At 41.5% G+C, this 57,671-nt stretch carries 51 protein-coding genes and 1 pseudogene (2 of these 52 only partly in view); 21 read left to right on the plus strand and 31 right to left on the minus strand.

All coding sequences use genetic code 11. The features are described from left to right. The 3 genes from hemL to WH214_RS15160 form a co-directional block, all read right to left on the minus strand. Positions 1-971 carry the 5' portion of a glutamate-1-semialdehyde 2,1-aminomutase gene (gene hemL, locus WH214_RS15150; protein WP_339422586.1) on the minus strand. 328 nt of this gene lie to the left of the window's left edge, so only the first 971 of its 1,299 coding nucleotides appear in the window; it begins with the start codon at positions 969-971; its stop codon lies off the left edge, out of view. Positions 972-1,013: 42 nt separating this feature from the next. Further along, on the minus strand, positions 1,014-1,634 hold the full coding sequence (thiE, locus tag WH214_RS15155) for a thiamine phosphate synthase (protein WP_339422585.1): 621 nt from the start codon (positions 1,632-1,634) through the stop codon (positions 1,014-1,016). 518 nt (positions 1,635-2,152) lie between these two features. Then, positions 2,153-2,536 (minus strand): DUF962 domain-containing protein, encoded by a 384-nt coding sequence (locus WH214_RS15160; RefSeq protein ID WP_339422584.1) that lies wholly within the window; start codon positions 2,534-2,536, stop codon positions 2,153-2,155. Between the two features lie 286 nt (positions 2,537-2,822). On the opposite strand from WH214_RS15160, the gene WH214_RS15165 reads away from it, so the two are divergent. The 3 genes from WH214_RS15165 to WH214_RS15175 all read left to right on the plus strand — a co-directional run bounded on the left by WH214_RS15165 (position 2,823) and on the right by WH214_RS15175 (position 6,151). After that, positions 2,823-4,283, plus strand: coding sequence for a CYTH domain-containing protein (locus tag WH214_RS15165; RefSeq protein ID WP_130235079.1), 1,461 nt, complete (start codon positions 2,823-2,825; stop codon positions 4,281-4,283). A gap of 404 nt (positions 4,284-4,687) precedes the next feature. Next, entirely contained in the window at positions 4,688-4,924 is a 237-nt protein-coding gene (locus WH214_RS15170; RefSeq protein WP_339993700.1) for a CYTH domain-containing protein, read from the plus strand. 90 nt (positions 4,925-5,014) lie between these two features. After that, the gene (locus WH214_RS15175; protein ID WP_339993702.1) at positions 5,015-6,151 is read left to right on the plus strand and encodes a CHAD domain-containing protein; all 1,137 of its coding nucleotides are present in this window, start codon (positions 5,015-5,017) and stop codon (positions 6,149-6,151) included. Between the two features lie 70 nt (positions 6,152-6,221). Here the strand turns inward: WH214_RS15175 and WH214_RS15180 are convergent, their stop codons facing one another. Continuing rightward, a complete protein-coding gene (locus WH214_RS15180) occupies positions 6,222-6,854 on the minus strand; it encodes a hypothetical protein (RefSeq protein WP_339422582.1) in 633 nt (210 codons plus the stop codon). A 114-nt stretch (positions 6,855-6,968) separates the two neighbouring features. On the opposite strand from WH214_RS15180, the gene WH214_RS15185 reads away from it, so the two are divergent. Further along, a complete protein-coding gene (locus WH214_RS15185) occupies positions 6,969-7,364 on the plus strand; it encodes a DUF3144 domain-containing protein (RefSeq protein WP_078424984.1) in 396 nt (131 codons plus the stop codon). A 121-nt stretch (positions 7,365-7,485) separates the two neighbouring features. Then, entirely contained in the window at positions 7,486-8,550 is a 1,065-nt protein-coding gene (locus tag WH214_RS15190) for an amidohydrolase family protein (protein WP_339993704.1), read from the plus strand. A gap of 90 nt (positions 8,551-8,640) precedes the next feature. Here WH214_RS15190 and WH214_RS15195 read toward each other — a convergent pair whose 3' ends face one another. The 3 genes from WH214_RS15195 to WH214_RS15205 form a co-directional block, all read right to left on the minus strand. Further along, a complete protein-coding gene (locus WH214_RS15195) occupies positions 8,641-11,418 on the minus strand; it encodes a M16 family metallopeptidase (protein ID WP_339422581.1) in 2,778 nt (925 codons plus the stop codon). Positions 11,419-11,564: 146 nt separating this feature from the next. Further along, positions 11,565-12,392 (minus strand): PhzF family phenazine biosynthesis protein, encoded by an 828-nt coding sequence (locus tag WH214_RS15200; RefSeq protein ID WP_339422580.1) that lies wholly within the window; start codon positions 12,390-12,392, stop codon positions 11,565-11,567. 152 nt (positions 12,393-12,544) lie between these two features. Continuing rightward, positions 12,545-13,933: an L-cystine transporter gene (locus tag WH214_RS15205; RefSeq protein WP_339993706.1), complete on the minus strand. Its 1,389-nt coding sequence runs from the start codon at positions 13,931-13,933 to the stop codon at positions 12,545-12,547. Positions 13,934-14,092: 159 nt separating this feature from the next. Between WH214_RS15205 and WH214_RS15210 the strand changes: the two genes are divergently transcribed. Both WH214_RS15210 and WH214_RS15215 read left to right on the plus strand, forming a co-directional pair. Then, the gene (locus tag WH214_RS15210; protein WP_339422578.1) at positions 14,093-14,698 is read left to right on the plus strand and encodes a flavin reductase family protein; all 606 of its coding nucleotides are present in this window, start codon (positions 14,093-14,095) and stop codon (positions 14,696-14,698) included. Between the two features lie 111 nt (positions 14,699-14,809). Next, a complete protein-coding gene (locus WH214_RS15215) occupies positions 14,810-16,009 on the plus strand; it encodes a YbfB/YjiJ family MFS transporter (RefSeq protein WP_339422577.1) in 1,200 nt (399 codons plus the stop codon). Positions 16,010-16,230: 221 nt separating this feature from the next. Here WH214_RS15215 and WH214_RS15220 read toward each other — a convergent pair whose 3' ends face one another. From WH214_RS15220 to icd, 3 genes are all read right to left on the minus strand, one after another. Then, positions 16,231-16,782 (minus strand): M23 family metallopeptidase, encoded by a 552-nt coding sequence (locus tag WH214_RS15220; protein WP_286406967.1) that lies wholly within the window; start codon positions 16,780-16,782, stop codon positions 16,231-16,233. Positions 16,783-17,131: 349 nt separating this feature from the next. After that, positions 17,132-17,305 carry a hypothetical protein gene (locus tag WH214_RS15225; protein ID WP_004696738.1) on the minus strand — a complete coding sequence of 58 codons (174 nt, stop codon included), beginning with the start codon at positions 17,303-17,305 and terminating at the stop codon, positions 17,132-17,134. Between the two features lie 283 nt (positions 17,306-17,588). After that, positions 17,589-18,842 carry an NADP-dependent isocitrate dehydrogenase gene (gene icd / locus WH214_RS15230; protein WP_339422576.1) on the minus strand — a complete coding sequence of 418 codons (1,254 nt, stop codon included), beginning with the start codon at positions 18,840-18,842 and terminating at the stop codon, positions 17,589-17,591. Positions 18,843-19,039: 197 nt separating this feature from the next. Between icd and WH214_RS15235 the strand changes: the two genes are divergently transcribed. Next, a complete protein-coding gene (locus WH214_RS15235) occupies positions 19,040-19,828 on the plus strand; it encodes a pseudouridine synthase (RefSeq protein ID WP_339422575.1) in 789 nt (262 codons plus the stop codon). A gap of 253 nt (positions 19,829-20,081) precedes the next feature. Here the strand turns inward: WH214_RS15235 and WH214_RS17010 are convergent, their stop codons facing one another. Beyond that, positions 20,082-20,534, minus strand: a complete 453-nt coding sequence (locus WH214_RS17010) for a hypothetical protein (protein WP_445206374.1) — start codon at positions 20,532-20,534, stop codon at positions 20,082-20,084. A 173-nt stretch (positions 20,535-20,707) separates the two neighbouring features. After that, the gene (locus tag WH214_RS15245) at positions 20,708-22,939 is read right to left on the minus strand and encodes an NADP-dependent isocitrate dehydrogenase (RefSeq protein WP_004696733.1); all 2,232 of its coding nucleotides are present in this window, start codon (positions 22,937-22,939) and stop codon (positions 20,708-20,710) included. 513 nt (positions 22,940-23,452) lie between these two features. Here WH214_RS15245 and uraH point away from each other — a divergent pair. Further along, on the plus strand, positions 23,453-23,851 hold the full coding sequence (gene uraH / locus WH214_RS15250; protein WP_259233757.1) for a hydroxyisourate hydrolase: 399 nt from the start codon (positions 23,453-23,455) through the stop codon (positions 23,849-23,851). 83 nt (positions 23,852-23,934) lie between these two features. On the opposite strand, the gene WH214_RS15255 is transcribed toward uraH, so the two are convergent. After that, on the minus strand, positions 23,935-25,638 hold the full coding sequence (locus WH214_RS15255) for a M61 family metallopeptidase (protein ID WP_339422574.1): 1,704 nt from the start codon (positions 25,636-25,638) through the stop codon (positions 23,935-23,937). A 179-nt stretch (positions 25,639-25,817) separates the two neighbouring features. Here WH214_RS15255 and WH214_RS15260 point away from each other — a divergent pair, with 179 nt between their 5' ends. The 3 genes from WH214_RS15260 to slyD all read left to right on the plus strand — a co-directional run bounded on the left by WH214_RS15260 (position 25,818) and on the right by slyD (position 29,176). Then, positions 25,818-27,128 (plus strand): D-alanyl-D-alanine carboxypeptidase PBP6B, encoded by a 1,311-nt coding sequence (locus tag WH214_RS15260; protein ID WP_339422573.1) that lies wholly within the window; start codon positions 25,818-25,820, stop codon positions 27,126-27,128. 124 nt (positions 27,129-27,252) lie between these two features. Beyond that, entirely contained in the window at positions 27,253-28,554 is a 1,302-nt protein-coding gene (locus WH214_RS15265; RefSeq protein WP_339422572.1) for an NAD(P)/FAD-dependent oxidoreductase, read from the plus strand. 139 nt (positions 28,555-28,693) lie between these two features. Continuing rightward, the gene (slyD, locus tag WH214_RS15270; protein WP_004696728.1) at positions 28,694-29,176 is read left to right on the plus strand and encodes a peptidylprolyl isomerase; all 483 of its coding nucleotides are present in this window, start codon (positions 28,694-28,696) and stop codon (positions 29,174-29,176) included. A 49-nt stretch (positions 29,177-29,225) separates the two neighbouring features. Here slyD and WH214_RS15275 read toward each other — a convergent pair whose 3' ends face one another. Together WH214_RS15275 and WH214_RS15280 are read right to left on the minus strand one after the other, a co-directional pair. Beyond that, positions 29,226-29,522: an acylphosphatase gene (locus WH214_RS15275; RefSeq protein WP_339422571.1), complete on the minus strand. Its 297-nt coding sequence runs from the start codon at positions 29,520-29,522 to the stop codon at positions 29,226-29,228. Next, a pseudogene (locus WH214_RS15280) lies at positions 29,519-30,988 on the minus strand (NAD(P)H-hydrate dehydratase). The gene WH214_RS15275 and the pseudogene WH214_RS15280 overlap by 4 nt, the downstream one beginning before the upstream one ends. Positions 30,989-31,010: 22 nt before the next feature. Here WH214_RS15280 and queG point away from each other — a divergent pair. Both queG and bioB read left to right on the plus strand, forming a co-directional pair. Then, on the plus strand, positions 31,011-32,105 hold the full coding sequence (gene queG, locus WH214_RS15285) for a tRNA epoxyqueuosine(34) reductase QueG (RefSeq protein WP_339422569.1): 1,095 nt from the start codon (positions 31,011-31,013) through the stop codon (positions 32,103-32,105). 301 nt (positions 32,106-32,406) lie between these two features. After that, positions 32,407-33,396, plus strand: coding sequence for a biotin synthase BioB (bioB, locus tag WH214_RS15290; RefSeq protein ID WP_004981788.1), 990 nt, complete (start codon positions 32,407-32,409; stop codon positions 33,394-33,396). Positions 33,397-33,479: 83 nt separating this feature from the next. On the opposite strand, the gene WH214_RS15295 is transcribed toward bioB, so the two are convergent. Further along, positions 33,480-33,716 carry a hypothetical protein gene (locus tag WH214_RS15295; RefSeq protein WP_339422988.1) on the minus strand — a complete coding sequence of 79 codons (237 nt, stop codon included), beginning with the start codon at positions 33,714-33,716 and terminating at the stop codon, positions 33,480-33,482. 603 nt (positions 33,717-34,319) lie between these two features. On the opposite strand from WH214_RS15295, the gene WH214_RS15300 reads away from it, so the two are divergent. After that, positions 34,320-35,957, plus strand: a complete 1,638-nt coding sequence (locus WH214_RS15300) for a long-chain-fatty-acid--CoA ligase (RefSeq protein ID WP_339422568.1) — start codon at positions 34,320-34,322, stop codon at positions 35,955-35,957. 68 nt (positions 35,958-36,025) lie between these two features. Here the strand turns inward: WH214_RS15300 and WH214_RS15305 are convergent, their stop codons facing one another. The 4 genes from WH214_RS15305 to prpB all read right to left on the minus strand — a co-directional run bounded on the left by WH214_RS15305 (position 36,026) and on the right by prpB (position 39,894). Next, positions 36,026-36,952 (minus strand): alpha/beta hydrolase, encoded by a 927-nt coding sequence (locus WH214_RS15305; RefSeq protein WP_339422567.1) that lies wholly within the window; start codon positions 36,950-36,952, stop codon positions 36,026-36,028. A gap of 269 nt (positions 36,953-37,221) precedes the next feature. Next, positions 37,222-37,683 carry a DUF2147 domain-containing protein gene (locus WH214_RS15310; RefSeq protein ID WP_339422566.1) on the minus strand — a complete coding sequence of 154 codons (462 nt, stop codon included), beginning with the start codon at positions 37,681-37,683 and terminating at the stop codon, positions 37,222-37,224. A gap of 187 nt (positions 37,684-37,870) precedes the next feature. Further along, on the minus strand, positions 37,871-39,007 hold the full coding sequence (prpC, locus tag WH214_RS15315; RefSeq protein ID WP_004696709.1) for a bifunctional 2-methylcitrate synthase/citrate synthase: 1,137 nt from the start codon (positions 39,005-39,007) through the stop codon (positions 37,871-37,873). A gap of 2 nt (positions 39,008-39,009) precedes the next feature. Next, positions 39,010-39,894: a methylisocitrate lyase gene (gene prpB / locus WH214_RS15320; RefSeq protein ID WP_218288903.1), complete on the minus strand. Its 885-nt coding sequence runs from the start codon at positions 39,892-39,894 to the stop codon at positions 39,010-39,012. Positions 39,895-40,140: 246 nt separating this feature from the next. Between prpB and WH214_RS15325 the strand changes: the two genes are divergently transcribed. From WH214_RS15325 to WH214_RS15335, 3 genes are all read left to right on the plus strand, one after another. Next, positions 40,141-40,791, plus strand: coding sequence for a TetR/AcrR family transcriptional regulator (locus WH214_RS15325; protein ID WP_005401081.1), 651 nt, complete (start codon positions 40,141-40,143; stop codon positions 40,789-40,791). A gap of 121 nt (positions 40,792-40,912) precedes the next feature. Beyond that, positions 40,913-41,833, plus strand: a complete 921-nt coding sequence (argF, locus tag WH214_RS15330) for an ornithine carbamoyltransferase (protein WP_339422565.1) — start codon at positions 40,913-40,915, stop codon at positions 41,831-41,833. Between the two features lie 89 nt (positions 41,834-41,922). Then, the gene (locus WH214_RS15335; protein WP_010326947.1) at positions 41,923-42,396 is read left to right on the plus strand and encodes a hypothetical protein; all 474 of its coding nucleotides are present in this window, start codon (positions 41,923-41,925) and stop codon (positions 42,394-42,396) included. 27 nt (positions 42,397-42,423) lie between these two features. Here the strand turns inward: WH214_RS15335 and WH214_RS15340 are convergent, their stop codons facing one another. From WH214_RS15340 to rpiA, 8 genes are all read right to left on the minus strand, one after another. Beyond that, entirely contained in the window at positions 42,424-42,777 is a 354-nt protein-coding gene (locus tag WH214_RS15340; RefSeq protein ID WP_339422564.1) for a YnfA family protein, read from the minus strand. 89 nt (positions 42,778-42,866) lie between these two features. Continuing rightward, positions 42,867-45,143 (minus strand): ATP-dependent Clp protease ATP-binding subunit ClpA, encoded by a 2,277-nt coding sequence (gene clpA / locus WH214_RS15345; RefSeq protein WP_004981809.1) that lies wholly within the window; start codon positions 45,141-45,143, stop codon positions 42,867-42,869. Positions 45,144-45,152: 9 nt separating this feature from the next. Further along, positions 45,153-45,569, minus strand: coding sequence for an ATP-dependent Clp protease adapter ClpS (gene clpS, locus WH214_RS15350; protein WP_004981811.1), 417 nt, complete (start codon positions 45,567-45,569; stop codon positions 45,153-45,155). Between the two features lie 17 nt (positions 45,570-45,586). Further along, entirely contained in the window at positions 45,587-46,333 is a 747-nt protein-coding gene (locus WH214_RS15355) for a DUF6776 family protein (RefSeq protein ID WP_339422563.1), read from the minus strand. A gap of 79 nt (positions 46,334-46,412) precedes the next feature. Continuing rightward, on the minus strand, positions 46,413-47,468 hold the full coding sequence (gene argC / locus WH214_RS15360; protein ID WP_171304193.1) for an N-acetyl-gamma-glutamyl-phosphate reductase: 1,056 nt from the start codon (positions 47,466-47,468) through the stop codon (positions 46,413-46,415). A 107-nt stretch (positions 47,469-47,575) separates the two neighbouring features. Further along, positions 47,576-48,610: a GGDEF domain-containing protein gene (locus tag WH214_RS15365; RefSeq protein ID WP_339422562.1), complete on the minus strand. Its 1,035-nt coding sequence runs from the start codon at positions 48,608-48,610 to the stop codon at positions 47,576-47,578. A gap of 259 nt (positions 48,611-48,869) precedes the next feature. Continuing rightward, positions 48,870-49,553, minus strand: coding sequence for a YgjP family zinc-dependent metalloprotease (locus WH214_RS15370; protein WP_339993711.1), 684 nt, complete (start codon positions 49,551-49,553; stop codon positions 48,870-48,872). A 128-nt stretch (positions 49,554-49,681) separates the two neighbouring features. Continuing rightward, a complete protein-coding gene (gene rpiA / locus WH214_RS15375) occupies positions 49,682-50,353 on the minus strand; it encodes a ribose-5-phosphate isomerase RpiA (protein WP_004696685.1) in 672 nt (223 codons plus the stop codon). A gap of 107 nt (positions 50,354-50,460) precedes the next feature. Here rpiA and ilvA point away from each other — a divergent pair, with 107 nt between their 5' ends. Beyond that, positions 50,461-51,999, plus strand: coding sequence for a threonine ammonia-lyase, biosynthetic (gene ilvA / locus WH214_RS15380; RefSeq protein ID WP_004981822.1), 1,539 nt, complete (start codon positions 50,461-50,463; stop codon positions 51,997-51,999). A 40-nt stretch (positions 52,000-52,039) separates the two neighbouring features. On the opposite strand, the gene WH214_RS15385 is transcribed toward ilvA, so the two are convergent. Continuing rightward, positions 52,040-52,534 carry a hypothetical protein gene (locus WH214_RS15385; protein ID WP_339422561.1) on the minus strand — a complete coding sequence of 165 codons (495 nt, stop codon included), beginning with the start codon at positions 52,532-52,534 and terminating at the stop codon, positions 52,040-52,042. A gap of 150 nt (positions 52,535-52,684) precedes the next feature. On the opposite strand from WH214_RS15385, the gene WH214_RS15390 reads away from it, so the two are divergent. Both WH214_RS15390 and WH214_RS15395 read left to right on the plus strand, forming a co-directional pair. Further along, a complete protein-coding gene (locus WH214_RS15390; protein ID WP_058869788.1) occupies positions 52,685-53,338 on the plus strand; it encodes a potassium channel family protein in 654 nt (217 codons plus the stop codon). Beyond that, positions 53,335-54,684 (plus strand): TrkH family potassium uptake protein, encoded by a 1,350-nt coding sequence (locus tag WH214_RS15395; protein WP_339422560.1) that lies wholly within the window; start codon positions 53,335-53,337, stop codon positions 54,682-54,684. Before WH214_RS15390 ends, WH214_RS15395 begins: the two co-directional genes overlap by 4 nt. A gap of 61 nt (positions 54,685-54,745) precedes the next feature. Here the strand turns inward: WH214_RS15395 and WH214_RS15400 are convergent, their stop codons facing one another. Both WH214_RS15400 and WH214_RS15405 read right to left on the minus strand, forming a co-directional pair. Continuing rightward, the gene (locus WH214_RS15400) at positions 54,746-55,885 is read right to left on the minus strand and encodes a phospholipase A (RefSeq protein ID WP_339422559.1); all 1,140 of its coding nucleotides are present in this window, start codon (positions 55,883-55,885) and stop codon (positions 54,746-54,748) included. A 17-nt stretch (positions 55,886-55,902) separates the two neighbouring features. Next, positions 55,903-57,671, minus strand: the 3' portion of a protein-coding gene (locus WH214_RS15405; RefSeq protein WP_339422558.1) for an insulinase family protein. Its footprint extends 1,171 nt past the window's final position; only the last 1,769 of its 2,940 coding nucleotides appear in the window; its start codon lies off the right edge, out of view; its stop codon occupies positions 55,903-55,905.

Consider the following 57,671-nt stretch of genomic DNA (forward strand, 5'->3'; position numbering starts at 1 on the left):
CCATCTTGGCGCAGGTGTTTAAACATCTCAATCCCTGCACGCATTGCAAGTGGATTCCCCGACAGTGTTCCAGCTTGGTAAACTTTACCCAGTGGTGCAATACACTCCATCACTTCTCGTTTCCCACCAAAAGCACCAACGGGTAAGCCTGCACCAATAATTTTACCCAAAGTGGTTAAATCAGGAGTCACGCCATAGTAAGCTTGCGCACCACCCAATCCAACACGGAAACCAGTCATCACTTCATCAATGATAAAAACAGAACCATGTTCATCACATACATTACGAATCGCTTTTAAGAAGCCTTCTATTGGTTTGACTAGGTTCATGTTCCCTGCCACAGGCTCCACAATCACGCCTGCAATCTCTGAACCAAACTTAGCAAAGCACTCTTTTAAAGTAGCAATATCGTTATATGGAAGAGTCAGTGTGTGTTTGGCAAAGTCGGCAGGAACACCTGCCGAAGTCGCTTCACCTTCGCCGCTGGTTAGCAAGCCAGAGCCTGCTTTTACTAGCAGTGAGTCTGAGTGACCGTGGTAACAGCCTTCAAATTTTACAATCTTGTCACGACCTGTATAACCACGTGCAAGACGAATAGCTGTCATGGTAGCTTCAGTACCTGAGTTGGTCATACGAACCAGCTCAATTGACGGCATAATTTCGCAAATAATGTCGGCTAAAGTTGTTTCATGTACGGTAGGCGCACCGAAGCTTAAACCATCCACTGCAGCATTTTGAACTGCTTTAATAATTTCAGGATGAGCATGACCTAAAATCATTGGTCCCCATGAGCCCACATAGTCTACATAGCGCTTACCATCCACATCGTACAAGTATGCACCTTGCGCCTTTTCAATAAAGACAGGCGTTCCGCCTACGCTATTAAATGCACGTACAGGTGAGTTCACACCACCCGGAATATGTTTGCTTGCTTGTTTAAACAATTGTTCTTGCTTTGGAGATAAGCTCATGAAGTTACTCAACTCAAAAAATAAAAAAACATCTAAAAACGCTTAAGCTTTAGATGCAAATAAATCAGCCCACTGTTCTATACGATCAGGAATCGCAGACATTGATAGCCCTAATATATCACTAATCACTGCGCAAAGGTCGGCACCAGCTTCGATCACTTCACCTGAATTTTCAACTGTTAAGCCACCAATCGCACAAATCGGCACATTCAATTTGGCTTTGGCTTCTTTTAAAGTCTCCAAGCCAATATTGCCAGCTTCTGGCTTGGTCTCAGTTGCATAAATTGCACCAAAAGCGACGTATGTTGCACCTTCAGCAATAGCTTTCTCTGCCAGCTCAATCGAGTTCAAACACGTACGACCAATCACTGCATCTTTTGGCAGGCGTGCGGCAGCTTCGGCAACTTCGCCATCACCTTGCCCTAAATGCACACCAACACCGTATTTGACTGCCATTTCTAAGTCATCGTTGATCACAAAAGGAATACGATACTCAGCGCACATCGCTTTCATATACTCGACTTCGTAAGCCTGTTCTTCTTTGGGTACTTTTTTACGGCGATACTGCAAAATGGCAACCTCACGTGTTGCCATTGCACCTTCTAATTTAGCCAAAAGTAGCTCTAAAGGATCATCATTTGTAATTAAATATAAACCGCGCATTTAACTCTACCTTTGGGTTATGTCGTTCTATTATAAAGCCAAAGGCGACTGATGCTTTAATGAGTTGGGACTGAAAATGCTTTGCTTTGTACAAAAATCCCGCGACTAAGCTCAGGCTATATAAAAATACCTATTTTCAGTGATAGTCGCTCCACCGCTTTCGCAGTTTAATGGATACAGAAAGCAACAAGAATAAAATAAAAATAACAACTTTATAACAAGAATAAGAGACACGCAGCGATCTGATACGGCTTTTTAGCTTTTTAAACCAGTGATGTTTGAACAACATCATAAAAGCTAAAAAGCCGCATATTTTATTTAAAATCCACATAAAAAAAGCCTAGAGAAGGTCGCTCTAGGCTTGGAAAACTAAAAGCACTTTAAAGTTCAAAGCACTTATATATTATTTGATGAAAATATAATCAACGACCTCATTATTAGAACATTAACTCATACTTTGCAACTGTTAATTTCAAGCTTTTCATAAAACTTTCATGATGAAGTCACAAAGTGCTTCACTAACTTGGAATTTTATCCAAAGCACGATCTTGTAAGCTTAAATTTCCACGTAAAACATCGGAAAACATGCGCCAGTCAGAAATAAAACTATACAAAGGCTGTTTAAAACTAGCTGGCTTATTTTTTTCAAAAACAAAATGACCTACCCACGCACAGGCATAGCCAGAGACTAAGCCGTATATAAAATAACTCGGCTTGCGTTTAAGTATGGCTTTAGAGAAAAAGTACAGCCCAATCGAACTACCCACGACGTGTAGCCGACGACTCATGATGTTGCGGTGCTCTGTTAGATAAAAACGATAAAACTGGTGATAGTCCTTAATCGGCAATTGAAAATTAGGTTCAGGATCGTGTTCTTGTTTCGGTTCAACCTGAGCATTCATCTGTCATCATCCTGATGGTTTTTTACCAACATAGCTGAAAATATGCAGTCTGCAAAGTGCAATCGCCTCTGGGAGCGCTTCCACTAAAAACAGAATTGTTTTTTGATCAATCTCGCACTGCAACTTTGTTTTATTGTGTCGTCAAGTCTTACATACTGTCTCTTTTTCGCTACAATCCAGTGGTCCATTGGTGTGCCTTTAGCGCACATAAAAACAAACTACAGATCATGCATCTAAATACATAAAGGCTTGGCACTGACCTAGCCCCTCAAATTAGGAATTTTTCATGGTTGAAATTGAATTAAAATTTCAGATTAGCGAAACACGACGTACCGCCCTTCTTAAAGCATTAGATCCTAAAAAATCTGAAACGATTCAACTTCAAGCCAAGTATTTTGATACTCCTGATCGCCTCTTGGCCCAACATGGTGCTGCTTTGCGTCAGCGTCTTGAAGGCACTTGCTGGATTCAAACACTCAAAGCCGCAGGTAAAAGTCATTTACACCGTTTTGAACATAATCATAATTTGGGTGAGTTAGAGTCATCTCCTGAACTGGACTTAAGCATTTATGAAGCTATTCCAGAGGCTCAACAGATTTTAACCCAAGCTTTAGGAGTGGACGCGGCTGCGTTAAAGCTCACTTTTGAAACGGACATCCAACGTACCTATCGCGTCATTGAGTTTGAAGATGCTGAAATTGAAGTCTGTTTGGATGTTGGTGTGGTTCGTGCATCTGGTCGAGAACAGACCATCCATGAGGTAGAGTTTGAACTCAAATCAGGCTCTGTTCAGTCGCTTTTGGCTTTTAGTTTTGAATGGGTGAAGAAGTATCAACTGTGGTTAGATGTCCGCAGCAAAGCCGAAATGGGTAATCTACTGGCACTTGAACAAACCGTAAGTCCAGCACGTTTTGAAAAAGAGTTTGTCTTATCGAAAAAAGAAAGTGCGGCACATAACCTGAGTTTGTTGATTGGTCAGCAAATGCAGCATTTACTGCCGAATATTGCCGCAATTTCAGCAGGTGTTGCAGAGCAAATCCATATTGATCAAGCACAAACCGCTTTAGAGCACTTACAACTAACCTTGGCTTTGTTTAAAGACTGGAATAGCAATATTTCTGATAAATGGGCGATGCAACTTGCCGCATTTAAGCATCAGTTTGATCATTTACAACATTTGCAGCATATGCAAAGTACCTTAGGCGCTTTTCTTCAGAATCCAACCACTACAGAAAATCTTGCCAAAGACATTTTATATGCTCAAGAAAAGCTTGGAAATTTAGTTAAATCGACGCAGAACGTACATCATTATCTTGAATTATTGACCTTTAGTTTAAGTTTACATGATCAGGTGCAAAAGCAGGATTTAAAAACCTATGCACACAACACCCTGCAAAACCAATATCGACAGCTACAAGAAAGCTTAAATGCTGCAGATATTAGCCACTTTGAAAGCTTAGATGTATTGGCGCAGAAAATTAAGGAGTTGAAGTTTAGTTTTCCTATTTTAACGTCAATTTATGATGTGAAAAATTTGCAGAAATACAGTAAAGCGTTGAATGATGCCCAACAAGCTGCACATGAATATCAAATCTTGGCGACTTCAGCTGCATATATTCAACAGACCGAACTTGAAGCCAGTGATTGGTTTGTTTTGGGTTGGCTCACGGCAAAGCTTGAAGTTTATGCCGATAAGCTTTTAGAGGCGACAGAACAGTTCTTAGTTAGCCGTAAATTCTTAAAATAACGCTCTGTATACCATAGCAGTCATGTTAAATATATGACTGCTATCCATCCTCGACAAGGCCTTCTAAGCCCCAAAACCATGATAGAAAATCGTGATTGGTATATCCAAACCACTAATTTATCTATGACAAAACGGCCTATTATCAAAATAATGCAGGCTTTATATTCATTTTTATTCTTAAAAAGTAATGCTATACATTTCTGCTCAATGTAAATTTATAGTCACTTCACGGCAACCATCAGTACTTAGTCACCCTTGTATACTTTTAAAACTCCACTTCATTATTTTAAAAATGACATCTAGCCCACTATTTCGGCTCTTTTAGCTTATACACATTTAAAATTTGTCTTTTTTTTATTCAATTTAGCATATAGTAAAACGTAGGTTGTCATGAGTCATGGGCTATGCAAGAGATTGAGTTTAAGTTTCAAGTTCCAGTTAAGAAGCGTAAGGCCTTGCAAAAAGCTTTTACACTGCTCAAGGCTGAGCCGATTCATTTGGCAGCCCAATACTTTGATACAGCGGATCAAACGCTTGCTAATCATTGCATCGCGATTCGACGTCGTCAGGAAAATAATGAATGGAAACAAACCTTCAAAGCAGTGAATACCGCAAAAGCATTGAGTCGCTTTGAACTTTAATTTGGTATAGCGCCACCTGAGACGACTACACTCGACTTAGATAACTATAAAAAAGATTATTCCGCTATCTACAAAAAATTAAAACGCGCTTTGGGGCTTCCACTTCCAACCCTTGAATTGCTCTTTGAAACCAAGATCCAACGTTTACGCGTTTTGCAGGATGTTGGAAGTAGTACAGTTGAAATTGCTCTCGATATTGGCAAAATTTTTAAAGAACAAAACAGTGTTGATATTTTCGAAATCGAATTTGAATTAAAACAAGGATCGATAGAAGATTTAATCGCATTTATACGACCTTGGGTTCAAAAATACCAACTGAGTCTCGACACACACAGTAAATCTGACTATGGCCTTCTAGCTGTTCGTCAGCAAAGTTCCTTTTCTGCGCAGTATCAAACACCTCTTGTACTGAACAGAAGCTCAAGCGAAGTTGAGGCTCTACAAAGCATAGTAGCCAATTGCTTACAGCACTTACTTCCCAATGCCAGTTCAATTGCTCGACAGCAGTACTCCACTGAGCATGTCCACCAAGCCCGCGTGGCAATCCGCCGCTTACGTACCGCACTGAAAAGTTTTGCTGCATGGTCGGACGCCATTCAACCACACTGGAAAGCGGAACTCACCACTATTTTTCAAGCCTTAGGTGGAACACGTGACATCGATGCCTTAAATGAAGATTTACTCCCCCAACTGATTGAGGCTGGTTATCCTTTAGACCATCTTGCTCCAAGTACAGAAGCCATCACTGATGTCTGTGCCCTGTTCCAACGACCAGAAACGACGCAACTTTGGCTTGAATTAATTTTATTTACAGAGCAAGAACTAGCTTCGCCTTCAAAAAGCAAACTGAAAAAACATGCACTCAAAGTGATACAAGCTTTACACCATAAAATACGCGCGCATGCCGAGCACTTTAGCCAACTTGAGGATGAAAAAAAACACCGTATTCGCAAACAAGTCAAACAACTGCGTTATAGCATTGAGTTTGTGGCGTCTTTACTTGATGCAAAAGCTTTAAAAATCTATTTGAAAAAACTTAAAGCGGTTCAAGAAAGCTTGGGGCACTATAATGATTTGGTGGTTGCAGATGCCTTATTTCAACAAGCTACAGAACCCGATGCTGCCTATAGTTTTGCCACAGGATGGATCGCCGCGGAAAAAAATAGAATGTTGAAATTGGTTGAACAAGAGCTCAGGCTGTTCAGTCAAACCCAAAAGCTGAAATAGTCTTTTAAATTAAAATATAGATCAGCAGCGAAAAGTTCTTCTATAGGTGAATTCCCTGTCTATACCTAAGTTAACGATACTTTCCGTACACCTTCCACGTATTGTTATCTGCTAAGGGGTCGTTATAGCTATCACTGCGCTGTTTACGTAGTTTGTCTCGAGCATCTACCAATTCAAAGTGTGCTTCGGTACTTAACACGATACCATTTACATAAAATCGGGTACGGGTATATTCACTCTGCCCATGCTGAAACACATAGGTTCTGAGGTCAATAAACTCCCTATGCGCAACCAAGGCGGCATTATCATCGCTGTCCAACCAAGCGCGCATAGCCTGCACCTGTTCTGGTTCAAATTGTCCGCATTTTTCAATTAAGCTCGCAATGCCGCGAAAACTTTTAGACTCTTTGGCGCGGGTTTTATTAATCCGAATACGATCGACATGAAAATAAAACAGCGGTAAGTTCAAATGACTAGGTAAATGAATTGCATCCAATACCTCTTCTTCCATAAAGGGTTGGAACAAGTCTTGCGCCCGCTCAATCAAACCCGTCCACTGAAGATAGTAGTCCTCGACTTCCGCTTTCGTGCCGTAATAGATTGGTAAGCCTTCAACATTGGCTAAATTTTGTGGTGGCCAAATGTTTTGACGCAATAAGGCAATATCACTTTTTAAACTTTGTACCGCAATCGCGTCTTGCATGGATATTCTCTATTTTATTGCTTAGGCTATTTTTAGATTAAGGCAAAGGTTTAGTTTCTGCAAGGCTTTGCCTATAATGCAGGCTGAGTTATTTATGTATTTTAGGACAAGTTCATGGTTCAGAAGATTGAAGCAACAGATGTAACCGAAGAAGAAGCGTTGAATGCTGCTTTTTTTGAACGTGCAGATGAATTTATTAAGCAAGCAAACGATTTTTGTCGCACTGAAAAAGGTTCACAAGTGAAACCTGCTGAAATACGTGGCCAAGTGAGTGCTGCGATGTTGTTTGGTACAGCCCGTTTTAACACATGGGTGGCAGCCAACAACTTTAAAGATGGCGATGAAATGCGTGAGGCCAAAGAACAAGTAATGTCTTATATTTTGCAGCAGTTCCAAATGATGCTTGAAGACAACTATGACGAATATTGTGAACAGTTTGAGAACTACCTTCGTTTCCGTCATAACGAAGAATTTCATGCCAATAAGCATGACCACAAACACGATCACTGATCAATCCAAGCCTGCTTCGTGCAGGCTTTTTTCATTTCGTCATATTTGAAACGAAATACAATGTTGCAACACCTCAATTTACAGTAAGGTAATCGCTAAGGAATATGACTTAGGGAAGAACATGCAGCATTTGGACTTTGCACTCATCGATCCACACATCCACCAGTGGGACCCCTATAACACGCCACATGCAGCGGCTTTGGCAGTCAAATTATTGGGTAAGCATCCTAAGCTTTTGGACAAAATGGTTCGTTTGGTGAAACCTAAAGACCTGATTGAAACCATCGGTCTAACCCGTCATATTACACGTCCTTATTTGCCCCAAGACTATAAACTCGATACTGGCCCATACACAGTCGAACAAGTGGTACATGTTGAAGCCAGTTGGCATCACAGCAAAGGCAAAGGTGTGGTTGAGGAAACTCAGTTTATCGAGTCTTTAGCTTTTGGGGTAGATACCGTCAAATTGGGTGGCATTGTCGCAACAGCTGACCCACGTGATCGGAACTTTAAAAAGATCCTAAAATTGCACCATAAAGCTTCACCACACTTTCGTGGTATTCGTAAAATGGCGTCTTTTCATGAAGACAAACAAATCCATGCGTGGACAGATGAGCCACAGTTATATCGCAATAAAAAATTTCTCAAAGGCTTCGAAGTACTGTCCCAATACAACTTGAGTTTTGATGCTTGGGTTTATTCGACACAGCTTGAAGATGTAATTTATCTGGCCAAGCAGTTCCCAGAAACTTCCATTGTGCTGGATCATTTGGGTACACCCGCAGGTTTATTTGGCCCAATTGGTGAAAATACAGGGATGACACAAACGGCGCGGGAAAATATTTTCTTTCGTTGGAAAGACGACTTAGCTGAGCTTGCAAGCTGTCCAAACGTCTATACCAAAATGTCAGGACTCTTCATGCCTGTATTAGGACATCGTTTTCATAAAGAAGACCGACTGGCGTCCAAACAAGAAGTCTTTGACCTTGCGCATCCCTTGATTACACATGCCCTCGCCTGTTTTGGAACCTATCGGGTGATGTTTGCCTCTAACTTTCCAATGGATTCGGTCAGTACATCGTTAGTGAATATTATCGATGCATTTAGTGATGTCGTCGCAGCCTATGACCCTGATGCTTTAGAGCGCGTATTCCATCACAATGCCAAACAGTTTTATCGGCTTTAATTGAAAAAATAAGAAAACTAATTCCTAAAAGCTATAACAAAAAGAACCCCTCAATTTTGAGGGGTTCTTTTTGGATGAAAACTGAAATCTTTACTTTTTCAGCGCTGGTTGCGCTTTGCCATATTGGTCAGCCATCACTTCAACCAACTGATCCAGCTTAATATACTTCTGAATCACCGCATCAACATCGGCTTTGCCAATTTTTGCCAATGCTAAATCACGCTGTTCGCGATCCAGTAAAGTACGATTGCGCTTCATTTGAGGAATCAGCATGCGATGGATATTGCGACTATCTTCAAGTGCAGTCACACGCTTTTTCAAAATATCGGCCTTGGCAGCTTCCACTTCCTGTTCAGTAACGCCTTTTGCCAGTAACTCATTCAACACTTTATAGACCGCTTGAGACACTTGAGCCGATTTGCCTGCGCTATAGTTTGCATCAATCGTCAGCGCTCCTGACTCCGTCCAGTCATCCAGCGAAATGCTGCTGCCAAAACCATAGACCAAGGCATTCTTTTCACGTAGCTCTTGCGCCAAACGAGATGATAACTGCGACTCACCTAAGATGTGCTCAAGTACCTGTAAAGCAGGTGCATCTGGGTGGTATGTGCCCACAGGGAACGTCATAATGCTCTGATAGCTACCAAACTCACGCTGCTCTGACAGTGCATGTACACGCTGCGCTTTATATGCAGTAAAGTCAGAAGTAATCCGCTGATAAGGCGCTGCCGAGTTCCAGTTTGCAAAAGTCTGATTTAAAGTCTTTTTCATCTTTTTCGTATCAATCACACCCGTTACCGAAATTTGTGCATGATTCATTGCAAAAAACTGCTGATACAGCTGTTTCACCTGTCCTTGTGTTGCGGCCTGATACTGCTTCTTGACATATTCAGGCTCGAAGTGATGTCGAATATCCCCTATTGGATAAGTTTCAAGTAAACGAGCAATGGTTAAAGCTGCTACAGTTTCAGGTTCTGTATACGGTCGGTCTAGACTTGCTAAGCTTTGTGACTTAATCAAATCAAACTGGCTTTGTTCAAAGGTTGGATTTTTAAGGACATCAATCACGAAGTTAAAAAATTCATCAAATTTTTCTTTCTTCGCCACGATTGAAATATTAATCCCATTGCCATTACTTGAGGCACTTGCTCCACCGCCCGCATCGATCGAATGATCTGCAATATCTTGCAAACTATATTGAGTTGAAGCTCTGAGCAGTAAATAAGAAGTTAGATCTAATAACTCTGCTTTATTAAACAAACTTTCTGCAGTACCAAAATCAATCGAAATGGTGGCATAAGTCTTATCATCACGCGTGGTACTTGGGTACAGCGCATATTGCATGCCATTTTTTAACTTACCACGCTGAATTTGTTTTTCAGCACTTTCTAAATACTGCTTTGAACTTTTTACATATCCAGCCACTTCTGCCTTATACGCACTGACATCTTTCAATGGTTCTTCAGCCACGGCTTGTTGGTCTAAAGTTTTTGCTGGGGTCGCTGCTGCCGCTTGTTCAAGTGCTTTTTTCTGATCTTCTGGGGTCGGTAAAATAGTGCCTGAAATACGATGCTCGGGTACTAAAAAGTCATCTAAACGTTGGTTCACATCAGTAACGCTGAGCTGTTGTAACTGTTGCTGATCTTTAAAGTATTGTGTCCAATCACCATTGGCAGAAACCACGTAGTCACTGAGCATACCACCGACTGCCGTTGCGCTGCTGAACATGCTTTCTTGGGCATTTTTAATCATGCTCTTCACACGGTTGAGCTCAATCTCGTTGAAGCTTGGTGTCTTTTCTACTCCAGCAACCAAAGCCGACTCGACTTTTTTCACATCATGGTTGGGTGCATAAACTGCGCCCATAAACACCATATTGAAATCTTGGTCTAACCATGTGGTCGACTGAACAGCTGTCGCCGTTCCCGTTTCTACAATGCTTTGGTACAAATGTCCACTTGGTTGCATGGTGTATAAATACGGTGACACCGCCAGCGCAGTCTTAATGTTCTCATTTTTACCATTCAGATAGATATTATATTTGGCGAAATTACTGCCTTTTTTCACCACAAACTGGCGTTCTTTAATCTTACTGGCATCTAAGACAGGCACCTTAACTTTCGCAGGCACAGCGCGCGCTTTAATCGCACTAAACTTTTCATCAATCTGCTTCAGTACAGCAGCTTGATCAAACTTACCCGAAATGACAAATACCGCATTATTCGGTGCATACCAGTCACGATAAAACTTATTCAGTTCAGCCATTTTGATTGACTGTAACTCGTTTAAATCACCAATCGGTAAACGCCCTAAATATTGATTACCATAAGCAGACTTCCACATCTGATCCATGAGTACCGAAAAAGGCTGATCCATACGGACTTCACGCTCGCGTTTTACAATCGCGATTTCAGATGGTACATATTTTTCTTGGAGCACCAAGCCGTCCATACGCTCGGCTTCAAGATTAATCAGCTCATTAATCGCATTTTGTTCAGGACGAACTACATTAATATATTTGGTTGAATAATAGTCCGTGCTGGCATTATTCATTAAACCGTATTGATCTAAACGGCGTTGAAACTCGTCCCCTGGAACATTTTTAGTCCCCTTGAACGCTAAGTGTTCCAATAGGTGCGCTAAACCGCCCTTACCTTTTGGGTCGTTCAATGAACCAGTCAAATAGACCATGTTCATATACACTTTATTTTCTTTATCATTTGGCGCAAGAATAATGCGTAAACCGTTATCTAATTTATATTCTTCAATTTTCTGTTCCGATTTTACCAATATGGGTTGTGCCCATACTGTGCCCCCAAAGCCAAGTAGCAATACCGACAAACTCAATGTTTTAAAACGCATTAACATTATTTTTCCAAATAATTCGACAAAATATGAATGATTCTCAACATCATAGAGGAAAGTGAAATTATTTTTATAGTAATTTGGTGAAAAATAGCATTTTAATCAATGCTTATTTTTCACCAGTAGTTTTAATTTAAGAGAATTACAACTTAATCTAAGTAAAGTTCAGCCGTCATATATAACTTGGCATAGCCAGAAATTTGGATTCGCGTTTCAGACTGAATATCACAGTACAGTAATCCACCACGGCTCGATGCCTGATAGGCAATCAATGAGGTTTTACCCAACTTCTCCGCCCATAGTGGTGCAAGACCTGTATGCATGGAGCCTGTCACAGGGTCTTCATTGATGCCTTTATGCGGTGCGAAATAACGCGCGATATAATCATAGTCTTGAGATGTTGAGGTCAGGGTAACATCCAAGTTTTCAGCAGTAATAGCAGTACTGACTTTATGCTTTTCTGCCAGTTGACGAATTTTATCTAAGTTCGGTTTGGCATCCTTAACGGCCTGCTCAGACTCACACACTAAAATATAAGCCTGTGGGTTTAAATAGACTTCTTTAATTTCACAATCGACCAATTCATGAATTTCCGCAGGATAGTCTTCTAACTTTTGAGGTGCACGAATTGGAAAATTCATATGAATCTTGCCATCAATGTCTTGATCAATGATAAAAATACCCAAGTCTTTCACATGGAACTGGATACGTTTGGCATCGGTATAATCCCGAAACAGGACGAAACTACTGGCTAAAGTCGCGTGCCCACAAAAGTCCACTTCAACCTGAGGAGTGAACCAACGAATTTCATAGTTTTCAGCATCAATCACTTTCACAAAAGCCGTTTCTGCCAAATTATTTTCCAAGGCAATATTCTGCATCAAATCTACTGCTAACCATTCATCACGCACAATCACAGCGGCAGGATTACCTTTGAATAATTCAGTTGTAAAGGCATCGACTTGATACATTTTCATCGTTTTTCTCCTAAATTGAAGCTTTATTTTGCAAAAAACTGCGCAAAAAAATAGATACAGTTTTTAGTCATTTATGGATACACGCCCAATAAAAAGAAGCCTAATCATTAAGATAGGCTTCTTTTCAGTTCATAAGCTATATATTTCTCAGCTTAGACTTCTTTTAAGTCCACATTGTCTTGCTCAAAAATACGCTTATCCGTTTGACCTAAGACTTGGCTGGTCACGACACCTGCGGTCATAGAACCATTCACATTCAAAGCAGTACGCCCCATATCAATTAAAGGCTCAATTGAAATAAGCAGTGCAACCAAAGTCACAGGCAAGCCCAGCATCGGCAGGACAATCAGTGCTGCAAATGTTGCTCCACCACCTACACCAGCCACCCCAATCGAGCTCAAGGTCACGACACAAACCAAAGTCAAAATCCAAAGTGGATCGAGCGGATTAATACCCACTGTCGGTGCAACCATAACGGCCAACATCGCAGGATACAGCCCCGCACAGCCGTTTTGCCCAATGGTCGTACAAAATGATGCTGAAAAGCTGGCAATCGACTCTGGTAAGCCCAGACGTCGTGTTTGCGCTTCAATATTTAAAGGAATACTCGCAGCACTTGAACGGCTGGTAAACGCAAAGGTCAGCACAGGCCAAACCTTTTTAAAGAACTGAATTGGGTTAACACCTGTGAGCGCCAAAATCACGGCGTGCACGATAAACATAATCGCCAAGCCAATATAAGACGCAACCAAGAAACCACCTAAGTTTAAGATGTCCGCCATTTTAGAGTTGGCCACAATATTGGTCATGAGTGCGAATACACCATAAGGAGTGAGCATCATAATTAGACGCACCAACTTCATGACCCACGCTTGCAAGATATCAATTGCAGACAACAGCTTTTGCCCTTTTTCAGCATCCGCTTTCATTAGGTTCAAGCCTGCAATGCCTAAAAACACTGCAAAAATGACTACACTAATAATGGACGTTGGATGTGCCCCAGTCAGCTCGGCAAAAGGATTGCTCGGAATAAATGACAGAAATAAATCAGGCACTTGCAAGTCAGCGACTTGCCCGACATAGTCAGTTTGAATCGTATTTAAACGTTCAGTTTCTTGTGTGCCTTGGACCAAACCTGCCGCAGTTAAGCCAAACAGATTGGTCACCACCACACCGACAAATGCAGCAATCGCTGTAGTAAATAGCAAAGTCCCAATACTGATAAAACTAATTTTACCCAATGAACCTGCATCGTGCAGCTTAATCACAGCGCCTAAAATGGAAACAAATACCAAAGGCATCACCACCATTTGTAGTAGTTTGACATAGCCCTTACCGACCAAATTAAACCACTGTACCGACTCTTGCAGTACAGGCGAATGCGTACCATAAAACCCATGTAAAGCGAGACCAAAAACAATACCAAGACAGAGACCTGCCAGTACTTTCTTCGCTAAACTCCAATCGGTTTTACGGGTTTGGCCCAGTAAAAAAAGCAATGCAATAAAAATGATGACATTGACGATTAAGGGGATATTCATATTGTTTCCCTAAATGATGCTGTCATAATTATAAATCAAAATTTAAACGGGCTTACTGTTTTGCGCCATATTCCACGCTGAATGTACAAATTTAGACTGAATTGGCAGTTTTAGAATGTGGTATAAAGCATTTAAACGGCTGTTAAAGTGTTCTTTTACATGAATCAATCTTTGCTTAATCCTCACATTCTGCCCGTCCCTTTAGAAAAAGCATATCGGCTACTCAACCACGGCCCAACCGTGCTGGTTTCCAGTCAAGATGATGAAAGCACCGATGTCATGGCTGCGGCTTGGGCATGCGCCCTAGAGTTTAGCCCAGCCAAAGTGACGGTCGTACTCGATAAGTCGACAAAAACCCGCAGTATTATTGAAAAATCAGGTTTATTTGCGCTGCAAGTCCCTACACTTAAACAGCTGAAAATGGTCTACGCACTGGGCATGATCAGTCAATATGATGCACCTGAAAAGTTACGTCAGTGTGGGGTCGAACTTTTTCAGTTTGGTCACAGCCCAATTCCAGTGGTTGAAGGCTGTAGTGCATGGATTCTGTGTGAACTCATTCCTGAACCGCATAATCAGCAGCAGCATGACTTGTTTATTGGCAAAGTCATTGCCGCTTATGCAGATGATCGTGTTTTTAGAGATGGCCATTGGTACTACCATGAAGCCGCAGATGAATGGAAAAGCATCCATCATGTTGCAGGCGGACATTTTTATACCATTGGTGATGCAGTGGATATCAATACAGTTAAAGACACAGAGTAAATTGACTTCGCCTTTATTCCGCTCGACTAAAGGCGAACATCACTCGATTGTTTTATTGTAAATTTCATCTTATAGTTCAAGTGTGTTTTTTAAACAAATAGTCAAATTAGAATGAACAGGACGTTCTCAAGCACCGTACAACTAAGTCTCTTTCTCTGCCTGAGTATGTGCTTGGGAATTGGTATCTTACGTTTTTCTTATACCGCGCTACTGCCGTCCACTCGTGAAGCCTATGAATGGTCACACAATTTCGCCAGCTTGCTCGGTAGCGCCAATCTGCTGGGCTATCTGATCGGAGCATTTTGGGCAATGAAATTGCCACAAAATGCAAAAATGCCGATCTATATCATTTTTGCTGCGCTCTTTGGTTCAATCAGCCTGTTTGCCTGTGCATTTGCGCATTTTAACGAAGTTTGGTATTTGGTGTGGCGTATCATTTCAGGTATCGGCGGTGGTTTGCTGATGATTCTATCACCCAGTATTGTGGCACAGTGCAGTGAGTTACAGCACCGTTTTAAAATTAATCTCATTGGATTTAGTGGAATTGGGATTGGCGTATTGGCAGCCACGCTGTTTATGCCGTATTTAGACCGTATTGCAATCAGTAGCGCATGGTTCATTCTCTGTGGCTTTGCATTTGTCATTACATGGTTATTATGGATATTGGTTCGCCCTTTCCAAAAGCAACTACACAGTATCCCTACAAGCCAGCCCCAGACTCATACAGTGAATAAAATTTACTATAGCTTACTCATTGTTTATGCCTGCAGCGCCTTTGCGTATATTCCCCATTCTTTGTTTTGGATTGATTATTTAAGCCATGTCTTAACGCTGAATTTATATTGGATCAATTTTAACTGGATTTTATATGGCTTAGGCAGCGCTCTAGGTGCAGCGACAGCTTATGCTTTAGCACGTAAATTTGGTAACTTTCTGGCTTTAAAGATTTTATACAGTGTCTATATTGTGGCAGTTTTTATTGCGGTTCTGAGTTTTTCGCCTGTATTTACACTCCTGTCTTCATTTCTCACAGGACTACTGAACCCTGCGGTAGTCTTTCTCACCTCCTACACCATCTTACAACTCTACGGCTTGGCCTATAAAAAACTGTGGAGTATGGCGACACTTAGCTTTGCAACGGTACAGCTGGTCGGTGGCTTAAGTTTTAGTACCTTTCAGCATTTGGGTTGGTCATATCACTTTCAGTTTATGCTTGCTGCGGGAGTCCTCGGTTTAGGAACATTGCAACTATTTTACTTTACCCGTACGACATCCATCTCCAATCCAACAACTAAAAAAGAGGCCTTTTAATCCTTCACATAGAAGGAAATCGAAAAAGAGTTGTAACCTACTTAGGTTAGTAGGTTCCGTTATAGAGGGCCGTCCATGTTAAATACCTATGATATTTTTAACTTACCTCTAAATAACACAAATGAACAATGTAAGAATAATAAAAGTACCCAATTGATGTGCCTTCTATCACCAATACAATTCACGCATTCGAACTTTTACAGCTGTAGATCAAAGCTCGGTTATTTCAATGCGTTTAAAGTTAAATATGGATAAGGATTCACAGCTCCTTTCCCAGTCCTATAAATTCCATAGTGCAAATGTGGTGGCGTATTCTTGGCATTGCCAGTGTTCCCGACATAGCCCAATACTTCTCCCACTTCAACCCAATCACCCGTTTGAATATCAGGCGCATAAGCATCTAAATGTGCATAGTAGTGACGGCTTAAGTTTGGTCCCATTACCCATACTACTTGTCCACCTAGACTATTGAGGCCGACATCCAAGACAATGCCTGATGTAGCACTTAAGACAGGTGTACCACGTTTAGCGAAGATATCAATACCTTGATGTTTTCGTCCCTGACCACGTGCTGCCCCCCAAGTATCTTGTATCTGCTTATGGCTTACACCTTGTACAGGCACATTTAAGTTTTTCTCTAAAGGTGTCTTATATAACTGCCAATATAAATATGGATAACTCAAACCTGCTGCTTCACCCGAAGCGGGTGGCTGACATCCACTCATCAGCAGACTTGTACTTAAAATAGCTCCACTCAGAACTAAACGAGACATGATTCAACTACTCAGCTAATTTTTAGATATTAAAATAAGATAAAATTACTTTTCATACTAAATGCCTCATATATTGAAAGATATCTTATATATGTAACGGCAAAGCCCTCATATAAAATGAGGGCTTTGCTTCGAATAAACCACGTAAAACTACTTATGCTTCTTCAGTTTTTTCTCTAAGGCTTTCAGCTTAGACTGATGCTTAGAGATCTTTTTTAAACGTGCTTTGATCTTCTGTTTTAATGTTTTCACAACATTATTCGACATAGGGTCCTCCTTTGGTTCAACTCCCTTTGATCGATTCTTCCTTGAAATGCCTTTAACATTCGTTCATGAAATAGCAATACGCCTAGCGTTGTTGCTGATCTGGGTTCGGTTGGTTTTGATTCGGCTGTTTTTGCTGGCCTTGATTTGGTTTGGGTTGTTGTTGCTGTTGTTGCTGGTCTGGTTGTTCTTGCGGTTGATTCGGTTGTTGTTGACGTTGCTGCTGATTGTTCTGCTGTTGATTTTGTTGATTAGCCATGAGACTACTCCTTTATCATCTGCCGTAACATTCGACAAAGACCACCATACATCACTCAGCTAAAAACCCAAGCTATAAGCTGTATCAAAGTACTTCATTGTAATTACATATATAAATTATGGTTAAGAATCAACTCTCCGTTTTATTTGACCTTACCTATACTCACTGAAAGCACGAATCCTTTAACCTAGTTTTACATTACAAACCTATTTCCACAGCTATTTTCAAGTCAACAAAAGAAAACCCGCAGCATGTGCGGGTTTCTACCGATTCAGCTTAAAGCTTATTCCATATTTGCAATAATGGCTTCACCAAACTCTGAACAACGCAATAAGGTTGCATTTGGCATTAATCGCTCAAAATCATAAGTGACTGTTTTCGCCTCAATTGCCCCTGAAATCCCCTTAATGATCAAATCTGCCGCTTCTACCCAGCCCATGTCCCGTAGCATCATTTCAGCAGAAAGAATAATGGAGCCAGGGTTGACTTTATCTTGCCCGGCATATTTTGGCGCTGTTCCGTGCGTGGCTTCATAAACAGAAATCGCCCCACCAATATTCGCACCCGGCGCAATACCAATCCCTCCAACTTCTGCAGCCAATGCATCAGAAATATAGTCACCATTCAGGTTTAAAGTCGCAATCACTGAATAGTCCGCAGGACGCATTAAAATCTGCTGCAAGAATGCATCGGCAATCACATCTTTAATGATGATGTCTTTACCATTTTTTGGGTTTTTAATTTTTACCCATGGCCCACCATCAATGAGCTCACCACCGAAACGATCCATCGCAAGTTCATAGCCCCACTCTTTAAACGCCCCTTCGGTATATTTCATGATATTGCCTTTGTGAACCAAGGTCACACTCGGCTTATCATTATCAATCGCAAATTGAATCGCTTTACGCACAAGACGCTGCGTTCCCTCTTTCGATACAGGCTTAATCCCAATACCACAGTTATCTTCAAAGCGGATTTTAGTCACGCCCATTTCTTCTTTGAGGAACTTAATCACTTTCTTCGCTTCAGGAGAGTCGGCTTTCCACTCGATTCCTGCATAAATATCTTCTGAGTTTTCACGGAAAATAACCATGTCGGTCAGTTCAGGATGCTGAACAGGTGATGGTACCCCTTCAAACCAACGTACAGGGCGTACACAGACGTACAAATCTAATTCTTGGCGTAGCGCCACATTTAAAGAGCGAATCCCCCCACCAACAGGTGTAGTTAAAGGGCCTTTAATTGAAACCACAAACTCACGTAGCGCATCAAAAGTTTCTTCTGGCATATAAGAGCCATAAATTTTATTGGCTTTTTCACCGCAGTAGACTTCCATCCACTCAATCGAGCGTTTACCACCATATGCTTTTTGTACTGCAGCATCTACTACAGTTTTCATGGCTGGTGTAATGTCGACACCAATACCATCGCCTTCAATAAAAGGAATAATCGGTTGATTTGGAACATTTAATGATAAATCTGCTTTTACGGTAATTTTACTACCATCCGCAGGAACGATGATCTTCTGATAACCCATTTTGCAGGCGCTCCCTTTTATTATAATTAGTAAATTTAAAAAATAATTGCCGATAGACAATACTTTCCACTCTTCTTATCGCATAATAGCTTAATCGAATTCCGCTGTTTTTGAGATTTATACGAGAAATAACTACATTTCTCTATTAAATAAATCTTGATATTTCTTATTTTATGTAATTACAGAAGTTATTGACTATGAAAATCGTCATCCTGAATAAGCCCTATGACGTCCTCTCCCAGTTCCGTAAAGATGAAGCACATATGACGATGTCTGACTTTGTCAGCGACTCTACTTTGCGCTTGGCTGGTCGTTTGGATATGGACTCTGAGGGCTTGGTATTTTTAACCGACCATGGTGGTTTAAACCAATACATAACTAACCCTGCCAATAAAAAATTTAAAACGTATTTGGTTCAGGTCGATGGTGATGTAACTGAAGAAGCGCTGGAGCAGTTGCGTAAAGGCGTGGAACTTAAAGATGGTATGACTTTGCCTGCTGAAGCATCTAAAGTTGAACAACCTGAGTGGTTATGGGAGCGAGATCCTCCTGTACGTTTCCGTGCGTCTGTGCCTACTTCTTGGGTCGAAATTTCAATTTGTGAAGGCCGTAACCGTCAAGTACGTCGCATGACTGCTGCTGTAGGTTTTCCTACTTTACGTTTAATCCGTACTAAAATTGGTGCAATTGATTTGGTTCAAATGGGTTTACAACCAGGTGAATCCAAAGAAATCGAACCACTTTTATACCCTGACTTTCAAAACATTCCTGCTGAAGAACCTTACCGTTCGCGCTCTTATGTGAAAAAACCGGGTGGTACAGGTGGTAAGCCTATGGTTCGTAAGAACAAAGATGGTTCTGTGAAAAAGTCAGGTACAAAGCGTATTTGGCAAATGGATGAAAGTGAGAAACCAAAACGTAAAACCAATGGTACAACACGTCCTAATACGAAAGCTCCACGTGGCCGCGGACGTAATGGTCGTTAAAAATTAAGTATTTTAAAGCCCACGAACGTGGGCTTTTATTCTATCTCAACTATATAAGTTTGACTTCCTTTAACATTTTTAATCATTATTTTTTTGATATCACAATTAGATCACCTAAAACATTTTCATATTCTAAATCAAGATGCTCCTCTAGCACCTCATTATCCTCAAACATCCCTCTTCTTCTTAGATCCCACTCCATTTTTTCAACATTATTTACAGCTATCTTTATAGGTTTTGTAGATACTCCACCTCATAAAATTTTCATATTAATAGCATCTCCAGTACCGCGATTATACATCTCACAATGTAAGCGATATTTATCTTCACCAATTCTTTGACACAAAAATCTATTGAATTCTATTAAAGGGCGTACTTTAGATTTTTCTTCTTTACTTCTTTGATTTAAATGAGTAACTACATTCTTTTGTTGATTAATGCTTTCCCTCATCTCTTCAATCTGAAATTGCAACGCCTTTTCTTGTTGTTCTAGAGCTTTCGTATTTTGATCTAACTGCTTACCTTGCTGAACATACCCTAGAATTAACCAGAAGAAAGCAACAGGTGCAAAAATACCAGCAAGAAAATCACCCAAAGCATTTAATTCCATTGGTAAACTATAACCATTACTTTGAGTAAAACCATAAATTCCAATGAACCAAATAGCTGTCACTAATATCCCAAAAATCAGGCTCTTTTTATTCATCGCTCAATTAAATCACTCAAACATTATTAAATTATAGTTATAACAAACATCTGATATTAAAAAACATCATCAAATTTTTTAAATAGAAAGCATCGAGTATTGTTGTAAAAAAGCCGACGCATATGCATCGGCTTTTTTCACTTCATCGGTAAATTTACCGATTTAGTTTTGACTTAGATCGCTTCAAGTGCAGCATTCAAAGTCTCACTTGGACGCATTACAGCATTTACTTTAGCTGTATCTACAGCATAGTAACCACCGATGTCAGCAGCTTGACCTTGAACTTGAGCAAGTTCAGCAATGATCTTGTCTTCGTTTTCAGCAAGTGCTTTCGCAAGTGGAGCAAACTTCGCTTTCAACTCAGCATCTTCATCTTGTGCAGTAAGCGCTTCAGCCCAGAACTTCGCTAAATAGAAGTGGCTGCCACGGTTATCTAACTCGCCAGTACGACGTGATGGAGACTTGTCGTTATCAAGTAATTTTCCAGTCGCTTGGTCTAAAGTCTTCGCAAGAAGTTTCGCCTGAGCGTTATCTTCTTTAATGCCTAGCTCTTCTAAAGAAACAGCAAGCGCCAAGAACTCACCTAAAGAATCCCAACGTAAGTGGTTTTCTTCAACAAGCTGTTGTACGTGTTTAGGCGCTGAACCACCCGCACCAGTTTCGTACATACCACCGCCCGCCATTAACGGAACGATAGACAACATTTTCGCTGAAGTACCAAGTTCCATAATTGGGAACAAGTCAGTCAGGTAGTCACGTAGGATGTTACCCGTTACAGAAATCGTATCTAGGCCACGCGCTACACGTTCAAGTGTATAACGCATTGCACGTACTTGAGACATGATCTGAATATCTAAACCAGCAGTGTCGTGGTCTTTCAAGTATTTTTGTACTTTCTTGATCACTTCATTTTCGTGCGGACGGTATGGGTCTAACCAGAAGATTGCTGGCATACCCGAGTTACGAGCACGGTTTACTGCAAGTTTTACCCAATCTTGAATCGGTGCATCTTTCACCTGACACATACGCCAGATGTCGCCTTCCTCAACATTTTGAGTCATCAACACTTCGCCAGTTTCTAGGTCAGTGATGTTTGCAACACCCGCTTCAGACATTTCGAAAGTTTTGTCGTGCGAACCGTATTCTTCAGCTTTCTGCGCCATCAAACCAACGTTAGGCACAGTACCCATCGTACGTGGATCGAAGTTACCGTTCCACTTACAGAAATTGATCATTTCTTGGTAGATACGTGCAAAAGTTGACTCAGGCATTACTGCTTTACAGTCATAAGGTTTGCCATCAGCACCCCACATTTTACCGCCACCACGGATCATTGCAGGCATTGAAGCATCTACAATTACGTCGTTTGGTGAATGGAAGTTTGTGATGCCTTTCGCTGAATCAACCATTGCAAGTGCAGGACGGTGTTCTTGGCAAGCATGTAAGTCTTCGATGATTTCTTCACGTAAAGATGTCGGTAAAGTTGCGATCTTCTCGTAAAGACCAGCCATACCGTTGTTTACGTTAATGCCTAGCTCATCGAACAATTTACCGTGTTTTTCAAAAGCATCTTTGTAGTAAATTTTCACACAGTGACCGAAAACGATCGGGTGCGAAACTTTCATCATGGTTGCTTTCACGTGTAAAGAGAACAAAATGCCCGCTTCTTTACAATCATCAAGTTCTTTTTCATAGAAATCGCAAAGCGCTTTCTTGCTCATGAACATTGAGTCGATGATTTCGCCGTCTTGAAGTGCAACTTTTGACTTCAGAACAATCGTTTCACCAGACTTGGTGATGAGTTCCATTTTCACATTACGTGCACGGTCTAAAGTCATCGATTTTTCACCGTGGTAGAAGTCACCTTCATCCATGTGAGAAACGTGAGTTTGAGACCATTGCTTCCACTCGCTCATAGAGTGTGGGTGTTTTTTCGCATAGTTTTTCACTGCAGCTGGTGCACGACGGTCAGAGTTACCTTCACGCAATACAGGGTTTACAGCTGAACCAAGACATTTGCCATAGCGTGCTTTAAGCGCTTTTTCGTCTTCAGTGGTTGGGTTTTCAGGATAGTCAGGAATCGCGTAGCCTTTTGATTGAAGCTCTTTGATACATGCTGTTAACTGAGCAACAGAGGCACTAATATTCGGGAGTTTGATGATATTAGTGTCTGGATCTTGGGTAAGACGACCTAGTTCTGCAAGATTGTCTGGGACTTTTTGCTCTTCTTTTAGGTATTCAGAGAATTCTGCGAGAACACGTGCGGCAACAGAGATATCAGTTTTAACGATCTCTACACCAGCAGGTTTAGTAAAGGTCTCAATGATCGGCAGTAGCGAATAAGTCGCTAGCAATGGCGCCTCGTCGGTCAGTGTGTAAATGATGGTTGACTTTCCACCAGCCATATATAGCCCCTTGCGTTAGATTGAGTTTTTTAGGGTGATGAGCTTCTGGCTCAACCCCTGCGAACCGATGTGCTTGAATAAAACCCTGAAAGTATCGTCCCTCAGGGCTTTCCAGTCAACGTAATATCCAGTGATAACGACATTTCGCCAGAAAATACCACTACAGCCTTCGTTTTTCAAAATTACGCCTTTCCACAAGGCTTTAGCTTTTGCTTAACAAATAAACAAATTTTTTAGCGAAATGTGTTATTTACCTCATTTAAGCCACAACAACAGATACTTTTCACATAATACAGTCTTCAAATCGTTTTACAGTCTTGTAGCCCTACATGCATAAGCATGACTTTTCTCAGCGCTAAATTTAAATCAGCAGAGCCATTCATCATGCCGAAGCTTAAATATTGATACATAAACCCTCTACGCGTACTCCTCAATTTTTACATTTTTAAACCTATGATTTTTATATGGTTGGTTAAACTGAATCTTTTTCCTGCAACGGTAAGGGTCAATTCAATGCTAAAAATGCTGCTTCCGCTCATTGGACTTGGTTTTTCTTCTTGGTGTTTTGCTCAAAATCCATTGAGCATCCATGTGCTGAATTTGGAAAATGGTCTCCCTTCTGCCAATGTCAAAGTGACACTTGAAGCCCAACAGAATGATAAATGGACAGAAATCAGCTCAAGCACGACCGATGACCAAGGTCGAATCAATGATTTATATCCCAAAGATACGACCTTACAAAAAGGTGTATACAAAGTTACCTTTAAAACGGGTGATTGGTTTCGCCAAAAAAATCAGCGCTCATTCTTTCCAGAAGTGCCCGTGGTGTTTGTAATTGATGGTTCATTGGATCATTACCATATTCCGCTGTTAATTAGCCCATATGGCTATTCCACTTACCGTGGTAGTTAATGCAATAAATAAACGCATAAAAAAACCGATGTCTAGGCATCGGTTTTTGTCTATACAGAGTATCAAATAAAGTGGGTAAAGGATTAAGCCTTGAACCACTTCTCTGCTTTTGCTTGGTCTTCAACTTTCAATTCAACTTCAGTCAGCTCTGAGCCAGCAGCTTTTACGTCAAAGCTCATCAACTCATCACGGCGGAATGCCAAAATGCTATATATACCTTCTTGCTTGGCATACTTTTCTACCAGTTTCACCGTTGCTTTGAGACCATCAATCGCAATGATCACATCATGGGCAGAAAGGCCAGCTTGAGCAGCAGCACCATCACGACGTGCGCTTTGCACCAAGACGCCTTCTGGCTTATCTACAAGCTTTAAACCTAACGGTAATGACTTGTCATTTTTCAGGCTATAGCTTAAACCAAACTCAGGGAAAAGTTGATCCAGCGGTAACTCATCTGTGGTGTTAATTAAATGATTGATTTGCTCAATCCAGTTATCACCTGTCAGTTCATTACACAACTCAACAATCGTACGCTCATGTACTTGCATACCCTTTTGCGCGTTCTCATAAAGTTTACGCATAAGCACGTCTAGACTTGAACCACGTAAGCGCAAACCTAAGTCTAAACATAGGGCAACCAAACAACCTTTGTTGTAATAGCTGGTGCCTGCATTGTTCGAGTTTTCATCCTGACGGTAGAATTTCACCCATGCATCAAAGCTAGATTCAGACACAGACTGAACAAAACGACCTGGATTTTGTAAATAACGATCAATCTGAGTTTTGAGTAGTTTGATATATGAGGCTTGGGAAATCACACCACTACGCAGTAAAATCAGGTCATCATAATAAGACGTGAAACCTTCAAAAATCCAAAGCAAAGAGGTATAGCCTTCTTTGTTGAGATCATAATTGACAAAGTTTTCAGGACGAATAAATTTGACCAACCATGAGTGGAAGTATTCATGACTACATAAACCTAAGAAACGTTGATAGTCTTCAGACGGCTCTTCAGGCTCATTGGCTTTTGGTAAGTCTTCACGTGGACTAATCAAACTGGTTGAATTTGGATGCTCCAAACCACCATAACTATTTGCTGTTGCCATCGTCATAAAGGTGTAGTTTGAAAATGGTGCTGAGCCAAACATTGATATTTCTGTTGCACAGATTTTTTCAATGTCTTGCTGCATACGTGCAGCATTCATGGCATGTTTACCTGACACCACAAACTCGTGTGGAATGCCATTAGCTTCAAAACCAAAACGCGTCTGCTCTGCCAACTCAAATGGTGCATCAATCAACTCGGCATAGTTTTTGGCTTTTAAAGTAAAACGACCTTTAACGAGGCTTTTTGAAGCCATACCAGTGGCCAATTGGAAGTGTTTTAGCTCATCAGGAAGGAACAATTCAACTTCAACTGCTTTGTCCTCTTGACCCTCCAAACCTAAGCAAGCACATGCGGGGTTTACATATAAACGGGTTTGATCTACATACGCACCGCGCACCGACAGATCATAGGCATAGACATCATACTCAACCGTAATCAGTTCATGATCGGTATTAAAAAGACGCCATTTATTCTTTTCAAATTTTTGAATTTCTAACAAACGCCCTTCTTCATCATAAGCACGAACCAACTCTATATGCTTTGAAAACTCGCGAATGAGGTAACTACCCGGAATCCAAGTTGGTAATGAAAGTACCTGTGTTGGGTCTGCTACAAAACGTAAAGTCACGTGTATAAGGTGCTGACGATAATCGTCAAATTCGATCTGATAATGCAACATAATGGGCGATACAAAATAAAATGAAATGAGTTATAACTTAGCTTAGCATTATTTACGCCAGTTTTGCGTCACAGTCACATTTGTCTGCATTTTTGACTGGTCATTGAGGAAAAAAAGGCATAGCATTTGCAGCTGTTTTAGGTTTAAAAGTCACGGAATGGCTTGGTTAGGGAATTTCATTGAAAGCTGTCATCTACTTCATCGCTACACTCTTCACCTTATGTTCAAGTTTTACTCAAGCGGCATTGCTCAATATTGTTCCTGAAACAGTTGAAGCTCAAGCTTGGACAGTTTTTGACAGCCAATCGGGGCAAGTCATTGCAGAACATAATAGTCATGTTCAACGTGCACCCGCTTCGCTCACCAAAATGATGGTGGCGTATATTGCACTCAAAGAAATTAATGCAGGAAAGCTCAATAAGAGCGAAATTCTTACCGCGACACCTGTGGTCAGTACTGTGATGTGGGATGAGTCCCAAATGTACTTAAAACAAGGTGAACAGATTTCTGTGGATCAGCTTTTAGCGGGTTTAGTGGTCATGTCTGCCAACGACGCAGCAGTGACTTTAGCGGAACGCATCTCGGGTGATATTCCAAACTTTGTTGCACGAATGAACCAAGAAGCCAAAGCACTGGGAATGACTGAAACTCATTTTCAAAACCCTGCGGGTATCACCATGCCAGAGCACTATTCGACTGCACATGATTTAGCGCTATTAGGCCAAGCCTTGGTGAATGAAACGCCAGACTATTTATACTATTCAAAACAGCAAAGTTTTAGCTACAACCAACGCTTTCACCGTGCAACCAATGTTCTGTTAAAACAAGACCCAACGGTAGATGGCTTAAAGACAGGTTATACCAAAGCAGCAGGATACAATTTAGCGCTGACAGCAAACCGCCCGACCATGAATCCAGATAATCCAAACCGTCGCTTGGTGGTCATCGTTTTAGGTACAGAAAGTGCAGCAAAGCGTGCTGAAGTTGCACATAACCTCATGAATTTGTCTTATACCTATACTCGTAACGAAGTTGCACTGAAAGATAAACAAATTATCGCAGAGCTGCCTGTAGTCAAATCGACATTGAAAATGTTCAAAGTGGAAAGTAAGCAACCGAAAATTGTGACCACATCACTGTACGATCAACCATATGCCATTGACTTACATGCCTTTGACCAGACCAACCAACGTATTATGCTCAATACAGGCAATGGCACTATACAACGCATTGATCCATTAGAGTCCACAAAAACGCATTTCAATATTGAAGTGTTGCAAAACAAGCTGACCGCTCCGCTGGCTGAAGTCATGCAACTGGCAAAAGTTCAGGTTTATCAAAACAATCAGCTCATTCAAACGTTTACTATTGAAGAAGATGTACAAATTGAAGAAGCCAATATTTTCCAGCGACTGATGTTTTGGTTCAAAAGCTTGTTTCCATTTTTATCAAGCGATGAACCTAAAGTAAAAACCTATACACTCGGTTAAGTTCGAGCAGTATCCCGAGTTTTATACTTTATGTAACTTGTAAGACAATCTAATTATCAATAAATCAAGAAGATGGCATATTCAATGTCATCTTCTTTTTTTAATAATAAATAGGTTGCTTCATATGGCTGTACAAACAGAACAAGTGCCACACCATATTGTCATTATTGGCGGTGGTGCTGGTGGTCTAGAGTTAGCAACGCAACTCGGTGACAGCTTCGCAAAATCCAAGTGGGTGAAAATCACCCTCGTCGATCAAAACCTCACTCATATCTGGAAACCCTTACTCCACGAAATTGCGGCAGGTACACTCAACCCAAGTGTTGAAGAAATTAATTATTTTGCACATGCCTCTAAACATCATTATGAGTTTGTTTTGGGTCGTTTTGTCGGCTTAGATCAAGAACATAAGCAAGTAAAACTTGAAGCACGCCAATATGCCAAACAAAGCACTGAAACCACGCAGTTTGAACTCAACTACGACACCTTAGTCCTTGCAGTCGGCTCGACCTCTAACGACTTTGCGACCGAAGGCGCTAAACATTACTGCCACTTCCTCGACAGTCGCCAGCAAGCTGAAATTTTCCAGCAAGACCTTCTACATTTGTATTTAGATGCACAAAACCGCCCCGAAACACGCGCACTCAATATTGCGATTATTGGTGCAGGTGCCACAGGAGTCGAGCTTGCAGCCGAATTGGTCCATGCGAAAAGTACTTTTTTTAAATACGGTCTCAATAAAATTGACCCAAATAAAGTCAAAGTGACCTTGATTGAGGCAGCGGATCGCATTCTTCCCGCCCTATCCACTAAAATGGCAACACACACACATACTCAATTGGAAAAGCTTGGCGTTGAAGTCCTCACCCATCACCGTGTTGCCAAGTTAGATAAAGACCATGTCTATTTTGCCAATGGCTCACAAATCGATGCCGATCTTAAAGTTTGGGCAGCGGGCATCAAAGCGCCTTTCGTTTTAAATGCGCTTGAAGGCTTTCAAAAAGATGCGATTGGCCGCCTTAAAGTCTATGCGACTTTGCAAACCCGTTCCGACCCCAACATTTTTGCCTTTGGCGATTGTGCTCATTGCCAGCCCGCAGCCGATGAACCAGTCCTTGGCCCACGCGCTCAAGTGGCCAGCCAACAAGCGGCCTTTTTGGTTCGTGCGCTCAAAGCGCGCATTCGTGATCAGTCTTTGCCGATGTTTAAATTTTCTGACAAAGGCTCTTTGGTTTCCCTCAGTCAATATAAAGCTGTCGGCGAGCTACTGGGCCAAGTCAATGTGCAAGGCGTGCTGGCAAAAACCATGTATGTTTCTTTATATCGCCTCCATCAGGCCACCTTACATGGCTATACCCAAGCTGGGCTGATGACCGCAAAAGACCTGATGAATAAAAAAGTCGGTCCGAAAATAAAATTGCATTGAAATCTAAAAATGCGTCCCCACTAATAAAAAAACGCCATAAGAACGTGGAAAATGCAGTTTTTTTGCTAAATTTAGTCTACAAAAGCTGCTTTTCACTTTATGATATACCCCTTAAATTCTAAATGAATGGACGAAAAACATGACTGCTATCGCAAATGATCACGTGGTTTCTTTCAACTACAAATTGACTAACGCTGAAGGCGAAACGCTAGACCAATCACAAGGTGAACCACTTGCATATTTGCACGGCGCAGGTAACATCATCCCAGGTTTAGAAAATGCATTGCTAGGCAAAACTGTAGGTGAAAAATTCACTGTTACTGTTCCTGCTGCTGAAGGTTATGGCGAATACAACCCTGAACTCGTTCAAGAAGTTCCAGCGCAAATGTTCCAAGGCGTAGACAACATCCAAGCGGGTATGCAGTTCCAAGCTCAAACTGATGATGGCGTTCAAATCGTAACTGTAAAAGCAGTTGAAGGCGAAAACGTAATTGTTGATGCGAACTTCCCACTTGCTGGTCAAGACTTAACTTTCGAAGTTGAAATCGTAGAAATCCGCGATGCAACTGAAGAAGAATTACAGCACGGCCATGCGCACGGTGCTGGTGGTCACCACCACTAAGATTTAACATCTTAGAAAAAAGGGCGAAAGTTAAACTTTCGCCCTTTTTTTATTTTTGCATACTTGACCATTCACGACGTATTTGAAAATCTGTAAATGTTTGCTGTTCTGAAGCCAGTTCTACGATGACCACATCCGTGACTACCGCATGAGTTGGCCCGACTTTAGCACGATTTACCAGTTCGGCAACCACACCATCATCACCCAAAAGCAACGCTTCAACTACACCTGAAGCCAGATTCTGTACATAACCCTTTAAACCTAAAGCAACAGCATATTGTGCAAACCAACGTCGATATCCAACACCCTGAACTTTTCCCGATATGGTCAGTTTTACTGCTTTCATACTGTATGCTCTCGGTTCACGACCGTATAAATAGCTTGACTCATTTGCTGCGCTTGTAAACCACGCTCACCTTGCTGAGCCAAAAGGTCACCTGCTTGGGCATGTAAGGTCACAATTTGATGTAACGCAATATCATCTTGCAACTGTGCTTTTAAACTGGCAATCATGCCTGCCAATACATCACCCATTCCACCTGTTCCCATCCCTGGATTACCTGCGGTACAAATCCAAAGTTGCGTATCTAAAATCAAGCTTCCCGAACCCTTAAGCACCCATTGTCCTGCATATTTTTCTTGTAAGGCATAAATAGCTGCAATACGGTCGGACTCCACCGCTGAGGTACTCATACCAAGTAAAGTCGCGGCCTCCCCAGGATGCGGTGTTGCGTACACCTGCTCACCGAGTTTTACTGGCTTTTCAGCCAAAAACCATAAAGCATCCGCATCCAATACCACCTGTAAAGCACTGTTTTGAATGAGTGGAAACCATGCATCAAACTGCTGCTGAGCCCACGAGTTTCTTCCCAAGCCCATACCAAAACTGACTGCATCCACATGTGCCACCAATGCTTCACGCTCTTGGAGCGACATTTGGTTAATATCGCGCAGCATAATATTGGGTGCACGAGCTAAAATTGCAGTATGGTGTTTTGCATCACATACCACGGTCACCTTGCCAGCACCCGCATGAAAGGCAGCTTCAGCGGCTAACATCACCGCACCACCCATCTGTGCATGTCCCCCAATCACCAGTACGTGCCCATAGCTTCCTTTATGCCCAAAGGCTTGACGCGGTACAAGGTGCATATGCTGTGGAGCAAGCGAAGCTAAAGGTTTTAAAGCACTGTCTACGGGAAGTACCTAAATAAGCTCAACGACTCCTGCATAAGCTTTACCCTGGCCAGTAAATAAACCAGCCTTCAAGCCCAGAGCCGTAAAGGTATAATCGGCGACAACGGCACAAGGTAAAGCTTGCCCCGTGTTAGCCTGTAAACCACTCGGAATATCAACCGCAATTTTTAAACCTGTTTGTCTATTGATCTGTCGAATAACCGCCTGCCAGTCTGAACTGAGTTCACGGTTTAACCCAATGCCAAACAAAGCATCAATATGCGCATCATAAGGACGTTGAAAAGCAAATCCTGTATGAATCATTATTCCCTTTTTCACGGCCGCTGCATGTGCTTGTTGTAGTGATACAGACTCTCCCAAAGCTGCTGCATAAATTTCAACGTCATAACCTTGCGCGGCTAGATACGATGCAATCAAGTAACCATCACCTGCATTGTTGCCTTGACCACAACACACTGCGACGCTTTTGACCTGCTGCTGTTTAAGCCTAGGCAGCATATGTTCAGTTGTTGACCATGCGACTTGTTGCATCAACCCATAAGCACTATTTTGCTGCGCGAACCAACGCCCTTCCCATGCTTGAATCTCGCTGCTGTGGTACACTTGCTGATGCATGATTTTTCCTTTGTTCTTGGTTATGACAACATCCACATCTTCCTCAAAAATCCCTGTAGATCAATATGATCCAGAGCAGCTTAAGACTTGGATTAAAGCTGAAGCACTGGCTTTGGGGTTTTCTGATTGTGTCATCGCCAAACCAGATGCTCAAGCTGAATTGCCGCGTTTTAAAAAATATTTAGAACTTGGTTATCATGGTGACATGCATTTTCTTGCTGAAAACTTAGAAAAACGCGCAGATCCAACCCTGCTTGTTCCGGGCACCAAAAGCATTATTTGTGTGCGTATGGATTATTTGGTTGCCGTTCCTGAACCACGTCTTGTGCCTTTTGCACCAAATAGCGCCATCATTGCGCGTTATGCACGCGGTCGTGACTATCACAAAGTCATGCGTGGGCGTTTAAAGACCCTTTCTCAGAAAATCAAAGCCAAAGTTGGCGATTTTGAATCTCGCCCCTTTGCAGACTCGGCACCCATTTTTGAAAAATCATTGGCTGAAAATGCAGGGATGGGATGGGTCGGTAAACACACCTTACTCATTCATAAAACATCAGGCTCATTTTTTGTTTTGGGTGAGCTCTTTACCTCTTTAGAGCTACCTTTTGACCAAGCCACCACCAAACACTGTGGTTCATGTAGCGCTTGTATTGATATTTGCCCGACCCAAGCCATTGTTGAGCCTTATTTATTAGATGCGCGTAAATGCATTGCCTATTTAACTATTGAGTTTCAAGGCATTATTCCTGAAGAACTACGCCGCGGTATTGGTAACCGTGTGTTTGGTTGCGATGACTGCCAGCTCATTTGCCCGTGGAATAGCTTTGCCAAAACCACACCAATTGATGATTTTAATCCGCGTCATGGTTTGGATGACATTCAACTAATTGACCTTTGGCAATGGGATGAAAACACTTTTATGGCAAATACAGAAGGGAGTCCCCTACGTCGTACAGGCTACCAAAGCTTTATGCGTAACGTCGCGATTGGTCTAGGTAATGCACCATTTTCAGATGAAATATTGCAGCAATTACAAGCTTCTCGCCCAGAGCTTAACGATATTGTGCAAGTCCATATTGACTGGGCCATCCAAGAGCAACTGATGAAAAAGCACTAAAACTTGCTTCAAACAGACTCAATCAATAAAAGTTCAATCAAATAACCATTTGCTTGCATAATTTTATTTATTTTATCTATTTAGCTGCATTTTCAGTGTAACTCAAAATCCAAATAAATAGAATTTTGCGGCCAAATTTCCGAAAAAACGTTCAACTTTGCAACTATTTTTACAATCTCATAAAAAGATAAAATTAAAAACATAATCGGGAGATACTATTAAAACTGAGCAATAATGCCTTTTAAGTTGGCACGTTAAATGTATGATGTATACAAGTTAGAATTAAAAATGGATCGCCATTATGAACCTACGCAATGATTGGACGCGTGAAGAAATCGAAGCTTTGTATGATCAGCCCTTTCTTGATCTCGTCTTTCAAGCGCAGACCGTACATCGCCAACATTTCCAAGCCAACACAATTCAAGTCAGTACTTTACTGTCGATTAAAACAGGAAAATGTCCTGAAGACTGTAAGTACTGTTCTCAGTCAGCACGTTATGACTCAAAACTTGAAGCCGAAAAGCGAATTGCTGTAGACAAAGTGATTTCAGAAGCCAAAGAAGCTCTAGCCTCAGGCTCATCTCGTTTTTGTATGGGCGCAGCTTGGCGTAACCCACATGAACGTGACATGCCGTATGTACTAGAAATGGTTAAAGAGGTGAAAGCACTTGGTTTAGAGACTTGCATGACTTTAGGGATGCTGAATGAGTCTCAAGCTGGGCGTTTAAAAGATGCAGGTTTAGATTATTACAACCATAACCTCGACACTTCACGCGAGTATTATTCACATATTATTAGTACACGTACCTTTGATGACCGTTTAAATACCTTAGAATATGTCCGTCAAGCAGGCATGAAAGTGTGTAGCGGTGGTATTGTTGGTCTAGGTGAAAAGAAAGAAGACCGTATTGGTTTATTGCAAGAGCTTGCAACAATGCCAATTCACCCAGAATCTGTGCCAATCAACATGTTGGTTCCAATTGAAGGCACGCCACTGGCAGATGTTGAAAAACTCGATGTGACGGAATGGATTCGTACCATTGCTGTTGCGCGCATTATCATGCCGCACAGCTATATCCGCCTATCTGCAGGTCGTGAAGCACTTTCTGACTCAGACCAAGCACTTGCATTTATGGCGGGTGCAAACTCATTGTTCTCAGGTGAGAAATTACTGACCACGCCAAATGCGGGCGAAGGTAAAGATCGTCAACTGTTCACCAAATTAGGTTTAGTGGCAGAAAAGCCAAAACCAACGGTGGCAGACCTTAGCCTAGATGCCATGGCAAGTTAATTCCCAAGATTTACTAAGCACAAAAAAGCCCCTTATTCAGTATGGGGCTTTTTTAATGTCTATCTATTTAACCTTCAGGCTATTTAACGTTCAGGCGACTGAGCAAAATTATGTGCCGTAATTAAAATACCATAACTGGCATTCAGATAATCACCTTGGAAGATCTCATCTTCACCATTGGCATGGCGTACGGTTAAGGTTTGTCGAATCGCGTCATAGTGAAAAGAATCAAAACACTCTTGATGCTGACACAGCCAGCTTAAGGTATCACTCAGATTATCATCGACAATATAAGTCTGTGCTTGAAAATTTTTGGTCATCATCCGAATACGCTAAACACTGTGATTCGGCTATTGTAAGCCGTTCTGCGTCAATTCAGTCGAACTAAGCCATTAAAAAATACAGGCATTAAAAAGTGAGCCTACGCTCACTTTTTCTTAAGATGATTAGTCGGTTTTAGAATCACCGCACTTTCGGCATTCCATATGCTCCCCTATTTCAGTCATTTGTTCATATTCATAAACGTGGATGCAAAATAATTTTTTAAACAACTGAAGCATTTTTAACTCCTGTAAATGATTTTTTAAAAATTCGCTTCTTAAAATAGGTATATCTTCCTGAAATACCCACAACTCATATCTCATGAGCTATACACAGTTTTAAACATACTTTTTATAAATTTCAAGTGCCTTTTGTCGAATAACAGCATAAAGTGATAAATGGTCATTTACTTTTTTAAATGATGCTTTTCATTTACTTGTGGTTCTAAATTACATCGCTTTTAAAAATGCGGCTGAGAATGAAAGAATGCTTGATTTAAATTTGGATCAAGCTAGGATAAAAATACAATCAATGCTCAAAACAGATGTTTCGAGCAACCAATAAAGAGTTTGATAAAAAAGTAACGATAAGGATATTTATACATGCTTGGACGTATGATGTTTCAACCGCTATTAATTAGCAATCTTATTGATCACGCAGAACGCTACCATGCGGATACAGCTATTATTTCTAAAAATACAGACGGCAGTATCACTGAAACCAACTGGGCCAAAGTCGCAGCCAACTCTAAGCGATTTGCCAATGTACTCAAAGATTTAGGACTTTCGCAAAGTGACCGCGTGGCGACCATCGCATGGAACAATCATCGTCACCTAGAATCTTGGTATGCAATCTCTGGCAGTGGCTATATTTGCCATACCATCAACCCACGTTTATTTCCAGAACAACTGATTTTTATTATCAATGATGCCCAAGACCGTGTGGTGTTATTTGATAAAACCTTTGCACCACTGATTGCTGCGGTGAAAGCACATTTACCCCATGTAGAGCACTTTATTTGTTTAGATGCCGCAGATGACGCTATTGCAGAGAAAATTGCCGATGTAAAATTTTATGATGACTTGGTCAGTAAAGAGTCTGAACAGTTCACATGGCCAAGTTTTGATGAGCAAACTGCAAGCTCTTTGTGCTATACCTCGGGCACAACTGGAAATCCAAAAGGCGTGCTATATAGCCACCGTTCTACCATATTGCATAGTTTTGCCATCAGCCTACCCGATTCTCTAAACCTGTCTGCAAATGACATCATGTTGCCTGTAGTGCCCATGTTCCATGTCAATGCTTGGGGTACGCCTTATGCAGCAGCTATGGTCGGTTGTACCGTTGTATTGCCTGGGCCAGGCTTAGATGGGCCAAGTTTAGTGAATATGATTGACACCTATAAAGTCACTGTGGCTTTGGGTGTACCCACCATTTGGCAAGGTTTACTGGCAGCAGCCAAACAAACAGGCAGCCAGCTGGCAAGTATGAACCGTAACGTTGTTGGTGGTTCTGCATGTCCACCATCAATGTTAGCGGCCTTTAAAAATGACTATAACTGCGACACCATCCATGCATGGGGTATGACCGAAACCAGTCCACTCGGTTCTGCCAACCAACTTAAAGCCAAACATCAACAGCTCTCTGAACAAGAGCGTTTCAAGCTACGTCTTTCTCAAGGCCGTCCACCTTTTGGCGTAGATTTACGTCTTACCGATGAAGAAAAAGGCAACCATGAAATTGCCCGCGATGGTGAGCAGATTGGAAATCTACAAATTAAAGGGCACTGGATTATTGACAGTTACTTTGGTAAAGATGAATCTGCTCTCACGACCGATGGCTGGTTTGACACAGGTGATATTGCAACTTTAGATGAAGATGGCTTCTTATGCATCAGTGACCGCTCTAAAGATTTAATTAAGTCTGGTGGCGAATGGATTTCATCGGTTGAACTTGAAAACCTTGCGATGGGACATTCAGACATTCTTATGGCAGCCGTTATTGCAGCTGAACATCCAAAATGGGATGAGCGTCCTATTGTCATCGCTGTGAAGAAACCCGATAGCACGGTCACTGAACAAAGTATTTTAGACTACTATACGGACAAAATTGCGAAATGGCAGATCCCTGACCGTGTGATCTTTGTCGACAGTATTCCACTGAGTGGTACGGGTAAAATGCTAAAACGTGAACTTCGCGCCCAATATGGTCAAGTACTACTGGAACAAAATTCTGTTTAACATTGTTTAAAAGAAAAGCCTGATCTTATGCTCAGGCTTTTCTTTATGTTCGGATAATTTAAATACCATCAATATAATTTATTTGAAAGCACGTCTAATAAAGACGCCTTAAAAACATCACCATGCTTTAGATTTGGATAGATTAAAAATTTAGCCGCTACGCCCTGCTGATCGAATATAGACAAAATTTCTCTATTTTTATTAATGCCATTTGCATCAAAATTAGCGCTTTGCTGTGCTCCAGTATGTGTTAAAAGATCACCTTCCATCAACAATAGATGTTTTTGTGGCTCTTTGACTAATTTTACGGCTCTAATTTTTTGCATCATGCGCCCATCAGCCCAAGAAAGTGATGGACTTGCAGCAAAGAAATGGCTGAAATAACGCCCATCGAGCAAGCTATCCAGCACAAAAAGCCCTCCATAGGAATGCCCCCATAACGCTCTTTTTTGCGCATCCAGCTTTACATTTTGCTCAACCCAAGGGGCGATATCCTTCAAAATAACATTTCTAAAATCAGTACTTCCCCCGCTCATCCGCTCTGGATTTCTTGGGTCTTGAGCGGGTTTTGCGGTTAATAAATCTGCTGGAGTATAGTCAAGTGAACGAAAAGCTGTGGCAAATGGCAAATTGGTTTTATAACCAATGGCAACCAATACAGGGGCATCTTTTTCATACAAAGACTTGAGTATTTCTTCATTCAGATGAGACATCGCAGCGTTTCCATCCAGCATAAAGACCGATGCATATACGTTCTGCGTCTTCTGTACTGTCTTTGGAATACCTAACCAAACGCGATAAGTTTTATTTTGATCTGTAGTTGCAAATTCTTTGACTTTAAAACTGTAATACGCCGAACCGATTTCTGCAATATTGGCAGGCAAAGGTTTTATTTCAGGTTTCGCATAAGCACTTAAGCTGGCACCCAAGATCAACAACGAGCTAAAAATTCGCGAAAGCAGAGTAGTAAAAATCTTTCTATAAAGATGAGTCATTTTTCGTATACACAGCCATGAGATACTGAAGCTTAACATATAATAATAGTTATCATTATCAATTAAGCAAGTCTTAATCATCTCTCTGTCATGACGTACATCTCATCGATTAAATAGATTACATTTTCTTTGACCACACACTCCGAAAGATTATTTTTCCTTTTTATACGGATTGAGCAAATCTAGCAAATACCCTTCCAGCTTTTTTATCCATAAAAAAGCCACCGCATTATGACCGTGCGATGGCTTTATAGATACAAGCAAAAGACTTAAAGCGTTTTCCATGTCATGTTGCTCAAACCTTTCGCATCTTTTGCTGTGGCTTGTACCTTCATCTGATCTTTACCAGCATTTAACTGCGCAGTATTGATGTTATACACACGGCCATCTTGAGGATTCAGCCATTGGCCTTTTGCGAATTTTTGACCTGTTGCATCACCCATTAAGCCATCCAGCACTTGCATACCAAAAATCGGTTTATCCTTGAGTCCACCCTGACACTTACTACATACATCACTCACAGGCGCTCCAGCCAAAGGATAGTACTTGGTCACCACTGCGCTATATTGTGATGTTTTAGAATTCTTACGAATTACAATATCTGAAATGTAATACCCAGTCCGATCATCAATCACTTTCCATGTTCCAATAAGCGGGTCAAATGGCATGGCGAAAGTAGAATGAGACAACCCCAAAAATAGTGCTAATGCACACAAAAACTTATGTTTCATAAAGTAAATTACAATAAAAATGAAGAAATAAACGGGCGAGATTATAGCAACTCTATTCTTTTATTTATTAATTATTTCATTAAAATTAAATATTTATATGAAATCAAACCATGAGAAAACACCAACAAAAAATTGCATATAAAAAAGCCTCCGAAGAGACTTTTTTATAATGTATCAGAGCTTCATATTAAGCCGCTGAACGTTCTTCAATCGGTACTACTTTACGCAGCTCAGGCCCCGTATAGTCCGCACTTGGGCGAATAATACGGTTGTCCGCACGTTGTTCCATCACATGCGCCGCCCAACCTGTGACACGGCTCATCACGAAGATTGGTGTGAATAATTTGGTCGCAATATCCATGAAGTGGTATGCCGATGCATGGAAGAAGTCTGCGTTACAGAATAATTTCTTCTCACGCCACATCACTTCTTCACAACGGACTGAAACTGGGTACAGGACCGTGTCACCGACATCTTTGGCTAAGCGCTCTGACCAGATTTTGATGATGCCATTACGTGGATCATTGTCTTTGTAGATTGCATGTCCAAAGCCCATGATCTTTTCTTTACGTTCCAGTTTGCCCAGCATTTCTCGCTCAGCTTCTTCAGGGGACGTCCAGTTTTCAATCATTTCCATCGCTGCTTCGTTTGCTCCACCGTGTAATGGACCACGCAGTGAACCAATTGCACCGGTAATGCATGAATGCATATCGGATAAGGTTGATGCGCATACACGTGCGGTGAAGGTCGATGCGTTGAATTCATGCTCTGCATACAGGATCAGTGATACGTTCATCACTTGTTCATGCAGTTCATTTGGTTTTTCACCACGCAGTAGGTGTAGGAATTGAGCACCGATTGAATCGTCATCGGTGTTTTCTTCAATGCGTACGCCATCATGGCTAAAGCGGTACCAATAGCAAATGATTGCTGGAAGGGTTGCGAGAATGCGGTCTGCAACATCTTGCTGTTCGGCAAAAGATTGTTCTGTTTCTAGGTTGCCCAGCATTGATACGCCCGTGCGCATTACATCCATTGGGTGTGAATCTGCTGGGATACGCTCAAGGACTTCTTTAAGTGCTTGTGGCAGTTGGCGCAGTGATTTAAGTTTAGCCTTGTAAGCGGTGAGCTGTGCTGCTGTTGGTAGTTCACCAAAGAAGATCAGGTAAGCCACTTCTTCAAACTGGCAGTTTTCAGCGAGGTCTTGGACGTCATAACCACGGTAGGTTAGACCTGCTCCGCTTTTGCCTACGGTTGATAGTGCTGTCTTTCCTGCGACTTGTCCGCGCAATCCTGCGCCTGTGAGGACTTTTCCTTCAGCCATTTTTAATTCTCCTGTTTAAACAGCTTGTCTAATGTGTTTTCAAAGGTGTGGTAATCGAGAAATTCGTAGAGTTCTTTGCGCTGTTGCATTTTGTCGAGGACGTTGACTTGGGTGCCGTCATTGCGAATGGCATGCATGACTTCCAGTGCTGCCTTTTGCATAGCACGGGTCGGTGACAGTGGGTACAGCACCATCGAGATGCCTTGTTCTGCCAGTTGTTCTTTGGTGTAGTATGGGGTATCGCCAAATTCGGTGATGTTGGCCAGTACTGGAACGCCGACTGCATCACAGACGGTTTTGTACATGGTAATGTCAGTCATTGCTTCGGCAAAGATCGCATCGGCACCGGCTTCTACACAAGCACAAGCACGGTCAATTACCGCTTGTAGGCCTTCTTTTTGTAGGGCATCGGTACGTGCCATCACCACAAAGTTTGCATCAGTTTTGGCATCGACTGCAGCTTTTACGCGGTCAACCATTTCTTGTTGGGTGACGATTTCTTTGTTGGGGCGGTGGCCACAGCGTTTTTGTGCTACTTGGTCTTCGATGTGAACTGCGGCTGCGCCTGCGGCAATCATTTGTTTCACAGTGCGGGCAATGTTAAATGCCCCACCCCAACCGGTGTCGATATCGACCAGTAACGGGGTGTCTACACGTTCGGTAATGCGGCGTACATCTTCCAAAACATTATCCAGACTGGTCATGCCTAAATCAGGCAATCCATAAGAGTAGTTGGCTACACCAGCACCCGAAAGGTAGATGGCCTTGTAGCCCACCTGTTTCGCCATCATTGCTGCATAAGCATTGACTGTACCGATAATTTGTAATGGTTTTTCCACTTCCAGTGCTTGTCTAAATCTTAAGCCTGCAGATGTTTGTTCTGTCATCGTCCTTTCCACGGCATTTACTTTAATTTTCGAGTTTTGAGTATAGCCATAATGGCTGAATTGGCTATGACATTTTAGAATGATCACTCTAAAACTTTAGTCCCATGGTTCACGTTTTTATTGTGTAATTTTCTTCCATGCATTGGGGTTTAGTGGTAAACAGATAAGCCCCAAAACAACAATGTGTGCATATTTTTGCTATGATAGCAACCAGAGATCCACATTTATTAGGCTGTTGTTAGTTATATGCACGACTCAGTTCAACTAGAACCCCTTACACGTGACATACCTCACACAAAACGAGGTCATGAACGCTGTCTTGCATTTTTATTAAGTGCAAACGAGTTGTTTTTGCAACATGGCTACGATGCAGTTTCACTTGATGATATTGTCAATCATGCGGGTGGTTCAAAAGCATCGATTTACAAATATTTTGGAAATAAAGACGGTCTTTTTACAGCAATTTGCGACTACCGTCGTGAGCTGTTTTTTAAAGATATTTGTATGCCTTTTGATTTCACTAAGGACAATTTGCGCGTTTATTTAATACAAACCATTTTAAATATTCAAACGCATCTTGTGCTTCCAGAAAATGCCTCTTTTTTAAGACTCATTATGGAACAAGTACAACGTAATCCACAGTTGGCCTTTCATATTCACAAACAAGGACCTAAACATATTGAAGATGCCGTGGCTTGTGTTTTAACCAAAGCAGATGAAATAGGCATTATTCGATGTGAACACCCGAATTATTCTGCCCAGCTTTTTTTTGGCATTGTGCGTGAATTAGAGTGGCGAGTACTCATGAACATCTATGTTGAAGAAAATGAACAAGAAAATCTAGAATATGTTCATTATTGTGTAGATCGTTTCTTAGCAGGTCATCAAAAAGTCTAGTTTTTTTGCAATTTCCTTTGCATATAGTATATTAATCGACTCTCTTTTTTCTTTTCACCAACCAACAACTAATTGTTGTTCTGTACCTATTTCGGTTTTCAGCAATTATTGTGGAGTAACAATGGCTCTACGTCACTTTCTTACCTTACGCGATTTATCTACTTTAGAACTGAACCAAGTTGTGCAACGCGGTATCGAACTAAAGCATAAACAGCACAACAGCGAAGTATTCCAACCGTTTGTTGGTAAAGTCATGGGTATGATTTTTGAAAAATCGAGCACCCGTACCCGTGTATCGTTCGAAGCAGGCATGAGCCAGTTTGGTGGCAGTGCAATTTTCCTCTCTCCACGAGACACCCAATTGGGTCGTGGTGAACCGATTGAAGATTCAGCACGCGTGATTTCAAGCATGTTGGATATTGTGATGATCCGTACTTTTGGACATGACATTGTTGAACGTTTTGCCTCTTATTCAAAAGTTCCTGTGATTAATGCTTTAACCGATGATCACCACCCTTGCCAACTACTTGCAGATGTTCAAACTTTTGTTGAACACCGTGGGCCTATTGCAGGCAAAACGGTAGCGTGGATTGGTGATGGCAACAATATGTGTAATTCATATATTGAAGCTGCACATATGTGGGGCTTCAAGTTAAAAATTGCTGCACCGAAAGGCTATGAACCCAAAGCAGAATTTTTAAGTGAATTTGCACATTGTGCAGAACTGGTGAACTCAGCTGAAGATGCTGCCGTAAATGCAGACCTCATCGTGACCGATGTATGGGCAAGCATGGGCCAAGAAGAAGAGCAAAAAATTCGTGAAGCTGCGTTTGCAGACTATCAAGTGAATGAACGTCTTATCGATCTTGCTCATCCTGATTGTTTATTTATGCATTGTTTACCTGCGCATCGCGGCGAAGAAATTTCTGAAAAGATGCTCGACCATAAAAATGCCGTGGTTTGGGATGAAGCTGAAAACCGCTTACATGCACAAAAAGCATTGGTTGAGTTTTTAATCAATGAAAATGCCAAGAAAGATTAATTAATTTTCCAACGAAAAGCACCTAAGGGTGCTTTTTTTATACGGGCAAAGCTATAATCGGAACATAATTTTTATAAGCGACACTTTCCATGCATTTCAAAAAAACTGGCCTGTGCCTTGCTACAATCCTAAGCTCTACTTTTTTTCAGGTTCAAGCCTCAGAATTTGATGACTACTTACAGTCCAAACAAATCATTGATCAAAATTTTAAAATTAAACAACCAGAAACGTTGAATGAAATATTAACGGTATTAACTGCAGAAGACTCTCGAACCCTCCCAATTGAAATTGATAACAACACTATCATTGAACAATTCAATCTATATGCAGACCGTACCGAGCTTAAAGGCTTGATCATTACCCCTGATTTCGCCCAGTTTGAACAGGATTTGGGTGCGAAAGAAGTTCAAAAAGTGATTAAAAAGAATGTTGTGCAAAACTGCAATATTTTCTTCGAGCATCAATATCAACACCATAACCCCTACATTGTAAAATTACAGCTCAGCTCTGAGAAAAATAGCTACGATTTAGAATTAAAGCAAAAAGACTGTGGTATCAAATAGTACCTTTTTAGCGATTGGTTCTCTACTTTAGCGAACCAATCCTTGCGGTTGTAAGATAATCATAGCCGCACCAATCAACACCACTGCCCCACCCATTATGTCCCAACGGGATAAATATACTTGATCAATATAACGCAACCATAGCAATGCGGTAAAAATATAAATTCCGCCATAAGCGGCATAAATACGTCCCGAAGCAGCCGGGTGTAAAGTCAACAACCATACAAAAGCACCTAGCGCTAAAGCTGTAGGAATCCACAACCAATGACTTCTTCCCTGATTTAAAATCAAATAAGGGAAATAACAGCCTAATATTTCCATCACAGCGGTTACCAAAAACAGTACAAATGTACTTAAAACTTTCGTCAATTGAATATCCATGCAACCTACTTTTATGACTTCTAACTGTTAAATACTTTTTTTCAATAAAAAACCCGTGCGAACACGGGTTTTAAATTATGTAGCGATCTTTAAGCAGGCTCAGCCGTTTGGTCTTCAAAAACTTCAAGTTTTAGACCCACCGCTTTACCATTTTCATTCTTCACAGAGACCGCAACATTGCCACCATGTTCTGCAAGCTCACCAAATAGAATCATTTCAGCCAGTGGTTTTTTCAAATGCTCTTGGATAAGTCGTTGCATTGGGCGAGCGCCCATTAAACGGTCATAGCCATTTTCAGCCATCCACTCACGCGCACTTTGATCCACTTCTAGAATGACTTTTTTCTCATCCAGTTGCGCTTGTAGTTCAGTTAAGAACTTATCCACCACATTTTCAATTACTGTCGTTGGTAAGGCTTTAAACTGAATCACGCTGTCCAAACGGTTACGAAACTCTGGAGAAAACGCTTTTTTCATCGCATCTTGGTTATCATTACTGTTGTCTTGATCCATAAAACCAATACTCACGCGAGAAATACTTTCTGCACCAATATTTGTGGTCAAGACCAACACCACATTACGGAAATCAGATTTACGACCATTGTTATCGGTCAATGAACCATGATCCATGATTTGTAGCAATAAGTTGAACACGTCTGGATGTGCTTTTTCAATCTCATCTAGCAATAATACACAGTGCGGATTTTTATGAATCGCATCGGTCAACAGACCACCTTGGTCAAAGCCGACATAACCTGGAGGCGCGCCGATCAAACGTGAAACTGCATGGCGCTCCATATATTCTGACATATCAAAGCGAACCAGCTCAACACCCAGTAATTTCGCAAGCTGCTTAGTGACTTCTGTTTTACCTACCCCAGTTGGACCTGCAAAAACAAAACTACCCACAGGCTTATCTGGTGATTTTAAGCCTGCACGCGACAGCTTAATTGCTGAGCCTAAAGCTTCAATGGCTTCATCTTGACCAAAGACCACACGTTTTAAATCACGTTCAAGATTTTCAAGAACGGTCTTGTCATCTTTAGACACAGTTTTTGGTGGAATACGTGCAATTTTCGACACGATATCTTCAATATTTTCCACGGTAATCAAGGTGTCATCTTGTTCAGCTTTCAGACGACGTTGTGCCCCTGCTTCATCAATGACATCAATGGCTTTATCCGGCAAGAAACGGTCATTAATGAACTTCGCAGACAGCTCAACCGCAGAAATTAAAGCTTTGTCATCATATTTAACATGATGGAAATCTTCAAACTTGCTCTTCAAACCACGTAGAATATCAATCGTTTCTGAAATAGATGGCTCATTGACATCAATTTTTTGGAAACGGCGTGACAATGCATGATCTTTTTCAAAGACTTGCCGATATTCTTGGAATGTGGTTGAACCAATGCAGCGCAATGAGCCATTGGCCAAAGCGGGTTTAATCAAGTTTGATGCATCCATCGTACTGCCCATACTTGAGCCTGCACCAATAATCATGTGGATTTCATCAATAAACAAAACTGCTTCTGGTTTCTTTTTCAACGCGTTCAAAAGTTGTTTTAAACGTTTTTCAAAGTCACCTCGGTATTTGGTTCCTGCTACCAAAGCCCCAATGTCCAAACTATACACTTCAGCATTTGCCAATGGTTTCGGTGCTTTACCATTAACAATGAGCCAAGCTAAGCCTTCAGCAATCGATGTTTTACCGACGCCAGGATCACCGACCAATAACGGGTTATTTTTACGGCGACGACATAGAATTTGTGCTGCGCGCTCAATTTCTTTTTCACGACCAATTAAAGGATCTGTTTTACCCTTTTGTGCCTCAACATTTAAGTTTGTTGTATACAGCTCTAAAGGGCCTGCGTTGCTTGAACTGGTCGATTCACCATCAAGATCTTCAATTTCTTCTTCCACTTGCACTTCGTCTTTACGTGTGCCGTGGGCCAAGTATTGTGTCAGTGTTAAACGGTTAATTTGATGACGTTTCAAGAGGTAGACTGCAAAAGAGTCACGCTCAGAGTACATCGCCACTAAAATGTCTGCGCCTTCAACTGTACGATCACCACCGCTTGATTGCACATGGAAAATTGCACGTTGTAAAATACGGTCAAAACTTTCAGTTGGATGCGGAGCTTGGTCACTGTTTTCGCCCAGCTTAGGAGTGTGCTGCTCTACATATTCTTCAAGCTCTTTGCGAAGCACAATAATATCTGCACCACAGGCTTTCAATGCATTTACGGCCGAATCATTATCGAGTAAAGCCAATAATAAATGTTCAACGGTTAGGAATTCATGTCTCTTTTGTCGAGCCATACTAACAGCCAAACGTAAGGATACTTCTAATTGACGACTGAGCATGGAACCCCCTTAATCTTTCGGCTCAATCTGACAAAGTAAAGGATGACCTTGAGACCGAGCGTAATTATTGACTTGGTTTGCTTTTGTTTCCGCGATGTCTCTCGGGTAAACGCCTGCAACACCTTTTCCTTCATAATGTACAGTTAGCATTACTTGAGTGGCTTGGTCAAGATTCAAAGCAAAGTATTGTTGTAAAATTTCAATAACAAAGTCCATTGGGGTGTAGTCATCGTTCATTAAAACGACAGCATAGAGTGGAGGACGCTTAAGTTCTGGTGGCGCGGTTTGAACAGCGACATCCCCATTTTCTTCTTCATGCGGTTCATCATTGCTCAAGCGCGGGCTGATATGCCAATCGACATAGCCAGATTCATGAAAAGACTGCTTGATTTCATTTAAACACGTTGAACGCTTAGAGATACCCATAAACTTACAATTCACAATTATTGTGCATTTGCCTCAGCCTGAGGGATTTCAGAGACAAATGCTGATTGACTTTCTACGGCTTCACCACGTGACCAACTAAAGCGTCGTGTCACTGGTGTGCTACCTGTTAAACGGACTTCGATAAACTGTGGCGTAAAGCCTTTAGGCATCGTCCAACGCCCTGTTAAACGCTCATAGTTTTCAAAGTTAAAGTTTTTGTCTTCAAGAGGCACAACTAAGACCTCTGTGCCACGAATGAGTCGGAGTTCAACGGTACCTGAAGCTGCACGTTTAGATGGACTAACTTGAACCAAGTCAAGTTGATATTCAAATGCATTTTCAGGCAACGGTTTAATCGCAATATGCTGCACAGCCAGTGGAATACCGCCGCGTTGACGTAAAACCTCACGGTAAATCACAGCAGTGGTTTCAGATTGCGCTTGTTGATCCAGAGCTTTTTGCAATGACAAATACAGCTCATTTGAATTGGTCACAGCAACATCACGCTCCTGAACAGCAGCGTTATAGTTTTTATTTAAAGCATCCAGACTGGTCTTTTGCTTTTGTACCACTTCGACCAGTTGCTCAGCATCTGCATCAAAACCTACCACTGTTAAACCCTGACGATGTCCGACGGTATAGCCCAATACCCCACTTGCAACCATCAATATTGCAGCACCAATTGCCAAGGGCTTATTGGTCTGTAAAAACGGCTTTGCAGGTTCATGCTGTTGTGACGTCATATTTGTGTCAGTGTTCGGCATCGTCATCTCTTATTTTGATTCAATTCAAAACACACATTTAAATCGAAATCTAAATGTGTGTGAAGTTTTAAAACGTTTTTTATGGTAATAAACCAATTCCGTCTAGGCCTGCAGTTTCAGCAAATCCAAACATTAAGTTCATGTTTTGAACGGCCTGACCTGCTGCCCCTTTAACCAAATTGTCTTGTACAGAAATGACCACCAACTTTTTCGGTTGTGGTTTATACAGTGCAATACGTAGTTGATTTGCACCCCGCACAGAACGTGTCTCTGGTGAACTTCCCGCAGGCATCACATCGACAAAAGCTTCATTGGCATAAAACTGTTCATATAAACTTTGCACATCAGCAGCTTCCCCCGCATCGGTTAAGTCCACATAAATCGTGCTCAGCATGCCACGAATCATTGGCACCAAATGCGGAACAAACAAAATGTGGTTAAACACCTCTTTTAAGCCTGAAATATTTTCCAACGCTTCCACAATTTCAGGATGATGACGGTGACCTGCAACGCCATAAGCTTTGAAATTATCAGCATTTTCAGAATAGATCATACCAAGGCTGGCTTTACGGCCTGCACCAGACACACCCGATTTTGCATCAATAATAATGCTTTCAGGTTTAACTAATGTATCGTTTTGCTTAAATAACGGCGCTAAACCCAGTTGTACTGTTGTTGGATAACAACCAGGGTTACCAATGACATTGGCTTGTTTAATCTGCTCACGGTTTAATTCTGACAAACCATAAACCGAGTCTTTCAGTAGTTCAGGGCACGCATGCTGCATACCATACCATTTTTCAAACTGTTCTAAGTCTTGTAAACGAAAGTCTGCGGCAAGGTCAATCACTTTAGTATTTGCAGCCACCAACTCTTCGGCATGCTTCATGGCAACGCCATGCGGTGTCGCAAAGAACACCACATCACATTTTTTCAGTTCATCGATATTCAAATCTGAATATTTGAGTTCGGTATGTCCACGTAGGCTTGGGAACATATCATCTACACGGCGACCGTCTTCTGTACGCGATGTTAATACGCTTACTTGCACATTTGGGTGTCGTAGTAAAAGACGCAACAATTCAACGCCTGTATAACCTGTACCGCCGACAATACCAACTGAAATCACGTGTATTACCTCAAACTTAAACTGTCCATTTCGTAACTGCCTAGTATGACAGGAAGTTTCTGCTTTCTAAACTGTTTTACTTGGAATTTATGCGTTTTTAGTGCTATCGACACCTAATGAGACACATCCAATATACTCTGTGCAGGCTCAAAACCAATCTGATTTCGTCCCGAATGTTTCGCCTGATATAACAATTGATCGGCAGTATGTATGGCATATTTCAAGTTGGGTTGATATACTGCAGCCAGTCCAAAACTTGCTGTCACGGCAATACTTTTTGAGGATAATCGTGCATCGGCAATACCTAAACGAATACGATTGGCAATGTTATAAGCCAGCGTGGGGCCATCAATTTGCAATAAGACAATGAACTCTTCCCCGCCAAAACGCCCCACTAAGTCATGATCACGGACGTTTTGCCCAATAATTTGACCGACTTGTTGTAAAATTTGATCACCCACCAAATGCCCATAGGTGTCATTAATTTTCTTAAAATGGTCAATATCACACATGAGCAAGAAATAAGACTGTTTAGAGAGCTGATGCAACTTTCGTTTAGCGGCTTCGTTAAACCCACGTCGATTGAATAAATGCGTTAGCGGATCTCTTAGCCGCTCATCATTGAGTTGATGGATAATATCGCGTACCAATGTTCCGAGCAGCACTATTGCAAACCACATACTTAAGATAATGCTCGCAGCAAGCATCATCAGCCACCAGACTGAGTTTGCTAGCATATCTGCTTCGATATTTCTTAAAAAGAGAAAAATAATGATTCCGCGAACAAAGGTATACAGCACAATAAACAAGTAGGAAAAGTCGACTATTTTATTGAGCAAATCAATCCCTTGATAATGTTTAAACATTGAAAACAAAACCAAAGACTCAATCAATGCAATTGAAATGTTCAAAATCAGCATTCTGATCCACAGTTGATCATCTACGTAGGAATAATAACTGAGTGAAAGTAAAGCCATCACGACCAAGGCAAGACACCAATATGGACGTGCATTGGCATTCTTTCTTAAGCCCATGGCATAAGCGCTGGCCCATGCACCAAACAAATACATACTACCTAAAATGGGTGCCGACAAAGCCAACTGCTTATTCGACATAAAACTTTGCGCGGCCACAGAAAACGAAGGCACAATATATCCAAGCCCGAGCCACAATAAATATGAGGGAGCCCTAAAAGCAAAATGACATATTAAAAGCAAGCTTCCCATTAAAATCAGGCAAGCTGGAACAATTAATATAAAATAGTGGATATCTGTAAAATTCACATTTGAGGTCTTTGGACTGAAATTGAGGAATGTTTACCTTAGATCATGAAGTTTAGAGCATTTTTTGACTAACGCTCAATCGGTCAGAAGAAATTATTTTTAAATTTTGCACGTAAAATTAACTTTAAACGCTTGCCCACCAATACGGCAATGCGGTTGTTTTCAAGGTTTTTTGATGCTGTTGAAAAGCGGCATCATATTTGGCAACTTCCGCCCAAAAACGTGCACTATGATCAAAATGTTGCGTATGTGCGAGTTCATGCACACAGACATAACGGGTAATGGCTTCAGGAAACAACACTAAAGCACTGTTAAGCATGATGTCATGTTTGGCAGTACAACTCCCCCAGCGGGTCTTGGGCTGACGAATTGAACATTGCGCAAATTTTAAACCAGTTTCATGACTAATCTGTTGCAAATAAATAGGCAAGTGCTGTTTGGCATATACAATTACAAAAGATTTTAAATAACTTTCGGGCTGACGGTCACTGATCCAAAGCTGGTGATTGTGCTCATCCAAAATATATGCATTTTTTTGTGTTTTATAGCTCACCGTTAAAGCATTTTGGCTATTAAATAACCACAACTCTATGGGAAGGGTTCGATCTATCTGTACCAGACTGGCTTGTTGCTTCTGCCAAGTTTCAACTATCCACTGTTCAGATTGATTTAAAAAATCCTGAATTTGCCGTTTGCTACAAAATTTAGGTACGGTTAAACGAATTTGAGTCGGTTCAACACGAAGTCGTAACCGGGTCGCACGTGCATGATGGGTGATTTGAATTTCAGGTAGGTCTGCTAAGGTCATTAATATTATTCTTTTATTGAATCATCCTCCCCGGCCCTCCTTTTGAAAGGAGGGAGAAAAACATAAGATAAAAATGTTTTTGCTTTTAGCCCCTCTTTTTCAAAGAAGAGCTTAGGGAAGATTTAAAATTAAACAGCGGTACGTTCTTCAATACCGCTGTCTGTTGCAACAACTGCCACATCTGCTTTATTGATTGCAAAAATACCATTACACACCACACCTGGAATGTCGTTAATGGTTTTTTCAAGCTCAAGCGCATTTAAGATATTTAAGTTATAAACGTCTAAAATCACGTTACCGTTATCCGTCACCACGCCTTCACGGTAAGCAGGATCACCACCGAGCGCTACAATTTTACGTGCCACAGCCGAACGAGCCATTGGAATCACTTCAATCGGAAGTGGGAAGTCACGCCCCAATTGATCTACCCACTTAGAGTCATCAACGATACAAACAAATTTTCTCGCAATTGAAGCCACGATTTTCTCGCGAGTAAGTGCAGCCCCACCACCTTTGATCATATGCATATGACGGTCAATTTCGTCTGCACCATCTACATAGGCATCTAAACCGCCTACAGAGTTCATATCAACCACTTCAATGCCTAATTTCTTTAAGCGCTCAGCCGTTGCTTCTGAACTTGCCACAGCCGCTTCAAGCTGAAGTTCTGGTAAAAGTTCAATTAAGAAATTCACGGTGCTGCCTGTACCCACCCCTAAAATGCCACCTTTAGGTAAGTGCTTTAAGGCAGCTTTTGCAGCAGCTTGCTTTTTTTCATCTTGGGTAGCATACAGACTCATAATTTGGCTCAACTATTTTTTGACATTTGTTGCTGATTTTACAGCCCAAATGTACAGGGGTTTGTTACAATGATCCTCTATTTTAAACTGTTAAATGGGAAATTAACATGCTGTCTCGTTTGGTTCGACAAATATTACAAGCAACTGTCTACGATGTTGCAATCGAAACTCCACTCGAAGCGGCACCTCGAATTAGTGAGAAACTCAATAACAACATTCGTTTTAAACGTGAAGACTTACAACCAGTCTTTTCATTTAAGCTACGCGGTGCCTATAACCGCATTAGCCAACTTCCTAGAGCTCAACTTGAACGTGGCGTGATTACTGCATCTGCTGGCAACCATGCCCAAGGCGTAGCACTGTCAGGTAAAAAACTCGGGATTCGTGCCATTATTGTGATGCCGAAAACCACCCCAGATATTAAAGTTCAGGCGGTCAAACGCTTAGGCGGTGAAGTGGTTCTCCATGGCGACTCTTTTGATGTTGCAAACAAATATGCAATTCAACGTGCTGCAGAAGATGGTATGAGCTTTATTCCACCCTATGACGATGAACTGGTCATGGCAGGTCAAGGTACGATTGGCAATGAAATTTTGCGTCAATGGCGCGATGTCGACTACGTTTTCGTCGCTGTTGGCGGCGGCGGTTTAATTGCTGGTGTGGCGGCCTACTTAGGCGATGTTGCACCGCATGTTAAAGTCATTCCTGTTGAATATGACGAATCTGCTTGTTTAAAAGCCGCATTTGAAGCAGGTGAACGTGTTGTACTGCCTCAAGTCGGCTTATTTGCTGATGGCACAGCTGTAGCACAAATTGGTGAAAAACCATTTGAAGTGATTCAACTCCAAAAGTCGGATAACTCAGGCCCGATCGTTGAACGTGAAGTGGTTTTGGTCAATACCGATGAAATTTGCGCTGCAATTAAAGACACCTATGATGAATGTCGTAGCATCGTTGAACCATCGGGTGCGATGGCCTTAGCAGGGATTAAAAAATATGTTGAAACACACGAGCTAATTGGGCAAAACATCGTCTCAATTGTATGTGGTGCCAATATGAACTTTGACCGTTTACGTTATATTGCAGAACGCACTGAATTGGGTGAACGTAAAGAAGCTATTTTTGCTGTGACTATTCCAGAGAAAAAAGGTTCATTCCTGAATTTCTGCCGAGCGCTACAAGGCCGAAATATCACTGAGTTTAACTACCGTGCAAGTGATGCCAGTGCAGCGCAAGTCTTTGTCGGCATTAGCTTAAAAGGTGGCGAAAAAGAACGTCACGATATTTTCGAAGCACTGAAAACCCAGTTTGATGTCGATGACTTATCTGATGATGAAGTAGCAAAACTGCATATTCGCTACCTAATTGGTGGTCATGCAGACCTTGAAAATGAGCGTTTGTTCCGTGTTGAGTTCCCTGAACGTCCAGGTGCACTGTTAATGTTCCTCGAACGCCTTGGTCCTACGCATAACATTACCCTATTCCACTACCGTAACCACGGTGCGGCGGAAGGTCGTGTCCTTGTTGGTTTAGAAGCAAGTGATGCGAAACAAAACCCAGATGGTTTGATTGAAACTTTAGAAAGTATTTCGTATCCATATGAAGAAATTACCAATAACCTAGGTTATCAACGTTTCTTAAAATAAAAGATTTAATACATACATAAAACCGCCCTTCGAGGCGGTTTTATTCTATGAGCTGCATCGGCTCTTCATCACCAAACGTGTGGTTATACGTAACAATAATTCTATCGATCAGCTCATCATTATGCGGCACCAACAGCCAATAAGGGTTTTCCCGCTCAATAACCAGTAAACTGAGTTCATAAAGCTCGATAAAAATTTTAATGTGGTTAAAAATAACATCAAAACTAAATTCAAAATCATAACCATGCATGTCTGAGGTTTCTTCTTCCTCACTGTCATACATTTGATAAAAAGACGCCATATCATCATTAATTTGGTTTTTCAGCTCATCTAAGTCAATACCTAGCTGTTGGAGGCGATGGCATTCATCAATACCATTTTGTCGAAAATCATCGAGTTCTATTTTTTGAATGTTTGAATAATAGCTATTCAACCAACGTACAAAGTGCTCGAACTCATCTTGTTCTTCTGGAATTGCGGTATCATTCAATTCTGGAAACGCGACCCTCAGGGATTCATACAGTGTCTTCCGCATTTATATACTCCTTTGGATGAGTGATATATTGGTATAAGGCAAAGCGCGGTTGATCGAAAATAGCGTGTCTGTATAAAGATGACATCTTGTGAAATTTGGCACAACATTCGTTAACAATCGACGTATAAAAAAATTTAAAGGAAAGATGACATGGCACAATTTGCAGTGATTGGTTTAGGAAGCTTTGGAGCCACAGTTGCAACTCAACTCATTGAACTGGGACATGATGTCATTGGTATCGATAGTGAAAAAAAATATGTTGAAAATATTTCTGAGCAGGTGACCCATGCTGTCATCGCCGACGCAACAGATGAACATGTCCTCGATGAATTAAATATTAAAAACTGCGATGCCGTGGTGGTCGCAATTGGTGAAAATATTGAAGCCAGTATTTTGTGTGTACTGCACCTCAAAAATATTGGGGTTGAAAAAATTTGGGTCAAAGCCAAATCAAAGTCGCACCATATGATTTTAAGCCATTTAGGGATTAGTAAAATTATTCACCCTGAAGAGGACATGGGCGTGCGGATTGCGCAGTCTTTATGCTACCCCATGGTCAGTCGCTATATGGCGCTTGAAGATAACCACTATATTGTCAAAATTGAAATTGATGAAAAACTGCAAGGGACTCGCTTCCGCCAACTGATGGATCAAGCACCTGATGTGAAAACATTACTCCATAAACGTGGCAAAGACGTTTTGTACAGCATTGACCCCAATTTAATTTTACAAGTGGGTGATATTCTAGTTGTTGAAGGTTTAGTTGAAACATTACGTCGTCTTTCAGCACGGTTCAAATCATGAAAAAAGTCAAAGAATGGCAAACCCAACAAAACAGCACCATTAATTTAAGCCCGCCCAGCCTGCTGGCCTTGGGTTTTTTGAGCTTTATTATTATTGGGACTCTATTATTAAAGCTACCCATTTCACACCACGGTGAACTCAGTTGGATTAACTCTTTGTTCACCGCCAGCTCAGCAGTCACCATTACTGGACTGTCTGTGGTGAATGTCGGTGAAACTTTTACCGTAACAGGTAAAATCATCATCATGCTGCTGATTCAAATTGGTGGCTTAGGCTTTATGACTTTTGCAATTTTAGCGGCACTGAGTCTGTCAACTAAACTGGGTTTAAAGCAACAAATCATGGCGCAAGAGACCATTGGCCAAACCAGCTTATCCAAAGTGTCCTTCACCATTAAAGGGGTACTGCTGTATTCCTTATTTTTTGAGGCAATTGGCACAGTTATTTTGACCATTGCATGGTTAGAGGATTACAACTTCAACCAAGCTCTGTTTTATGCGGCTTTTTATAGTGTATCCGCATTTAACAATGGTGGCTTTTCACTGTTCCCCAACAGTCTAATGAGCTTCTCTGGTCAGTATCTCATTACCTTTACCATCAGTATGCTATACATCATTGGTGGGACAGGTTTTGTGGTATTAATGGACATTAAACGCAGCAAACGTTGGAAAGGCTTAAGTACCAATAGCAAACTGATTTTATCCACCATTGCAGGTTTGAACCTGATTGCTTTTGTTCTTTTATGGGCAATTGAATCGAACAATCCCCTCACCTTAGCGCCAATGAGCTTAGGTGACCAAGCTTTAAATGCATGGTTCCATGCCACCGTGCCTCGTTCATCGGGTTTTAACAGCCTCGATTTGGCACAAATGAAAGATGCCTCGACCCTCGTGACCATGTTACTGATGTTCATTGGGGGCGGCTCGATGAGTACCGCAGGCGGGATTAAAGTAGGTACTTTTATTATTGTTTTACTCAGCGTGATTAGCTTCCTTCGACGCGAAGATGAAATTCGTGTGTTCAATCACTCTGTTTCTCAAAAAACCTCTTTTAAAGCGATGGCTGTCGTCTCTATTACTGCAGCACTTATTTTCTTAGGCATCTTTAGTTTATCTTTAATCGAACCTAATCATCAGTTTATGGATTTGTTATTTGAAGCCATTTCCGCTGCTTGCACTGTCGGTTTGTCACGCGGCATCACCGGTGAGCTTCAACCTGCAAGTTTATTTATTCTGATGCTCTTGATGTTTGCAGGTCGTTTAGGTCCTTTAACGCTGGCCTACCTGATTGCAACCCCGAAAAAGAGCCGTCTAAAGCACCCAACTGCCGATATTCAAATTGGTTAAAACACCTAAAACTTAAACATAAAAAAACCACGTATCAAACGTGGTTTTTTATGTTTCTAAATTAGTACCAATTCATTAAGGACACGCCCAAGCCCACATAAGTCGCTCGGTGGTTATAATCAATTAAGCTTTCGCCATAACCATCAAACAACTGGAAATGGCCACGCAACTTCCCTGAAATAGGAAAAGCCCAGTCAAACTGTGCAGCACCACGCGAATCATCGCCACCTTTTAAGCTATGACGCAACATGAGTGAAAAGTCATGTTCATTCCAACGGTAGAATGCTGTTAAGTCACCTCGTCCAACATAATCCTTAATATCAGGGTTATTATCATCACCTGCATCTTCGTCTAAGCGATACCAAGGGCGCAGCATGAGCGCAAAGTTGTCTCTTTCAAAACCCACATTCAACATGACACGGTTCCAACTACGTGACAACGGATCGGAACGACCATTAGACTGGTGGTTGAAAGTTAATCCCAGTAAGCGACCATTTAAACCCAATAGTTCATAATTGGTACGGAAGACTAAACTGGCTTCAGGCTCATAGTTGGTTTCACGGAACGGACGTGATTCTTCACCGTTATACACCTGCCAACGAGAAGACTGGGTATAACCTAACCAAACATCACCATTGTCCCCAAATAAGTTTTCCACAGCTTTAGTTTTTAAAGACAATTGGAATTTCGCTTCCATTGACTTTAGGTTCTGATCTTCATCCACCGTATTGGTCGGATTTGGACTTTGCGGATATTCATTTTTATCTGTCGTCCAAAAACCAGGCATTAAATACACAGGTTGATAGGCACGAATATTCCAAGTCCCCAATTTACTTTCTGGTGAAAGCTCCCAACGACTATCCATTAAAGATAAATTTGGTGATATTTTAGGGCCTTCCGAAGCAAAGACAGAGCTTACACTTTGTGCAATCTTCCCTGTGATATTTTCAGGTTCTGGCGCAATTTCCATGGCTGCACGTTGTTCAGAAACAATACGTGGTTTTACCGCTTCAGGAATTTTAAATAATGCATCATAACAAGCCAAACGGTCTGCATTCGATGCCAATGCAACACATGCCTCGGCTGTTGCAGGAGCTGCAGGTACTTCGGAAATTTGTGCATGTGTTTTAGCGACACCCAAAGTACTGAGCACAGTCATGCTCAGTACTAAAGTTGAACGCTCAAATGATTTGAACGCCATATGACCCTCTTATTGTTTTACTGAACTTGTTGAATACTAAAACCTAACTCAATTAAAGTATCACGCTTCGCCATAGGTGCAACCACGGCTTTCGTTGGTTTTTGTTCAAGCAAGTATTGTACCGCCACACGTTGCAAGTCCTCTAAACCCACAGCCAAAAGACGGCTACGTAACTGCTTACGGAAAGCCGGTGTACGTGCATGTAAAAGTGCATAACATGCCGTAATCGCTTCACCCGCTGGCGAACCTGGTTTGTCCATACCAGCAATCAAACCTAAAATTGCTTCCTCAAGCTGATGTGGCTTTTGCTCAGTATTTAGCAACCATTGCACACTGGCTTCAAAGTCATTGAAGGTTTCAGCCAAACGCGGGTCACGGTAACTATAGAAGCGGAATGAGCATGCGTTGCCATCATAGCTTGCACCACCACCATAAGCCCCACCTTTTTCACGAATTGCACTGTGTAAGAAACCATTACGCAGGTACGCTGCCAGTACCATCAGCGGTGCAGCATCTGGATGTGACACCTCAACGGCTTGATAAGCCGATGAACAGAATTGAACATTGGCTTGAATTAACCACGCCTCATCTGCATCGGTATCGATCTGCTCAGCCGTTTTCAAACTTACAGTATGTTCAGGAATAGCTAACTTGTCCCACACATTTTGAACTTCTTCAACTAAACGGTCTGACTGATGTTCTTCACAGACCAACAAGAACTGTTTCGGTGCTTGTAAAAGTTTTAAATGAATCGCTTTTAATTCATTGATCAAATCATCATAAGCTGCTGCATCATTTTCAATACGGCTGACTAGATCGCCTAACCAGTTTAATGCACCCAAGCCTGTGTTGTGATAATCACGTTTTGCCAAAGCACTGTGGTTACGTCCTGCAATTTGCATGGCATAACTGTGGCCTGAACCTGAAAGACGTGATGCCCAACGGGTTTTGCGTTGTTGCAATAACTCAACAATGCGATCTTTTTCGTCAAAACGAAGTTGTTCAAATGCCAACTTCAACAAAGCAATACTGTCAAAATTACTCACCAACGATTTTGTGGTCAGCGTTAACCATGCACTGATTTGATTTTTGTCATTTACTTGAGAACGTAAAGAGGCGCCCATACCTAAACCACCACTCACCGCAGTTTGCAGTTGTTGTAGTTCTAAATAGTCATACTGGCCTGCACCGACCTCACCCATCAAAATAGACAGCAAGTTAAAGTAAGGTGATTGCACTACATCTTGCGGAATTTGGATCAGGACTTGATTGTAGTAAATACCATTCGTACCCGCATGATAAAGATTCAACGGATAATCGATACGATTTGAGATAATCTCGCGTAACTGCCCTTGTACAATTTGCAATTCAGCAGGCACATCTTCCAAGCCCACTTTCGGCAAAAGATTAAGGTCATCTGGGGTATCTTGACGGACTTTAAGTGCTTCAGTTTGTGCTTCAATTTTTGCTTTTTCAGCGTCTGTTAGCTGCGCACCAATTTCGGCTAAACGTGCTTTTTCTGCTGCTGCTTCCACTGTAGACTTATTGGCATCAGGCACCAAAGTCATTTGTACTCGGTGTGGGTTATCAATCAAATAGGTTTTGATTAAGTTTGACAACCACATTGGATCTTTGAGTTCTTCTTTCACCGCAGCAATGGCTGAGTCTACATCCCATACAGTGACTGGGTCGCTGTGGTGAATCGCACTACCCAAACCATTTAAAATGAGGCTTAGACCATAAGGCATGCCGTCGCCATTGATTTCACGTTGGTGCAATTCAATTT

Source organism: Acinetobacter sp. MYb191 (assembly GCF_037572605.1).
Lineage (GTDB): Bacteria > Pseudomonadota > Gammaproteobacteria > Pseudomonadales > Moraxellaceae > Acinetobacter > Acinetobacter johnsonii.

What these genes read in the sequence shown, in the direction of transcription:
- thiE (WP_339422585.1), bottom strand. Translation starts at nt 1,634, where the DNA reads ATGCGCGGTTTATATTTAATTACAAATGATGATCCTTTAGAGCTACTT.
- WH214_RS15160 (WP_339422584.1), bottom strand. Translation starts at nt 2,536, where the DNA reads ATGAATGCTCAGGTTGAACCGAAACAAGAACACGATCCTGAACCTAAT.
- WH214_RS15165 (WP_130235079.1), top strand. Translation starts at nt 2,823, where the DNA reads ATGGTTGAAATTGAATTAAAATTTCAGATTAGCGAAACACGACGTACC.
- WH214_RS15170 (WP_339993700.1), top strand. Translation starts at nt 4,688, where the DNA reads ATGCAAGAGATTGAGTTTAAGTTTCAAGTTCCAGTTAAGAAGCGTAAG.
- WH214_RS15180 (WP_339422582.1), bottom strand. Translation starts at nt 6,854, where the DNA reads ATGCAAGACGCGATTGCGGTACAAAGTTTAAAAAGTGATATTGCCTTA.
- WH214_RS15185 (WP_078424984.1), top strand. Translation starts at nt 6,969, where the DNA reads ATGGTTCAGAAGATTGAAGCAACAGATGTAACCGAAGAAGAAGCGTTG.
- WH214_RS15190 (WP_339993704.1), top strand. Translation starts at nt 7,486, where the DNA reads ATGCAGCATTTGGACTTTGCACTCATCGATCCACACATCCACCAGTGG.
- WH214_RS15195 (WP_339422581.1), bottom strand. Translation starts at nt 11,418, where the DNA reads ATGTTAATGCGTTTTAAAACATTGAGTTTGTCGGTATTGCTACTTGGC.
- WH214_RS15200 (WP_339422580.1), bottom strand. Translation starts at nt 12,392, where the DNA reads ATGAAAATGTATCAAGTCGATGCCTTTACAACTGAATTATTCAAAGGT.
- WH214_RS15205 (WP_339993706.1), bottom strand. Translation starts at nt 13,933, where the DNA reads ATGAATATCCCCTTAATCGTCAATGTCATCATTTTTATTGCATTGCTT.
- WH214_RS15210 (WP_339422578.1), top strand. Translation starts at nt 14,093, where the DNA reads ATGAATCAATCTTTGCTTAATCCTCACATTCTGCCCGTCCCTTTAGAA.
- WH214_RS15215 (WP_339422577.1), top strand. Translation starts at nt 14,810, where the DNA reads ATGAACAGGACGTTCTCAAGCACCGTACAACTAAGTCTCTTTCTCTGC.
- WH214_RS15220 (WP_286406967.1), bottom strand. Translation starts at nt 16,782, where the DNA reads ATGTCTCGTTTAGTTCTGAGTGGAGCTATTTTAAGTACAAGTCTGCTG.
- WH214_RS15225 (WP_004696738.1), bottom strand. Translation starts at nt 17,305, where the DNA reads ATGGCTAATCAACAAAATCAACAGCAGAACAATCAGCAGCAACGTCAA.
- icd (WP_339422576.1), bottom strand. Translation starts at nt 18,842, where the DNA reads ATGGGTTATCAGAAGATCATCGTTCCTGCGGATGGTAGTAAAATTACC.
- WH214_RS15235 (WP_339422575.1), top strand. Translation starts at nt 19,040, where the DNA reads ATGAAAATCGTCATCCTGAATAAGCCCTATGACGTCCTCTCCCAGTTC.
- WH214_RS17010 (WP_445206374.1), bottom strand. Translation starts at nt 20,534, where the DNA reads ATGAATAAAAAGAGCCTGATTTTTGGGATATTAGTGACAGCTATTTGG.
- WH214_RS15245 (WP_004696733.1), bottom strand. Translation starts at nt 22,939, where the DNA reads ATGGCTGGTGGAAAGTCAACCATCATTTACACACTGACCGACGAGGCG.
- uraH (WP_259233757.1), top strand. Translation starts at nt 23,453, where the DNA reads ATGCTAAAAATGCTGCTTCCGCTCATTGGACTTGGTTTTTCTTCTTGG.
- WH214_RS15255 (WP_339422574.1), bottom strand. Translation starts at nt 25,638, where the DNA reads ATGTTGCATTATCAGATCGAATTTGACGATTATCGTCAGCACCTTATA.
- WH214_RS15265 (WP_339422572.1), top strand. Translation starts at nt 27,253, where the DNA reads ATGGCTGTACAAACAGAACAAGTGCCACACCATATTGTCATTATTGGC.
- slyD (WP_004696728.1), top strand. Translation starts at nt 28,694, where the DNA reads ATGACTGCTATCGCAAATGATCACGTGGTTTCTTTCAACTACAAATTG.
- WH214_RS15275 (WP_339422571.1), bottom strand. Translation starts at nt 29,522, where the DNA reads ATGAAAGCAGTAAAACTGACCATATCGGGAAAAGTTCAGGGTGTTGGA.
- queG (WP_339422569.1), top strand. Translation starts at nt 31,011, where the DNA reads ATGACAACATCCACATCTTCCTCAAAAATCCCTGTAGATCAATATGAT.
- bioB (WP_004981788.1), top strand. Translation starts at nt 32,407, where the DNA reads ATGAACCTACGCAATGATTGGACGCGTGAAGAAATCGAAGCTTTGTAT.
- WH214_RS15295 (WP_339422988.1), bottom strand. Translation starts at nt 33,716, where the DNA reads ATGACCAAAAATTTTCAAGCACAGACTTATATTGTCGATGATAATCTG.
- WH214_RS15300 (WP_339422568.1), top strand. Translation starts at nt 34,320, where the DNA reads ATGCTTGGACGTATGATGTTTCAACCGCTATTAATTAGCAATCTTATT.
- WH214_RS15305 (WP_339422567.1), bottom strand. Translation starts at nt 36,952, where the DNA reads ATGACTCATCTTTATAGAAAGATTTTTACTACTCTGCTTTCGCGAATT.
- WH214_RS15310 (WP_339422566.1), bottom strand. Translation starts at nt 37,683, where the DNA reads ATGAAACATAAGTTTTTGTGTGCATTAGCACTATTTTTGGGGTTGTCT.
- prpC (WP_004696709.1), bottom strand. Translation starts at nt 39,007, where the DNA reads ATGGCTGAAGGAAAAGTCCTCACAGGCGCAGGATTGCGCGGACAAGTC.
- prpB (WP_218288903.1), bottom strand. Translation starts at nt 39,894, where the DNA reads ATGACAGAACAAACATCTGCAGGCTTAAGATTTAGACAAGCACTGGAA.
- WH214_RS15325 (WP_005401081.1), top strand. Translation starts at nt 40,141, where the DNA reads ATGCACGACTCAGTTCAACTAGAACCCCTTACACGTGACATACCTCAC.
- argF (WP_339422565.1), top strand. Translation starts at nt 40,913, where the DNA reads ATGGCTCTACGTCACTTTCTTACCTTACGCGATTTATCTACTTTAGAA.
- WH214_RS15335 (WP_010326947.1), top strand. Translation starts at nt 41,923, where the DNA reads ATGCATTTCAAAAAAACTGGCCTGTGCCTTGCTACAATCCTAAGCTCT.
- WH214_RS15340 (WP_339422564.1), bottom strand. Translation starts at nt 42,777, where the DNA reads ATGGATATTCAATTGACGAAAGTTTTAAGTACATTTGTACTGTTTTTG.
- clpA (WP_004981809.1), bottom strand. Translation starts at nt 45,143, where the DNA reads ATGCTCAGTCGTCAATTAGAAGTATCCTTACGTTTGGCTGTTAGTATG.
- clpS (WP_004981811.1), bottom strand. Translation starts at nt 45,569, where the DNA reads ATGGGTATCTCTAAGCGTTCAACGTGTTTAAATGAAATCAAGCAGTCT.
- WH214_RS15355 (WP_339422563.1), bottom strand. Translation starts at nt 46,333, where the DNA reads ATGCCGAACACTGACACAAATATGACGTCACAACAGCATGAACCTGCA.
- WH214_RS15370 (WP_339993711.1), bottom strand. Translation starts at nt 49,553, where the DNA reads ATGACCTTAGCAGACCTACCTGAAATTCAAATCACCCATCATGCACGT.
- rpiA (WP_004696685.1), bottom strand. Translation starts at nt 50,353, where the DNA reads ATGAGTCTGTATGCTACCCAAGATGAAAAAAAGCAAGCTGCTGCAAAA.
- ilvA (WP_004981822.1), top strand. Translation starts at nt 50,461, where the DNA reads ATGCTGTCTCGTTTGGTTCGACAAATATTACAAGCAACTGTCTACGAT.
- WH214_RS15385 (WP_339422561.1), bottom strand. Translation starts at nt 52,534, where the DNA reads ATGCGGAAGACACTGTATGAATCCCTGAGGGTCGCGTTTCCAGAATTG.
- WH214_RS15390 (WP_058869788.1), top strand. Translation starts at nt 52,685, where the DNA reads ATGGCACAATTTGCAGTGATTGGTTTAGGAAGCTTTGGAGCCACAGTT.
- WH214_RS15395 (WP_339422560.1), top strand. Translation starts at nt 53,335, where the DNA reads ATGAAAAAAGTCAAAGAATGGCAAACCCAACAAAACAGCACCATTAAT.
- WH214_RS15400 (WP_339422559.1), bottom strand. Translation starts at nt 55,885, where the DNA reads ATGGCGTTCAAATCATTTGAGCGTTCAACTTTAGTACTGAGCATGACT.